The organism is Sinorhizobium chiapasense (assembly GCF_036488675.1).
In the GTDB taxonomy this organism is placed as follows: domain Bacteria; phylum Pseudomonadota; class Alphaproteobacteria; order Rhizobiales; family Rhizobiaceae; genus Sinorhizobium; species Sinorhizobium chiapasense.
The window spans coordinates 854,757-911,003 of the sequence record NZ_CP133148.1; the positions used below are offsets into that span (position 1 = coordinate 854,757).

The window sequence follows — 56,247 nt, forward strand, 5'->3', positions numbered from 1 at the left end:
TCAGCGCAATCGCTGACGCAAATGGAAAAGTGTTTGCCCGAAAGACTCGGTAGCAATGCTGGGGGCGTCGGTCCGTACGGGCTTGACGGCCGCCCTGCAGCGTCTCGCGTCTATCAGGTGCACAAAGGTCGCTGTAGCACTTTGAATTGCTGCATGTTTTATCCTTAAATCGGCAACGATTTAAGGAAACATGCAGTAAACTGTTGCTTCCATTCCAGCGGATTGGGGCAGGGGCCTTGTTCCGTTCGCTGCCGGCCGCTGCGGTGAGGCTGGCAGTTCGTCATGGGTACACCGCCAGAACAGAGGGAACCGAAAATGAAGAAATTTCTTGCAACGACTTGTCTTGCTGCCGGCCTTCTCGGCCTTGGCAGCGCGGCGTCGGCGGCAGAATGCGGCGATGTGACGATCGCCAATATGAACTGGCAGAGCGCCGAAGTGCTGGCGAACGTGGACAAGTTCATCCTGACCGAGGGCTATGGCTGCAGCGCCGAACTCGTCGTCGGTGACACGGTGCCGACAATTACCTCGATGATCGAAAAGGGCGAGCCGGATGTTGCGCCCGAAGGCTGGGTCGATCTGCTGCCGGACGTCGTCAATCGCGGCCTCCAGGAAGGCAAGCTCGTCGGCGCGGCGGTCGCGCTCTCTGACGGCGGCGTGCAGGGCTGGTGGATCCCGAAATACATCGTCGACGCCAATCCGGACATCAAGACGATTGACGATGTCCTGAAACATAAAGAGCTTTTCCCCGATCCTGAGGATCCGAGCAAGGGTGCCGTTTTCAACGGCCCGCAGGGCTGGGGCGGCACCGTCGTGACGACGCAGCTTTACAAGGCATATGGCGCCGAGGCTGCCGGTTTCACGCTAGTCGATCCGGGCTCCGCAGCCGGCCTCGATGGCTCGATTGCCAAGGCCTACGAACGCAAGGAAGGTTGGGTCGGCTATTACTGGGCACCGACAGCGCTTCTCGGCAAATATGAAATGGTCAAGCTCGATCATGGCGTCCCGGCCGATGCGGCCGAATGGAAGCGCTGCAACACGGTCGCCGATTGCCCGGATCCGAAGAAGAACGATTGGCCGAAGGACAAGGTCCAGACGCTGGTGACCAAAGCGTTTGCTGATCGCGCCGGCCCGGCGATGGATTATCTCAAGACCCGCGCCTGGCCGAACCATACCGTCAACAAGCTGATGGCCTGGATGACGGACAACCAGGCGAGCGGCGAAGAAGGCGCCAAGCATTTCCTCGAGGAGAATCCGGACGTCTGGACCAAGTGGGTCTCTCCGGAAGTGGCAGAGAAGATCAAGGCCGCGCTTTGATCTGTTGATGTGAATGGGCGGCGCGCATTTGATGCGCGCCGCCCATGTTTGAAGACCGGCGGCGAAAACAACAACACGAGAACACCGCCTGGAGCAATGCGAAGGGGAATCAAATGGAATGGCTGACCAAATTTCCGCATATGGACGATGACCGGCTTCGAGAACTGAAGAAAGTGATCGACGAGGGCTTCCGGACGTTCACGCGCGCCTATGGCGACGGCATCGAGTCTTTCTTCGAACCGCTGCAATTCTTTCTGATCCAGTCCGAGCGCTTCATGACGCGGACGCCCTGGCCGATCATCCTGATCCTGGTCGCGCTGATCGCCTGGCTCGGCAGCCGCAATTGGAAGATAGTGGCCGGTTGCGTGGGCACGCTTCTTGCCATCGGCTATTTCGACATGTGGGACGACACGATGAAGACGATCTCGATGATCTTCGTCTGTACCGTCCTGTCGATCGCCATCGGCATACCGATCGGCATCATCATGTCGCGCTCCGATCGTGTCCAGAACCTCGTCAATCCGGTGCTTGACGTCATGCAGACGATGCCAAGCTTCGTCTACCTCATTCCGGTGGTCATGCTGCTCGGCATCGGCAAGGTTCCGGGCCTCATAGCAGTCGTCATTTATGCCATCCCGCCGATGATCCGCCTTACCAATCTCGGTATTAGGCTTGTCGACAAGGATGTGCTCGAGGCCGCGGACGCCTTCGGTTCGTCAAGTTGGCAGAAGCTGAAGAATGTGCAGATGCCGCTTGCCTTGCCGACGATCATGGCCGGTATCAACCAGACGATCATGATGGCGCTCGCCATGGTCGTGATTGCCTCGATGATCGGTGTTCAGGGACTGGGCCAGCCGGTATTGAAGGCGATCGCCAACCAGTATTTCACGCTCGGCATCTTCAACGGCCTCGCCATCGTCGGCATCGCGATTATCTTCGATCGCGTCAGCCAGGCCTACGGTCATCGCTTGCAGAGACATCGCGAGATCGTGCACGGCTAATGCCAAAGGGCGCAAAAAGACGGGCCGGGAAACCAGTGTTTCCGGGCCTGTCTCTCATGCATCATGCCTGCCTTGGGGAGAGAATGCCGGTCGAGAGCGCGACGCCCGCTGAGGTGACGACCGCGGCCGCGATCTCGAGCGAACCGATCGGTTCCCCGAGCAGGGCTGCACCGCCGAACATGGCAAGTACGGGCGTCAGAGCCGTGAAGGCGGCCGCTTGCGTGCCTCCCAGACGACGCACGGCAAAGCCATAGGCAAGCGTAGCTGCGAGGCCGGAAAGAACGCCCTGGCTCAAGACCTGGAGACCGACCTCGCCAACGGGAACGCTCGTCAGCGTGCTGCCGCAGATGGATGCCAGGACGAGGTGAATGAGAAACGACCAGACCGCAATCAGCGCACTGCCCTCCACGGCACTTAGGCCCGAGCGGCGGAACGCGTGGGTATAGATTGCCCAAAGCGTCGCGGCAGCAGGCAGCAGCATATAGCCCGTCCCGGCGGACCCATCCGATGCGCCGAGGCTGCGGACGAGCAGGATGGTGACGCCGACGACAATGGCGCCAAAGCCGATGATACGCATGCGATCGGGGCGCTCGCGGAAGAACACGACGCCGATCAACGCGGTCGCGAGCGGCATTGAGCCGCCGAGCAGAACGCCGACGGACGAAGCAGGCGTTGCGTGGATGGCGAAGGCGGCCACCTGGAAGAAGACGGCGCCCGAGCCCGCCACCATCAGGGCAAGAAGCGCCGGCGGCAGCGATTTGGGCATGAGCCCTGTCTTCAGCCAGACAGGCGCAAGCACGAGTGCCGGTATCCCGTAGCGAATGAGGCCGAGGTCGATCGTCCCGAGCGCCGTTGCGGCGGTATGCCGCGTGGCCAGAATCCAGGTCGCCCAGATCATCACGGTGATGAATGCGCCGGCATAACCGGCTGCGGCAGGCGCGGCGGAGCCGCGATCGAGTGTCAGGGCAACCATTTTCGTGTTCCTTCCCGATGGGTTTGCGAAGGGTTTCGGATCGGGAAGACACTAGCGCCGAGTGCGAGGGCATGTCCTTGCTATCTATGTCTCACACAGCGTATCTTGAGCAATGATGTGCCAATCCTCTGCAGAAGAACTACTGAATATGCCAAAACTTGATAAATTCGATATTGCCATCCTGAAGATCCTCCAGGAGGATGCGCGCGCGACCAATGTCGAGATTGCCGAGCGCGTGAACTTGTCGCCATCGCCCTGCCTGCGGCGCATTCGCAATCTGGAGAAATCGGGCGTTCTGCGCGGCTATCGCGCCGACATCGACCGCAAGGAGGTCGGCCTTGGTTTAACAGTCTTCGTCGAGATCAAAGTCGGCCATCACAGCCAGGAAAACGCACGCCGCCAGCAGGAATCGTTGCTTGCCATCCCGGAGGTGGTCTCCTGCTTTCTGATCTCCGGCAATGCCGATTTCCTGGCGGAGGTCGTGGTCGAGGACCTCTCGGCCTATGAGAGGCTCTTGACCGAAACCCTTCTGGCCCTGCCGGGCGTTACCGATATCCGATCGAACTTCGCGATCCGGTCCATCAAGACAGGCGGTCCGCTGAAGCTGCCTTCCTTGCCATGACGTTTTTCTCGCGGCACACCGCCGCGGGAAGCGTCGTTACTCGTATTCTTTCCGCTGCTCAAAATCCTTCCAGGACGAGCTTGCCGCGCGTGCGGCCTGTCTCGATCATTTGATGCGCTTTCTTGAGTGTCGCGGCGTTGATCGGGCCGAGCGTTTCCGTCAGCGTCGTGCGGATCTTGCCGCTGTCGACCAGTTCAGCGACCCGGTTGAGGAGGTTGTGCTGCTCGATCATGTCGGGCGTTTTGAACAACGGGCGGGTAAACATCATCTCCCAGTGGGTCGATACCGCCTTGCGCTTGAATGGCATGACATCGAGCATCGGAAGATCGTCGATGAGGGCGAAGCGCCCCTGCGGTGCGATCAGCTTGACGATCTCGCCGATATGCTTGTCGGTATTGGTGGTCGAGAACACAAAGGCGGGTGCACCAAGCGCAAGCTGCTCGATCTCGTCGGCAAGCGGCCGGCTGTGGTCGAGAACTTGGTGAGCGCCGAGCGTCAGTGCCCAGTCGCGGGTTTCGGGCCGAGAGGCGGTTGCGATCACGGTGAGGTTCGTCAATGCGCGCAGCAATTGTATCGCGATCGATCCGACGCCGCCTGCGCCGCCTATGATCAACACGGCATTGGCGGCGCCCGGCACCGGATCAGTGATCTTGAGACGGTCGAACAACGTTTCCCAGGCGGTGATCGCTGTCAACGGGAGCGCCGCGGCCGCGGCAAACGCGAGCGACGTCGGCTTTCGGCCGACGATGCGCTCGTCGACAAGATGAAACTCGGCATTGGTACCGGGTCGGTCGAGAGAACCGGCATAGAACACCTCGTCCCCTTCTTGAAATAGCGTGACTTTCGGACCGACGGCCTTGACGACGCCGGCGGCGTCCCAGCCGAGAACCTTCAATTGGTCCGGCTCCGGCTGAACGCCTGCGCGCACTTTCGCGTCGACGGGATTGACGGAGACCGCCTTGATCTCGACCAGCAGATCGCGGCCCTCTGGCGAAGGCATTGGCAGATCGATATCGATCAATGCGGTTTCCGCCGTGATCGGTTGCGGTGTCTTGTAAGCGATGGCACGCATGGAATGCTCCTTTGCAAATTGAACAGGAGCTAGGTGAGCATTATATGCCACGAGCGCAAGAATGCACAAACTTGGCCTATAGTGTCGAAAAGGATACTGTTATGTCCCGCCCTCGTGCGAAACTGACGAACACATTCCCTGGTTGTCCGGTGGAGTCGGCGCTGAGCTTCATCGATGGCAAATGGAAGGGCGTCATCCTCTATCACCTGATGGTCGAAGGCACCTTGCGCTTCAGCGAGTTGCGCCGGCGGGTGCCGAGCGTGACGCAGCGCATGTTGACCAAACAGCTTCGGGAATTGGAGGAGGCGGGCCTTCTGTCGCGTACGGTCTTTCCTGTCGTCCCGCCGCGTGTCGACTATGCGTTGACGCAGAGGGGCGAGAGCTTGAGGCCCGTGATCATGGCGCTGAAGGCCTGGGGCGACGAACACGTTTGCTGCGACACAGGTCAGATCGTGCTCAAGCCCATGGGCGATCGATCGACCGCCGCGCAAGAGCTGCCGCCCGCCTGATTCCCGCTTAGGGCCTCTGGAAACGCCGACTGCCGTGCTTATCTGTGACCTGACAAGTTTGACCGAGGTCATGGAGAAAACGACATTTCATGAAAGTCAAAGCCATCTTCAATCGGGATGGGGGAACGTTCCGCACGACGGACATGAGGGCCTACGGCAGGAGGGTGGAAGAGGTCTTTCGCGCTGCCGGACATGAGATCGAAGTCGCCGTTGTCGAGGCCGTTGACATGCGGGATATGCTGGAACGGGCCTGCCGGCGGGGCGATCTCGATGCGATCGTTGCCGGCGGCGGCGACGGCACGATTTCGGCAGCGGCTGCAGTCGCATGGAAGAACGGCATGCCACTCGGCGTCATCCCGGCTGGGACGATGAACCTTTTCGCGCGCTCGTTGAAGCTGCCGCTCGATATCTGGAGGGTGCCGGAGGTTCTTGCTCATGGCAGGATCATCAATGGCGATATCGGCAGCGCCGACGGCCGCGCCTTTGTCCATCAGTTTTCCATGGGCCTGCATGCCCGTTTGGTCCGGTATCGTGAATCCTATCGTTTCGCCTCGCGGCTTGGAAAGATCGGTGCAAGCACGCGCGCGGCGGTCGGCGTTATTTTCAACCCACCGGATTTTGAAATCGAGTTCGATGCCGACGGTCACAGGGAGCGCCGGCACGTGTCGGCGATTTCGGTGTCGAACAACCATTTCGGCCATGCCACGATGATGTACGCGGATAACGTGACGAGCGGGCATCTCGGCTTCTACACCGCGCCGCCTTTGAAGCCTGCCGGCGTCGCGAGGCTTGCCTTCGATATCCTGCGCGGCAAGTTCCGCGCGAGCCCCTTGATCACGGAGATGAGCGCCATCGCAGTCGATCTGCACTTCCCGAAGGTCGACCGAAAGATCAATTGCGTCATCGACGGCGAACTTCTGCCGATGGGGCGGGACGTGGCGCTACGCATTCATCCCGGCGAACTGAAGCTGCTGGTCGGCACGCAATGAAATGAATGCAAAGTGCTACAGCGTCCTTTTGCGCGTCTGACAGACGGGCGGCGCTGTAGAGGCTTACTGGCCTGCGACCGCGTCTTGTTCGCCGATCCAGATGTAGTTGAACGCGTATCGTTGCGAATCGTGGCCGTAGAGATAGGGGAGGGCCACGGAGCGCGGATTCCTTCCCGTTTCCGGGATGCCGAATGCCTTCAAGGCGTTCTTCAGAATCTCGGGAGTAGCCAGCGCCTTGTTCTCCTCGCCGCGCCAGACCACGAGAAGGGGCCGTTTGGACATATCGGGCGCAGGCACATTCGAAAGATTGGGCATGGTGACCAAGGCATCGCGCAATTGTGTGCGGATATTGCCCGCCAATTGCTTGTCGCCCGTCAAAACGAGCGCCGGCTGTTGCCCTTCGCCCTGAGCGATGGCTTCGACAAATGCCCCATAGGGAATGTTCAGCCTCGAATAATCGCCATACCAGGGCCGCACGATCACCCGGGCCGACACGACCACGAGCGCGCCGACGGCCATGATCCCGACCAGCAGCAAAAACCGTCCGAGATAGCCGGACAAATCGATGTTCGCCGCCTCGATCTTGAGACAGAGATAGAGCGGAAGCAGGACGAGAAACAGCACGAGCCATTTCTCACGAACATGCGTTGCGCTCACGCCGAGAACGATCAGCAGCACGGCAAAGAGGCAGAGCAAAATCATGCGCCCGACGACCCGGGTCCATTGGCTTTCGGCCCGCCAGATCGCTCCAATCTTCGTGCGAAAGACGAGTCCGAAGAGGAGCAGCGTCACGACGCTGCCGCCGATGATCGCCGAGGCGAGCGCTAGGACCCCGTGGGTTGCTTGCAGGAGTCGCCCCTCCACCTCGCGTTCCTTCATCTCGTTCAACGTTCCGCTCGACGCGGAATCGAGATTCTGAAGCACCCAGTAACCGTGCGGCAAGGCAATGAGGCAGGCGACCGCAATGGCCGCGAGCACCCGCCAATCGAAGATGCGGGCGCGGAGGTCCCGCTCAGGGAGCACGGCAATGATCGCGGCGACCGGCACGAGGACGAAGTTGTACTTCGAGATCACGCCGATCCCGACGGCGGCGCCTGTAAGCAGATAGGAAGAGAGGCTCGGTCGCGTGAGTGTCAGCAGGAAGCCGTAGAGGAAAAGCGAAACGGCGAAAAGCGCAGCCACCGTGTGCGAGAGATCGCGTTGCGCCAGCAGGAAAACCGGCGGCAATGTCAGGACGCCGAGCATCGCGATCGCCGAAAGGCGCCTGTCAGTAAGAACGAGGCGCGCAGCGAGACCATAAAACAGACAGCAAAGGAAGAGGAGCCCGTTCTTGAGGACCGTCATGGCCGCAAGCGACGTGCCGAACAATTGGCCCAAGCCGTATTGCAGCCAGTTGTAAAATGGAGGCTGTGGCCCATAGCCCAGTTGCAGGAACTGCGACAGAAAAGCCTGCTCCGCCTCATCGATCTCGAGCGAATTGGAGACCGCAAGACGCAGCAGAACGCACAGCAAGAAATAACCCGAAACGGCAAGGAATACCGTGTCTGGGCGCCGATTGACGGTGTCAAGCATCGGCCTGGTCCTGCTCGAAGACCTGGCGCACGATATAGCTTGTCGTCTCGTCGTCGCGGAAATAGGCGCGGGCCATCATTTCCGAAAGGATGCCGGTGGTGATGAGTTGGATCGAGGACAGGAACAGCATCACGCCGACAATCAGCATCGGGCGGGTACCGATGTCATTGCCGAGAATGAACTTGTCGATAGCCAGATAGAAGAGGATGAGTGCGCTCAAGCCGCCGGTCGCAAGCCCGATGGATCCGAAAAAGTGGCCCGGGCGCGCCTTGTAGCGCATGAAGAAGAGTACGGCCAGGAGGTCGAGTATCACGCGGAACGTGCGCGAGATGCCATACTTCGACGCGCCGAAGTGGCGGGCGTGATGGGTGACCGGCATCTCGCCGATCCGGCTACTGGGCACGACACCGGCGACCCACGCCGGGATGAAGCGGTGCATTTCGCCCATCAGCTTGACTTGCTTGATGATCGAGGCGCGATAGACCTTCAGGCTGCAACCATAGTCATGGAGCCTCACTCCGGTGATCTTGCCGATCAGCCGGTTGGCACACCATGAGGGAATTTTTCTGAGCAGCAGGCCGTCCCGGCGGTTCTTTCTCCACCCGACGAGCAGGTCCAGTTGGCGTTCTTCGATCGCCGCGACCATGCGCGGAATGTCAGCGGGGTCATTCTGCAGGTCGCCGTCAAGCGTCGCGATCAGTCGTCCGGACGCCGCGTCGATACCGGCCTGCATGGCGGCGGTCTGACCGAAATTCTTCTGCAGTTCAATAATCTTCAGCCTCAAGTCCGGACGAAAAAGCTCGGCGCGGGCATTGGCAAGCGTACGATCGGTACTGCCGTCATCCACAAGGATCAGTTCCCACGACTGGCTGAAGGCGGTCATTGCGTCGCGGATCCGTGCGACAAGCGGCCCGACACTGTCCTCTTCGTTGAACACGGGGACGACGACGGACAGCTCGATGGCCTCGATTGTGTCGGCAAGAGCCGTCATGGGTTCTTCAGTGTGGTTCAAGGATGATCTCCGGCGTACTGTCGCAGGTTTTCTTGCACAGTTAACGGTGATAACCAACGTCGAATCGCTTGGTTCAGCACAGGAAATCGGCATCGGATGAATTCGGACTGGCAGTTCAGTCGGCGATCGTGGCTTGCACGCAACCGCATGGTGCTGATTTCCGTGGCCGCGATCGCGGCTTACGCGATCTTCGTCGAATGGGTCTGGGGCTGGCCGACCCTGATGCGCCAGTGGGCCGAAATCGGAATCTGGTCGGTGCTTGCCGCGCTCGGCTTGCTGATCTCCACCTACTTCATCCGCTGCTTTCGCATCTACGATTATTTTCCGGAGCATACCGCAGGCCGGTTCCTGCCCCTGTTCCGCGTCACCCAGGTCCACAATCTGCTCAACATCATGTTGCCGTTTCGAGCAGGTGAAACGAGCTTTCCCCTGCTGATGCGCTCCGAATTCGGGGTGCCGCTCGTGCACGGCACCTCGGCGCTCCTCGTCATGCGGCTGCTCGATCTGCATGCCTTGCTGACGGTCGCCGCGATCGGCCTTGTGATCGAGAGGAGTGATGCATTGATCGGCTGGCTGGTCTGGACACTCGCTTTCATCTCGCCGCTCGCCTTCTTTCTCCTGAAGGGAAAGGTTCTCGCTTTTGTGCGGCGCGTGGCGCCAGCGAAGTTCACGACCGCGCTGGATGAAGTGGAGGCAGGCCTACCGGACAACGTTTCGGGCTTCCTGCGTGCATGGGCGATGACGACGCTGAACTGGGGCGTCAAGGTGGTGGTTCTCGCCTGGGTGCTCGCCATCATGGGGGTAGGGCCGCTTGCCGCGTGCTTCGGCGGTGCCCTTGGCGGCGAGCTCTCCTCGGTCCTGCCGGTTCATGCCCCGGCGGGGGTCGGCACCTATCCGGCTGCGATTGCCGCCGGGGCGATCTCCTTCGGAGCGCCTGGCGATCGCGCCGCCTTGGAGCTGCTGGGCCGGGCCAGCGTCAACGCACACCTGCTCGTCATCGTGTCGGCTGTCGCCGGCACGATGCTCTCACTCCTGTTGCGGCGAAAATCGTGATCTACTGGAACGAGGTTTCGTAGAAGCTTCTGAGCTTGCGCGAATGCAACTTCTCGGGCGGCATGGCCGCGAGCTTCTGCAAAGCCAGGATGCCGATCTTCAGGTGCTGGCTGACCTGCGTGCGGTAAAAGGCGCTCGCCATGCCGGGCAGCTTCAATTCGCCGTGCAGCGGCTTGTCCGATACGCAAAGCAGCGTGCCGTAAGGGACGCGGAAGCGGAAGCCGTTGGCCGCGATCGTCGCCGACTCCATGTCGAGCGCGATCGCGCGCGCCTGGGACAGGCGTTTGACCGGGCCGCGCTGGTCGCGCAGTTCCCAGTTGCGGTTGTCGATCGTCGCGACTGTGCCGGTGCGCATGATCTGTTTGAGGTCGTAGCCCTTGTAACCCGTCACCTCCGCAACGGCGTCCTGCAACGCAACCTGCACTTCCGCGAGCGCCGGCAGCGGAATCCAGACCGGCAGATCGTCGTCGAGCACGTGATCCTCGCGCATATAGGCATGCGCCAGCACATAGTCACCGAGGCGCTGGCTGTTTCTAAGGCCGGCGCAATGACCGAGCATCAGCCAGACATGCGGGCGCAGCACCGCGATGTGGTCGGTGATCGTCTTGGCGTTGGACGGGCCGACGCCGATGTTGACCATGCTGATGCCGCCGTGCCCCTTCTTCTTCAGGTGATAGGCAGGCATCTGGGGCAGGCGGGCGAGCGTGTAGTCGGCATCCGGCCTGTCGGCGCCTGCGGGTGTCACGATGTTGCCGGGTTCGACGAAGGCAGTGTAACCGTTACCGCCCTCCGCCATCTGCTGGCGGGCCCAGGCGCAAAACTCGTCGACATAAAACTGATAGTTCGTGAAGAGCACGAAGTTCTGGAAATGCGTCGGGCTGGTCGCCGTGTAGTGGCTGAGGCGGGCCAGCGAATAATCGATGCGCTGCCCGGTAAACGGGGCAAGCGGCGAGGGTTGACCGGGCCCCGGTTCATAGGACCCATTGGCGATCTCGTCGTCGGTCGTCGTCAGGTCAGGCGCGTCGAACAGGTCGCGCAACGGAATGTCGATGGTCTCGGCGGCCGACGCCTCGACATGAGCGCCCTCGCCGAAGGCGAAATGCAACGGTATCGGTGTCGACGATTCGGATACGGTGACACCCACGCCGTGGTTGCGCATCAGGTGCCCGAGCTGCTCCTTCAGATAGTGGCGAAAGAGCCTTGGTCGGGTGATCGTCGTCGTGTAGACGCCGGGTGCGCTGACATATCCGAAGGAAAGCCTGGAATCGACATGGCCGAAGCTGCTCGTTTCGATGCTGACCTGCGGATAGCAGGCACGGAACCGCGTGAGCGGTGCGTCGCTCTTTCCAAGCCCTTCGAAAGCCTCGCAGAGGAAGCGGGTGTTGCGTTCGTAAAGCGCTTTCAGGCAATCGACGGCCTCGGCCGGATCCTCGAAAAGTTGCGGCTCGAATGGTTCAGGGGTTGCGGTGGAGAGAACGGAGTTTGAAGAGATTCGTTTGTTCATGTCGCATTATAGGCAGCGTGTCCTGACAAGCAAACGACAAGATTGGAGCGGGATCCGGAAATTTGTGGAGTCGTCTTCCGCCGCGGCCTTGCTTTAACTATCTGGAATCGAACGCCGATTGGATCGCGATCCGTCCGGTCCTTCCGTTCCCACTTGCCGGAATCAGCGCGGCCCGGCGAGAATGATCACACTGCCGGCGATCGCCACCGCGACGCCGGTCATGTCCCAGCGGTCCGGGCGCACACCCTCTGCCAGCCAGAGCCAAACGAGCGAAGTGGCGATATAAACGCCGCCATAGGCGGCATAGGCGCGGCCCGCGGCAGCCGAATCGATCATCGTCAGGAGCCAGGCAAAAAGCGCGAGCGAGCCCATGCCGGGCGCAAGCCACCAGATGGACTTGCCGAGTTTGAGCCATGCCCAGAAGGCAAAGCATCCAGCGATTTCGGCAAGAGCGGCGGCGAGATAGATTGCGAATGCAGGCATGTTCCAAATCCTTTCCGCGGAAAAGGACCGAAATTTCAATCCATGTGCAAGTGGGAGACGGGGCGCGAGCCTACTGCATGTTTCCTAAAACCTAGCCGATTTAAGGACAAAAACATGCAGCAATTCAAAGTGCCACAGCGTTCTTTGCGCGCCTGACAAGACGCGCGGCGCTGTAGACGTCAACTCATCGCCTGGCGCTGAAGAGTCACGAAGAGGACGAGGCCGGCACCGTTTTTGCCGATGCCGAAGCCCGCGGCCTTGGTGTAGGCGACCTCTCCGATCGGCGCCATCAGCAGGCTCGTGAGTATCAGGACCCGGAGCGAGAGAATGGCGGAAGTGGTGAGAGCGGCCATTTTCGGTTCCTTTGGAGCAATTCCAGGAAAAGCGAGTGGCGGTTTTCCGTCCGGAATTGCGTAGTTTCAAGGATCTAGAGCTTGGCTTGGCAATATTGGGCCGTGTGGGCGGTGCAGTCGGTGAGCGAGCCGAGATAGGTGCTTTGGCGACGGCGCTGCGTATCGGCACTGACCGCGGCAGCGAGCGTCATTGCGAAGACAACCATCAGGACGCTGATGATGGTGAGGCGCCGAGCGAGAATATCCATGGTTCTGTCCGTTGGCTGGAGGCACGTTAAGATCGATTGATTGCCTTTTCTCACAACCAAACTGAATTGTTGCTGAGATCTCCGTTCATCTCCGGTTCATCTTCGTGAATTGTTGCAGCCTTGTCTCCGGCAGCGGGCATGCCTACGTCTTAGTCCGCGCAACCTCAGGAGAAACAGGATGACTGCTCCGATCGAGCTCTATTACTGGCCGACCCCCAACGGGTGGAAGATCACGATCATGCTGGAGGAACTCGGCGTTCCCTACGTGGTCAAGTACATCAATATCGGGCGAGGCGAACAGTTCGCTCCGGATTTCCTGAAGATCGCACCCAATAACCGAATGCCGGCGATCATCGATCCCGATGGCCCGGGCGGCCAGCCGATCTCGGTGTTCGAGTCGGGGGCGATCCTGCAATATCTCGGCCGTAAGTACGGGAAGTTCTATCCGGCTGACGAGCGATCCCGCGTCGAGGTCGATCAATGGCTCTTCTGGCAGATGGGCGGCCTCGGTCCCATGGCGGGCCAGGCCCATCATTTCCGCCAATATGCGCCCGAGAAGATCGAATACGCGATCAATCGATACACCAACGAGGCGAACCGTCTCTATGGCGTGATGAACAATCGCCTCGCCGATCGGCCGTTCCTGGCCGGCGACTACTCGATTGCCGACATGGCCTGTATCGGCTGGGTGATCCCGCACGAGAATCAGGGACAGGATCTGAACGATTTCCCGTATCTCAAGCGCTGGTTCGAGGCGGTGCTTGCGCGGCCCGCCGTTCAGAGGGCGATCGAAGTGGGTAAGGAAGAGCGCGCCCGACAGAAGAGCCTCGCCGAGGACCAGGAGGCGCAGAAGATCCTGTTTGGGCAGCGTGCCCGTTGAAACGAGAAACAAGGGGCAGCCGCGACAAGCGGTGCCCCTCGCGGTTTCCTGGCTGTTACAGACGCGTCCAGATCTGCGATTTGCAAAGAACCTTCAGCAGGCAGCCTTTCATCTTCAGCGAATTGCCATTGACGGCGCCAGACCCGCTATAGGTCTTGTCGCTTTCCGGATCGGTGATTTCGCCGCTGTAGCTGCCGTCGGTTCCGCTCAGATTGCCGATGCGCTTGCCCGCGTACTTTCCGGTTTTCAGAGTCACGCAGTAAGCGCCGCCGCATGGTGCGATTTCGGCCGTGGCGCCACTCGCCGTCTTCCAGTTGCCGACGATCGGTTCTGCGGCAAGGACCGAGCCTGCGGTGCCGCAGGCAATGGCCGCAGCGACGAGCAATGTGCGAATCATTCAATTCCTCCCGATAAGAAAGTCGGCCGGCATAGTACCGTGCGCGGGCCCGACTGGAACTCCTTCTGTCAAGCGGTCTCCCACCGCCCGCGACGAACCTATCTTACGCGCACGTAAAGGTAAATATCTGCCGCCCTGCCGGATCGCTGGTCTGCTCGGGTCCCCGGAGCCGACGATAGGAAGCGAAAATCGATGCGTGGCCGGTGGATGCTGCTTGTGTGGTTAGCGATTGGTTGAAATCCGCGGCTGAATATTTCGTAAATTTTGATGCAAATGCGCGCTGTTCCAGGCGATCCGATGCTTAATGAAAACTCAAGTTTACCAAGCGTTTGAACTTTGTTTGCGTCAAATTAAGCATGCATTTTAAGCGAGCGTTGAAGGCCATTTGGCATACTCGGACCCATAAGACGAGCGGGTAGAACAACCCGCCGAACCGCCGAAAGCGACACTGCAAAAGACGGTGCTCTTTCGGAAAGCCCGCAAGAGGCACGGAGTGAACAGGGACCAATAAATGCTGATCTGGAGCAAGGCCCGCCTGAGAGGGAGGGCCGCTTCAGCCGGATCAACCAGGCAGGACAGGGACAAGACAATGGCACGCTTTGATATGCAAATCGCTTCGGACGCCGCGATGGGCGGCGAAAACCGCGCGGACACGCTTTGTGAAATGGGCCTAGCCTATGCGACGGGCCGTGGCCGGCCGGTCGATCTCGTCGCTGCCCACAAGTGGCTCAACATTGCCGCCATCAAGGGGTCCGACCGCGCTGCGGACTTGCGCGCCGACCTCGCGGCAACCATGAGCAAGACCGATCTTGCCGCCGCGCTGCGTGCCGCACGCGAATGGATGACGGTACACTGAACACGCATGCGGGCTCGCCGTTCGTCCAAGCGCCCAAAAGCCTAGCGAACGCTCCCTCAGGGTCCTTTTGCGCGTCCGACAAGGTGCGCGCCGCAGTATCAGCTATCGGCTGCCAGGCTCCGGAGAACGGCGGGCAGGGCTGCTTCGAGCAGGTCCATTTCAGCTTCCGGTCCGGTGCTGACCCGAATGCAGCGATTGAGCGGGGCAACGCCCGGCATGCGGATGAAAACGCCATGGTCGCTCATCAGCCGGTCGACGATCGCCCGCGCATAGGTCGCGTCCCGTCCGCAGTCGATGGCCACGAAATTTGTGGCTGATGGCAATGGCTGCAGCCCGTTGTCACGCGCAATTGCGGAGATTCGGTCACGCGACGCCCCTATTCTCACAATGACTTCCTTGAGATAACGCCGGTCGGCGAGGGCTGCAATCGCTGCGGCGACCCCGACACGGTTCATCCCGAAGTGATTGCGGATCTTGTCAAACGCCGCGGCCGTGCCGGGCGTCGAAAGCGCGTAACCGACGCGCGACCCGGCAAGTCCATAGGCCTTGGAAAAAGTGCGCGTGCGTATGACGTTCGGCTTGTCGATCAAGCTGGTGATCGCGGGTATCGACTCGGGCGGTGCCGTTTCGCTGTAGGCTTCGTCGAGGACCAGGAGCGTCGTTTCCGGCAGTGCATTTGCGAATTCAACGATTCGATCGGCCGGCCACCAGCTCCCCATCGGGTTGTCGGGGTTCGCGAAGTAGACGAGCGGTGCATTCTCGCGCTTCACTGCGGCAAGCAACCCGTCGAGGTCTTCTCGATCGTCGGCATAGGGAACCGTGACCAGACGCCCGCCGTGCCCGGCGACATGATAGTTGAATGTCGGATAGGCTCCGAACGAGGTCACGACCGGCATGCCGGGCTCGATGATGAGGCGGACGATCTGGCCGAGCAGGCCGTCGATGCCTTCGCCGATCGCAATGTTGGCGGAAGAGATTCCGAGATGCCCGGCGAGGGCCTGTTTCAGTTCGTAACTTTCGGGATCGGCATATTTCCAGGTTTCTCCTGCCGCTTGCTGCATGGCGAGCAGCACCGAATTTGCCGGGCCGAATCCGCTTTCGTTGGCGCCGATGCGCGCCGCAACTTTGCGGCCGCGCTGGCGCTCGATCGCTTCAGGTCCGACGAAGGGAATGGTTGCTGGCAAAGACTGGACAAGCGGTGTGAAGCGGGAGAATGCGGACATGCGAGAAGCTGGACTCCGTGGAACAAAACGCAGCGGAACTTATCGCATATGTGCAAGAACCGGAATCGATTTTGCTGAAAGTCGACCTGCCTGCCTGCTTGCTTTGTCAGTGTGTCACTCGACGAAGCCCCAGTTGACAGACGCGGGACGACGCGAAGCCGATGCCGGGTTGGAATAGGTCTTCTTTTCTTGCCCGGTGAAAAATTCGTGGCGCACGATTTCGTGCAGGAATGCCTCGTCGATCGTCTTGATGAATTGCACGCCGATGCGCTCTCCCTTGCGGTAGACCTCGGCGCATCCGATGCGAAATCTCGTACCGACAATATGGAGATAGTAGTGCTGCGACAGTCCGATTGTAGTGGTCACGGAAAAGCTCGCGCCGCCCCGGGATATGTCGATCATTTTGCAGGCGCGTATCGAGACGCCGCCGAGAGCCGGTCGCACCGACATCAGCGTGCCAGCCTGGCCGATCGAAAAGCGCTCGTATTTCCGCTCGTAAAGCGGCGAGGGGACGAGCGAATACATGGTCGACTGCAGCATGCGTCATACTCCGGAAGCGCCGCATGAAGCAGCGATTGTGATTCCACGAAGTCCGGACAAGTCATTTGCCGGTGCCTTCCAAAGCTTGCATGGGCAGGAAGGCTTCCTATCAGTATCCAGTGGGAAACTTGCAATCCCTTGAAAGCAATCGATAAGAATCTAATGAGCTTGCTTATTTGAACCCTGATGCCGGCGGTCTTCTAATCACGATGATTTTAGGTCGGATCGACCTAAAATCATGAACGTGATCGATTCTAATAAGTTGGAGCGGGATGCGGGCGGAAAACCGCACACACTTTTCCTCATCCCGCTCTAAACGCCACCGCTGGAAAACTGCAGGCGGATCAGTCGGCGCAGAAAATCTTGGGCAAGCAGCATATTGAAGCGCACGCCTAGCTCCGTGCCGCTGCGATGGACCTCGGCGCAGCCGATCTCCTCTTTGAAGCCGTCGATCTCCAGAAAGAAGTGCTTCGGCAGCATGATCGCGGCATTGAAGTCGAGCATTGCGCCGCCAATCGAGATATGCCGAAGCAGGCATTGATACTTGGTCTTCGCCTTCAGTTGCTTGCCGATGACAAGGATGCGGCACGGGCGCTCGATGAAATAATGCTGGTACACGGCCGCGGACTGGCCGGGCTTTGCTTGCGCGACATGCATGATCATCGACATCGCAGCCTCCGAAAATGCCGTTTCCTCTGTCCACCACGCGGATGCCGTTACTTCGGCGGAATCACCGCCCTCGACGGGTGGCTATCTTCCGCGCATGGACTTGCTTCGGCCTTGCGAAGGCGGTGTTATTGCGATTGTCCGGACCGTGGCGAGGACGAACATCGTCTCATTGGCAAATCATCTGTTTGCTGGGCCGGCGACTCGCGTGTGCAACCTCCGGCCCCTGTGCGCATCGCCGACAATGGCGCCGCCCGAAGCGCTGCCGGCGGATGAAAATCGTGTGATTTCCTGAAATCTGACAAAAAAATCTTGCATTGATGGCGCGGTGACACTAGTCAGGCGCTAACGGAGAGGTGGCCGAGTGGTCGAAGGCGCTCCCCTGCTAAGGGAGTATACCGGAAACGGTATCGAGGGTTCGAATCCCTTCTTCTCCGCCATCAACTCATCCCAAGGATATTGATAGACACTCACGCGGCCTTGATTTGCCGCGTTTTTTGTTGCTTCTAGTCTCCTATCGGTTCCCATCGATCTCGACTGCTACCCGCGCATTTGTGGGTATCTTTGTGGGTACCGGAATCGGAAAATGTGGGTATCAGGGCGCATGAGTGCTTTAACGGACAAGCAGATCAAGAACGCAAAGAAAGAGGAAAAGGACTACAAGCTCGCCGACGGCGGCGGACTTAACCTTTTCGTTCTCCGCACCGGCACAAAATCATGGCGGCTGCGGTATCGCTTCGACGGTAAGGAAAAGACGCTCGTCATCGGAAACTATCCCGACGTGTCGCTCGCCGACGCGCGGGCGGAGAGGGAGAGTGCCAAGGAGACGCTGAAAGCCGGACGTGACCCCAGCGTCGTCAAGAAGGTCGAAAAGCTCATTGGCAAGAAACAGACGGCAGACACCTTTGAGGTTATTGCCCGAGAGTGGCACGATCTCCAAAAGCCTCACTGGGTCCCAAAGCACGCGGCCGACGTTCTGGACTCGCTAGTCAAGGACGTATTCCCGATCATAGGCAAGATGCCGATCCGCGACATCGATGCGCCGACCGTGCTGGCAGTTCTCCGGTTGGTGGAGAAGCGGGACGCAAAGGAAACTGCGCGACGAATCCGGCAGCGGCTTTCATCCATCTTCGTGTACGCCATCGCATCAGGCAGGGCGACACAAGATCCAGCCGCGGTCGTACGTGAGGCGTTGGCGCCCATGAAGAAGGGGCGGCAGCCCGCCATTACAGATATCGACAAGGCCCGCGAAATGCTGCTGGCGGCATGGTCTACTCCGGCGCATCCTGTGACGAAGCTCGGACTGCGGATGCTGGTGCTGACCGCAGTACGCCCCGGCACGCTGATCTCCACGCCCTGGACAGAGTGGAACGTTCTCGACGAGGATGATCCGGTTTGGGTGATACCGGCGGCCCGCATGAAGCTCAAGCTGCAGCATAAGGATGACGAAAACCGCGATCACCTCGTTCCGATGCCCAGCCAGGCGATGGAAACCATGAGGGTTCTGCGTTCACTCACAGGGAGGGGTCCGTTCGTCTTGCCGAACGGCCGTCACGCGCACAAACACATGTCTGAAAATGGTCTCGGCTACCTTTTGAACCGCGCCGGGTACCATCACAAGCACGTGCCGCACGGGTTCCGCTCCACGTTCTCAACGGTGATGAATGAACGTTATCCTGTCGATCGCGCGATAATCGACCTGATGCTCGCCCATACGCCGAAGGACAAGGTGGAGGGCGCCTATAACCGCGCCGAGCACATCGAGCGCCGCAAAGAGCTCGCGCAGCTTTGGGCGGACATCATTTTGAAGGACATGCCATCAGCCGAGGAACTGCTTCACGGACCGCGGAAGAACCTCAAGCAAGTAGAGGCTGTAACTTTAGAGCCAAGAGCCAGACGGCGAGGATCAGCGTCGCCGCTACAATGACTCGAGCTTGCGGCCGCGCCGCTTCTTGCAAGTGGCGTAGCCTAATTTTGCTCATGGCGGTCTCCCGCGAGCTCGTGTTTCCTCAGCCGCAGCGCCGTCAGGAAGGTTTCGACAATGATGATGCCGGATAGGCCGGTCACGAAGCCGCTCACGCCGGCAGCCTGGTCCGGCGGTATGTCGATTGTGCCGAAGGCCCATTGGAAAAGCGGCACCCCCACCGGCGACAGGAAGAAGGCCGTCGTTGCTCCGACGAAGAGGCGACGAAAGCCGCTCATGACGCCGGTCCACTCAAGGGCGACCGACACCGCCGAGCCGGCGATGCCAGCGATGGCGACCTCGCCCTTGCCGCTGCTGATGGCCCAATCCCACGCCTTGGACACAAAGTCCCAAAAGGTCATTTCTGGACTCACTTCTTGACCGAGCGCAGGATTGTGTTGCCGCCCATGTAGAGCCCGCAATAGGTCATGAAGATCGTCACGAACGAGGCGAAATCGACGATCAGCGTGATTGTCGTGTGCGCGCCGAGCGCCGCCAGCAGGGCGTTGAGCAAAGGAACGATCATCACGTACCATGCGACACAGACGAGCATCAGCCACATGCCGGCCGGGCGCCACATCCAGCCGAAATTGCTCTGTTTGTCCATCTCGGCAAGATACAGGCGGTTCGTCTCGCGCTGGCTCGCAGTGTAGGCCTGGATGATTTCCGGAGCGCGTGTCTCCACGTCGGCCACCGCCGCCTCGAGCTCCTTGGCAGGAACGCTCGGCAAAGCCTCCGGGGCGACCCCTGCGCTTTCCGCGATTGCATCAATCACTGCGCCACCGACCTCGCCAGCGGCACCGCCAACATGCTTTTCAAGGATGCCCTTGACGATGGGTGCTCCGACCTTTGCGGCGGCGAGAATGATGGAGGTGACGATCACGCTCATGCCGCTGCCTTTCCATAAGCTTCCGCCCGGGCATCGGCCGCCCGCTTGCGTGTGATCATCACGACGGCGCCGATCGCCAGGAAGAGGAAGAGGGCCCCGAAGAGCAACAGTGCCGTCGTGTCGGCTGCTGCCGGGGCGACAAGCGGGGCGCCACTGGAAGCCGCTGCGCCGCCGGCTGCCGTCTTAGCCTTGCTGCTGGCTGCCGCAGCGCTTTGCTTTGCCGCATGCGCTTCCTTGGCCGCTTCAGCCTTGATCCGGCTCTCCGTCGCGCCCATGGCAGCGAGCGCCATGGCAACGCCTTTGACCTCGATATCAGCGACGCGCCGGCCCCAGCCCTTGCCGAAGGTTTTCCAGATCGTGAGCGACTGCATGAATGACAGCCGGGCTCGGCAGATGCGCTTGACCGTTTCGGAATGGTCATTGCTGCCGACCGAGGCGAGCAGCCACTTGCGACCGCGCGAGACACCGGAATTAACCGAGGCGTCATAGACGGCAAGATCGACTCCGGCGAAAAGATTGGAGGCGCCACAGGCTTCCCAAAACTCGCTGCGATAGAATTTCAGCGCCTGCGCCTTGGTGATATTCCTCACCGGCGTCCGCTTCATCTTCATTTTGTCCTGGTATTCGTGCCACCGCGTCTCGGTGACCCCGTACATCGTCTTGCCGCCGGGATCGTCTTTGTGGTCGCTCCAGCCGCCTTCATGGCCGGCTGTGATCGGGTGACACTCGTCAAATCTGTCGCTCATGAGGGGCAGCTCCAAGGAGGGGCCGCACTCATGCGCGAAGTTGATCTTCAATATCACGCGCCAGTTATTGCAACAATCCAGCAATTCCAGTATTTAGGCATGTGACTGCGCATGAGTGCTGACCCCCATCAACCGGAGTTATGCACTCATGTCTCAGACAGTTGTCGCCTTCGGCGATGCTAAGGCCCAAAAGAAGTGGTCTGGCGCGCTTTTCATCGACATTACGAAGAAAAGCTATTTCGACCGCAAATTCATCGGCACCTCTGACGAGTTCTGCATCCAGCGCCTGACCGATCTCGAATCGGAAGCCGGCGACACGATCTCGTTCGACCTGTCTATCCAGCTTCGCAACAAGCCCACCTACGGCGACCAGCGACTCGAGGGCAAGGAAGAAAACCTGAAATTCTTCACGGATCAGGTTTTCATCGATCAGATGCGCCACGGCGTTTCCGCCGGCGGCAAGATGAGCCGCAAGCGCACCGCCCACAACATGCGCCAGATCGGCAAGAACCGCCTTTCCGACTATTGGTCGAAGTTCAACGACCAGATGCTGTTCATCTATCTTTCGGGTGCTCGCGGCATCAACGAGGACTTCATCGAGGACACCACCTGGGCGGGCCACGCCGGCAATCCGATCCAGGCACCGGACAGCGGTCACATCATCTACGGCGGCGATGCCACCAGCAAGGCGAGCCTCGACGCCACGGACAAGATGAGCCGTGCCGTTATCGAGCGCGCGCAGGTCCATGCCCGCATGATGTCGGCCAAGGACCCGAAGAACGCGAACATGATGCCGCTGATGATCAACGGCGAGTCGCACTACATCTGCGTCATGAACCCGTTCCAGGAACATGACCTGCGCAACTCGGATCAGGGCGGCTGGCTCGAAATCCAGAAAGCGGCTGCGACGGCGGAAGGCAAGGCGAACCCGATATTCAAGGGCGGGCTCGGCATGATCAACAACACCGTTCTCCACAGCCATGAATGGGCGATCCGCTTCACCGACTACGGTGCGGGCAACAATGTCCATGCCGGCCGCGCTCTGTTCATGGGCCGGCAGGCAGGCGTCATTGCGTACGGCTCCACTGGTGGCCTCCGCTACACGTGGACGGAAGAGACCAAGGACCACGGCAACGAGCCTGTCGTCGCTTCCGGCGTGATCGATGGCGTCAAGAAGACGCGGTTCAACAGCCGCGACTACGGTGTGATCTCGATCGACACCGCCGCGAAGGACCCGAACGCCGCCTGATGACAGGCCGCAAGGCGGCGTGATTTTTGCGCCGCCTTCTCCGACTAGCTTCAACCAAGGGAACCGCCCATGTCTGTCATTCAGAGTAACTATGCGAAGGGAATTATCGCCCTCGCGTATCCCTCCATCGCCGGCGCCGCCACGGCAGTGCGCTTTGCTCATCAACTTTCCGCCGCACCTTCCGCAGGCGACATCCTTGAACTTGCCATGATCCCGGCCGGCACGCGCGTCGTCGAAATGATCCTCGATTCCGACGATCTCGACACCAACGGCACGCCGACGCTCACGATGGATGTCGGTCTCATGAGCGGCTCGTTCGGTGACGAGGACCAAGCACGTACCTGCGGCGCGGAGTTCTTCTCCGGCTCTAGCGTCGCTCAGGCTGGCGGCAGCGAACGACCGTCGCTCAAGACCGCGTTCCGGACTGGTAAGTCCAACGTTGACCGGTCGATCGGCATCAAATTCCCCAATGCCGCCGCCACCTTCGCCGCAGGCACGATCGGCCTGACTGTGATCGTCTCGACCGAGTAAGCGGCATAAGTTTGCACCGTTGCAGACAGAGGGGGCCGCGCGCCCCCTTTTATTCAGGAGAAGAGACTTGAGCGACACACAGCAACTCATCGAATGCACCGCCGGCTACGCCGAAACGTCCGTCATGGGCACTGATTACCAGTTCAGCCGCGACGCCTATGGGCGCTTCGTCGCCGAAGTCCACAACATCCGGCACCGCGAATGCCTTCTGTCGGTGATCCACTACAAGGCTGTTCCTGACGTTCCGGAACTGCTGCCTCAGTCCGATCTTGGGCTTGGTGGCCAGACCGGCGGGGAAGCCCTGCGCGATGATGGACCTACGGTGGAACAATACGTCGCCGCTGGCTATCAGGCCGTGAACTACCCGCCAGATGGCTATGCATCGCGCAGCACGGCGGAGGAGATCGAAGCTGCGATTGCCGCTCAGTCCTCGGCTAGCAACGTCACCAATACCGGTAACGAAGATTCGCAGGGCGAAGCCCAGCAGGGCGAGCAGACCGGAGGCGAAGAAGGCCAAGAGGGAGGCGAAGGCGAGCAGGGCGAGGTTCAGCAGATCACTCTCGGCCTCGGCGGCGAAGAGGCACCGGGCGGAGAGCCTGCCGCAACGGCTGCCGCACAGCTGGCCGATCAACAGCAGAACAACCGCCGCAGGAAGTAAACCATGCCAAAGGCGAGCGAGTTGATGGCGCTGGCTGCGATCCAGCTTCTGGACGAGGACCACATCCGTTGGACGCTCGCCGAGCTGGCCGGTTGGATCAACGAGGGCGTCAAGGCGATTGTGTTGGCGAAGCCTTCTGCCGCTTCAATGACGGCTGCGCTGCAGCTCGGGCAGGGGACGCGCCAGGCGCTTCCTGCCGACATTGACGGCAAAGCCCCCATCCAGCTTCTCGGGGTCAATCGCAACCTCGCATCAACCGCCACGCCCCGGCTTGGCTTGCGGGCGATCCGGACAGCCGCGCGCGACCAGATCGACGCCCAGGAGCCGAACTGGCATAACCGTTCCTACGTGCCCTATCGGAAGGAAGCCCGGCAAGTCGTCTTCGACGAACAAGTTCCGACCGAGTTCTATGTCTATCCGGGCAATGACGGTACCGGCATCGTCGAAGTGGCGTTTTCATACGTGCCGACGCCGGTGACGCTCGCCGAAGGGGCAGATGCGGAGCTGCTCGAGTCCTGGGCGATCGACGTCGGCTTGCCGGAGCCCTACAGCGTCCCGCTGCTCGACTACGTACTCTACCGGTGCCACTCCAAGGATGACACCGCGGCGGACACGGTCAAGGCACAGAGTCACTACCAGCTTTTCGCCGCGGCGGTCGGGATCAAGGTGCAGGTCGAAGGCGCCAACAATCCGAACAGGAGGCGCTGATCATGGTAGCGATGACCGACATCGACGACTTTCTGCCGCAGGTCCTGCTCCACGCTCCGAACTGCTCTGATATCGTTGCCTACCGCTTCATCCGTGAGGCTGCCAGAGAGTTTTGCGACCGCACGCAGGCATGGCGCGAAAGCGAAAGCATGACAGTCATCGCGCCGGACGGCGAGGCGGTAAGCACGGTCAGCGATGCGGAAATCATCCTGATCCAGCGCGCCGAGCTGGACGGCACGCCACTCAAACCGCAGACGGTTGCTTGGCTCGATGACAACGAGCCGGGTTGGGAAACAACGACCGACACGGGTACGGCGCGCTACATCACTCAGACCGCGCCGAACACTGTCTCGGTCGTACCGAAGCAATCTGGCTTTCTCACCATGCGCTTGGTGCTAAAGCCGTCCCTGTCGGCGCTGACGCTGCCCAAATTCCTCCTCGATCAATGGGGAGTCGAGATTGGCAAAGGCGCCGCTGGTCGCGTTCTTCTGCTGCCGGGCAACGAAAACGCTGCCTTCGGTCAGGCGCTTCTCACAGAGTTCAACGCATGCCTCGGCACTGAGGCCATTCGCGCCGCGAAAGGGCAGCAGGGCGCGCGTCTGCGCACAAAAGGGAGTTACTTGTAATGGCACTCAGCACCTATGCAGCGAACGCGGTGATCAACCTACTACTGCGCGGGGTTGCCTTTACTGCCCCGGCGCGCGTTTACGTTTCTCTCCATACCGCAGCGCCCGGGAACACTGGCGCGAACGAAGTCACCACCGTTCAATGGCCGTCCTACGCACGCCAGGACCCGGCACAGGGCGGCGCCGTCGCCAGCGGCTTCCTCGCTTCGACGGCGAAGGCTACGGAAAATCTGCTGGAGTTGCTTTTCGCCAACTACAACGGCGCCGGCACGTTGACGGTCACGCATTTCGCAATTTGGGATGCGGCGACCGCCGGAAACTGCCTTTGGACTGGTTCACTGACCGCATCCAAGACGTTGCAACCCGACGACGAGGCCATCACCTATCCCGGCGACCTCGATCTCTCGGTAGCCTAATATGTTCAGCCGCGGCGTTCTTGATGGCGCATCGATAAATGGCTTTGCGCTGAATGGAGGCAACTTCGTTCAGGAGGCAGCGGGTGCCGACACGGTCACCTTCAACGGGACGGCCAAGCTCAGGCGTCGCGTCGATGCTCGTTCCGCTGATGTCGTAGGCACGACCGCCACAGCGCGTCTCGTCATTCGCGGATTTCGCTTGGCTGGCACAGCATCGTTCTCTGGCACAGCGAAAGTAACCCGGAGACTGGTTCTGCCGTCAATCGACGAGGTTGGCATTTCCGAGCAGGCGAAAGTCACGCGCCGCGTCCGGATGATCTCCGCCGATGCTGCAGACGCGCCGGGAACCCTGCGCCTTGCCCTTCGCTACATGGCCCTGACCGAGATCAAGCGAGTGATGCGCGTCCATCAGCCGAGGACAATGCACCTGCCGCCCGCTGCTCGCACCATGTCGATTAGCCGCCCGGCAGCGCCGATGATCGCTCCGGCCACAGGTGGAGACATGCCGTGACAGACGTGATGCAGAAGGCCCCCGCCGACGTGCTCGACTTCGATATCGATTTCACCCGCTGGCTCAAGGACTCGGACCGGATCATCAACGCAACGAGCACGATCGAGGGCGGGACCGCGGTTGTGGATCGAACCGACTTCGGGGACAGCCTCGCAAGGGTCTGGCTTTCAGGCGGCGCCGATGGAGAAACGAGCCTCGTGACTACGATTGCGACGACCGAGCAGGGTCGCACCAAAGAGTTCTGCTTTAACCTCAAGATCCGGGAGTGCCACTGATGGCTGTCCTTCTGAGCAACAACGCGACCAGCACGCTTGCCGCGTCGATCAACACTTCGGTCACCAGCATTTCGATCCAATCCGCCGATGCATCGAAGTTCCCGTCACCGACGGGTGGGGACTGGTTCCCGATTACCGTGGTCGACAGCGCCGGCAACATGGAAATCATGAAGTGCACGGCGCGCAGCAGCGGCACGCTTACCGTCACCCGCGCCCAGGAAGGAACGACAGCGAAGTCCTTCGCTTCTGGCGCCCGTGTCGATCTGCGGCTTACGGTGGCCGCGGCAAACGAGCTCTATAAGGCCGGCTTGACGGCCGCGAATACATGGAGCCAGGCGCAGACCTTTAGCGCTACCGCTACATTCGAAGGGAACCAGATCACGATCAGCGGCACGTCGCCGAGGGTGTATCTGCAAGATACGGACACGGGCGCGGATGACTTCTGGCTCTTCGTCAATGCTAACAATTTCTATGTTCTCACTGACCGCGCCGACGACGGTTCGTATGAGACACCATATCCACTTGAATTGCGGAATGATACCGCAGCCGGCTACCTGTACGCGTCGCGGCTGATCACGGAGGCCTACGCCTCTTTCACGACCAATCTCACGATCACGAACACCGCTCCCATCATCACGCTGAAGGATACGACGACGAGTGCGTATGACGCCCGGATACGGGTCGATGCAAACAACTTTTACATCGACGGCTCCTCTGACGGTTCGACGTACACCGAGACCCTGCGATTCGAGCAGGACACGAAGATCGGCTACATGTCGCAGTTGTTCCTAACCGGAACTTCCGAGTGCATTCGCCTCAATGCGACGTCTACGTCGACGACAGTCGATCCCTATATTTCGTTCTATCGAAACCTTGCGCGCGTCGGGTATATCATTGCCAATGACGGCACCGGCGTCAACTCTGGCATGCGTATCATCAATGACATCGCCACCGGCGGGGATACGGGTCTGACGCTGCTGAACTCAGGCGGAGTTGATAGCCTCGAATGGTATGTTAACGGCACAGAGTACAAGGTACTGCACACCGGAAACATCGATACCTATGATATAGCGAAATATTATACCGGCTCCGGCGCGAATGATGTTTCGTTTCCTCTCGGCCACATTCTCGCGGTTTATATCAATGCCTCCTACGCCAACCGTAACGCGACGCCAGCGCAAACTGTGCGCCTTTGGGATGGTAGTTCCCACCAGTACGCTATCTCGGGATCGGGAGCAACGATAGCGGGAACGTGGCGTTCGCGAGGCACCGCTGGTGAATCTTATCAAATATTTCAAAGGGTGGCCTAAATGACCGTCACGACATCTCTCAACTCTGTCGCAAGCGTCACCGCAACGGCAGAGACCGGTGTTTTCATCGTCAACTGCAACATCACTGACCTTGATGAGAACACATATGATACGGACTATTGCAGCCGGCCCGACGATCCGTTCGGGGTCAATCCGACAATACGTGCTTGGTTGGACGAAAATCCGGACTTCCCGATTGCGCCCCACGTCCCTCTGACGCCGGAGCAAGTTCGCGCAGAGATGCCGCCGCTAAGCGCACGTCAACTTCGGCTTGGGCTGATAAACAACAGCTTCACGCCGGCACAGGTGAGCGCCGTCATCGACGCTATGCCAGAGGGAACCGCCAAGGAAATCGCTCGAGTCGAGTGGGAATACGCGACGACGTTCAACCGTACGCATCCGCTGATCGCGACCGTTGGCGGGGCTCTCGGGCTCGATGAGCTTGAAATCGACGCGATGTGGACCGCAGCGCTTTCTCTCTAACAAGGATCGGCCATGGTCGCGCTGAAAATCTCCGCCTTTGCCGGCGAACGTCCGCTCATCCTGCCGCGACTCCTGCCGGATACGTCGGCGAAGGCGGCACAGGACGTGCGGCTCAATGACGGCGGGCTGACGCCGATCAACAAGCCGACGGCAGCGGGCACGATTTCTAACGCGACCCATACCACAATCTACCGGCACCTCGGCACCTGGCTTTCGTGGGCCGGCACCGTTAATGCCGTTCCCGGGGCTGTCGCTCAGGACAGGCTCTATTTCACCGGCGACGGCGTCCCGAAGGTCAGGGTAAGCAGCACAAACTACAATCTCAAGGTCAGCCGCCCGACCGGAGCCCTGACGGCCACCCTTTCCGGCTCCGGATCGGGCGACACGCAGAGCCGGACCTATGTCTACACTTGGGTAACATCCTTCGGCGAGGAATCGGCACCAGCGCCGGCGAGCAACATCGTCAATTGGAAGCCGGGACAGACCGTCACGCTTTCCGGCTTCGCGGCCACTCCTTCGGGCCGGTCAATCACGCAGCAGCGCATCTACCGCAGCCAGACCGGCCGCAGCGGCACGTATCTCTACCTGATAGCGGAGCGCACCGCTTCCACCAGCGACTTCACAGACAACATTGCCGTTGACCAGTTTCAGGAGGCGTTGCCTTCTGCGGATTGGACCGAGCCGCCGGACACGCTTGCCGGCCTCGTCAGCATGCCGAACGGGATGATGGCCGCATTCGTCGGCCGCGATGTCTATTTCTGCGAGCCGTGGCGCCCTCATGCCTGGCCGGAAAAGTACATCATGAGCGTCGATTCCGACGTGGTGGGGCTCGCATCGCTTGGCGGCATCCTTGTGGTAATGACGAAGGCGCAACCCTACTTGATGTCGGGCAGTCATCCCGACTCGATGCAATCGCAGAAGCTCGAGGCGAACCTGCCCTGCATCAACGCGCGCTCAATTGCCGATCTCGGCCACGCCGTCTGCTACGCGAGCAACGACGGTCTGGTGGCCGTACGCGGTGATGGCTCGATCAATCTCGTCACTGAACAGATGATGAGCCGCAAAGACTGGCTCGCCCTCTCTCCGAGCACGATCGTCGGCGGCCAGATCAATGGCATCTATATGCTGTTCTACGACAACATCGACAGTAACGGGGACCGCCTGGCTGGCGCGCTGTTCATCTATGTCAACGGCCAGCCGTTCCTCGTCAGAACATCGGCGATCGCCTCAGCGGTCTATTTCGATGTTGCCGATACCGGCCTCTACTTCAAGGCCCCGAGCAGCGCGGCGGTACAGCGCTTCGACCCTCCGATCGGGGCGCCGCATACCCTCTATTGGCGCAGCAAAGAGTTCATCACCACAAGACCAACGTCGATGGGGGCGATCCTCGTCGATCGGGGCCGGGACATCGTCCTGGAAGAGCTTGAGGCGCTTCAAGCAGAACGGGACGCAATCATAGCAGCCAACGCTGCAATCTTCGCGACTGGCGATCTCGGTGGCGATATCAACGCCAAGTATCTCAACCAATATGAGTTCGCCGGCGACGCCCTTGAGCCTGTGCCTCCTGAGCCGACCGCTGCGGACGCCACATCGATCACGATCGGCATCTATGCCGATGGCAAGCTGATCCAGACGCTCTCGACCACGGATCGCATCGTCCGCATCAAGGCAGGGCTCAAGGCGCGGCAATGGGAAGTCGATGTGTCGACGAACACGCAGATCGCGCAGATCGTCATGGCGGGCAGCGTCGAAGAGCTGAAACAGGTGGTTTGATATGGTTCAGAGGTTCGACCAGAGCAAAGCAATCGAAACGCTCGAAATCCTCGCAGGCGAACGCCCCCGCTCTCGCGATCAGGCGGCGGTGCGGATCGAGGACCTTGCCGAGCTCTTGCAGATTGAGCAGTTTCAGACATCGGAGGTTTCGGCCGCGCCGACCGCGGCGGATTTCAATTCGCTTCGCGGCGATATCCTCGAAATCCACACCCGGATCACCGTCATCGCCCAGGTGCTGCGAGACAGGATCATTCGATGAAGGAAGTCGTCTACGAACCACACGACGAGATGGTGGCGTGGGCGGAGAGCCGGATACCGGGCTGTAAATTCCGGGCCGACGCGAAGGCGATCGGCATCCGCTCTGATCTTGGCCTTCACGGCGTCGTAGTCTTTGACGCCTTCACAACAACCGGCTGCTGGGTAAGTGTAGCGTCCGACGGCGGCAGACAGTGGATCACCCGCGAGTACATCATCAGGGTCTTTGCCTATCCATTCATCCAGCTTGGCTATCCTCGTCTCAACTCCTTCGTCTCGGTGAACAATGCGAACGCGATCCGCTTCAATGACAGCTTCGGCTTCACGCGCGAGGGTGTGATGCGCCAGGCGGGGCACGAGGGCGAGGACCTGATCATGTACGGAATGCTGCGCAGCGAGTGTCGCTGGCTGCCAGAGCGATTCGCTGGAAAAACCGGCCGGACGCAGGTATAACCGAAGCGTCGCGCATGAGTGTGACCTCAATCAAGGGGTGACACCATGAGCAAAGGCAGTTCCGACGCTCCCTCGCCGGATCCGAATATCGGTCTCGCGGCGCTTAAGCAGGCAGAAACGGGCGAAAAGTGGCTGACGTTCGCGCAAGACGCCTTCAAGGTGTCTACCGACCGTCAGAAAGAGCTCGACGCGCTCACGAAGAAGGTTACGGAGCAGCAGCTTGGCCTTGCCACCGATCAGGCCGATTGGGCGCGCAAGGATCGCGATCGGTACGAGAAGACCTTTAAGCCGATCGAAGACGATTTCATTAAAGAGGCGACGAACTACGCCACCGAGGACCGGCAGTCCGAAGCGGCAGCCGAGGCGCGCGCCGATGTGCAGACCGCCGCCGCGAACCAACGGGCGGCGAGCGAACGCGCAAATGCGTCCATGGGCGTCACCCCGGGTTCCGGCAGGTTCGCCGGTGTCCAGGCATCGAGTGACATGGCCGCAACGCTGGCGGAAGCCGGAGCAGCCAACGGCGCACGTCAGGCCGTCAGGGACAAGGGCTTGGCGCTGAAAGCCGACGTCGCCAACATGGGCCGCGGGCTGCCGGCGCAAGCCGCCGGGAGCGCTGGCGGCAGCGTTTCAGCCGGTGCGACAGCACTCTCAGGCAGCCAAGCCACCAACGGCCAGTATCTCGCATCGACGAACATCATGGGGCAGGGCTTCCAGGGTGCCATGCAGGGCTATGCCGGGATGGGTTCGACGCTCAACACGGAGTACGGTCTGCAGTTGGATGCATGGAAGGCCGAGCAGGAAATCGCCGCCAAAAACGCCGCCGGTATCGGCAATTTCCTTGGCACCGTGGTCGGCGCCATGCCGTGGACCTCGGACGAGAACCTGAAAGAGAACAAAGAGGAAATCCCCGAAGGCGAAGCGCTGGAAGCTGTCAAAAACATGCCGGTCGAAGAATGGGACTACAAGGAAGGCGTCGAGGACGCAGGCCACCACGTAGGCACCTATGCGCAGGACTTCCAGCGGGAAACCGGCCGCGGCGATGGCAAGAGCATTCTTCCTCAAGACGCGATCGGCATCACCATGAAGGCGGTGCAGGACCTGGACAAGAAGGTCGAGGGGATCATTGACGCGATCGGGCTGGGTGATGCTGCCCCGGCGCCGAAGAAAAAACAACGGAGGGCTGCGTAATGCTTGGTATCGGTCTCGGTGGTTTCATGGAGGGCTACAACAAGGCCCAGGACATGAAGCTCGATAGAGAGAAAGCCGACTTGGTGAAGCAGCGCTACGAGCGCCAGAAGGTGCTCGACGAGCGCGAGGACGCAGCGTTCGCGCGGACGGAAAAGCAGCGTACGGCGATCGAGGATGCAGTCACCAAGTCGCAGAACGAGTTCGAAGCGGCGGTTGACTCGGGAACTGCGAAGCCGGAAGACAGCGACGATTGGTTCGCGAAGCACACGGTCCCTGTGCTGAAAAACACTTATCTTGCGAATGGCGACGTCGACAACGCCGACAAGGTGCAGAAGTGGGCGGATACCGCCGATGCCAAAACCGGGGCGAAACTGTTCAAATCGGCCATGTTGAAGGCGCAGACCGGCGACGGTGCGGGGGCGCTCGACGACGCTATCAAGGCGGGCCAGACCCAAGGCTACATCGCCCATGGCTACGAGGTGCAGAAGCACGACAAGATCGTGAAGCCGGACGGAACGCTGATGGGCTATCGCGTCTGGCTCAAGGACCCCGACGGCAAGGAAATCACGCAAGACATTCAGACCTCCGAGCTCCAGAAGACGATTGCGACGTTCCTCAATCCGGAAGCCGCATGGGAGAGCCAGGTTACCGCCTCGCAAGCCGAGACGAAGCGCCAGCAGGAACTCGCCGACTACCGGACGAAGAAGCAAATCGACAAGGAAGTCGGCCTTGGCGACGAGAAGCTTCGTGGTGATGCGATCACCAACCTGCGCAAGCGCTTGGACGGAGGCCTCGCCGGTGACGAACAGAAGTTCGATGATCTGCCTGCGGACCAAAAGGAAAAGCTGATCGCCGAAGAACTCCAGCTTCAGCGCGGCGGCAGCGGCACGCCATCGCCAACCCGTGCTGCGCCTGTCGCTCCCGGCCTCGCCGCTGGGGGCACCGCCGACGCGCCCGCGCAGGACTCGAGTCCTGCGGCACCGTCCGGCCGCAAGGCGATCGTCGACACGGTGACGGGGCAGAGGGTGGCGACACGGCCGGTACAGGGGCCGAACAAACCGCCGGAAAAGGACACGAGCGAGCCGGGGATCATCGACCGGATCGGACAAGGCGTCATCCGCGAGATGAATATCCTCTCAGGCCGGCAAGAAGCACCGAAACGCGAAGATCCGCGCGCAGCGGAAGCACCTCGAGGCGGTAAAGATCGGTCCCGCAAGAGCGACGGACTGCGCCGTCAGGAAAACATGGAGTACCAGGTGGCTGCCGCAGACGCGGCGGCGCGTGAGGGCGTTCCTGTCGATCGCATCGTGCAGGAGTTGCTCGCTAACGGGATCTCGGAAGAACAATGGCCCGCCTCGGTGAAGCAGGCCATCGTGAACAAGCGGAGCGGCGGAGTGATCGGACTCGGCCGTTAAGCCGTCCACTATCAGTAGCACGTCGTGTAGATCGGGTTCCCCGTGTAAGTGCTCGACGTGCAATTGACTGGCCGTCGGGTCGGCGAGAAGTCATAGCCCTGGGACATGCTGCTACCATAGGCACTAAATCCCTGACCCATGGCCTGTGCGAACCGCTTCGCGTTTTCCCTGTTTGTATCTCGCAGTTCAACCTCTTTGGTGGCTTCTCTCCGCAGGCATTCTTGCGCGGCGGCAGAAACCTTTGTGTGACCTTGCCTGATGCACCGCTGCGCCACCTCCGCGGCCATCTTCTTCTGCTCCGCCTCGGTCATCTCGTCATAGGGCTTGGTCTGGCAGGCGGATAGCGACAGAGCGGCGATCAGCATCGCCGCGAGCTTGATCTTCATGTTCCCCCCTCATGGGCTGATCTGCGGATGTACCACCTGTAGCCGCCATTAGCTTCCATTAGCTTAAAGCGGCTGGCCGTTCCTATCTGTAGATGGGATCGGCCAGCCGCTCGCGCAATTCCTTGCCGAGCGCCTCATTGCTGATCAGAACACCGTCCTGACGCTTGGCCGAGATGCCCGCCCGGGTCTTGATCGAACGCTGCAGTGTCTCTTTCGTGATCGCCACCGGTGCGTTGACCTTGACCGCGTTGAACCGCTTGATGCCATCGACCGCCTCGGACATGGCTTCCTTGTCCTTCGCGAGCGCCGCCATTGCAAATCGGGTGATGAGGCGCTGGCGCTTCTGCTTCACACGGCTCTCCGCGTCCTTCAGGGCCGAGTTTCGATCCCATGTCTCTGCGACCTCTGCCGGCGTGAAGCCAAGCGCCTGGGCGATGATGTTCGAAATGCCGATCTCGTCCTGCGGCACGATCTCATCGCCACGGAGCGAGGTTACGCCCTCGTCGGCGTAGCGGTATGCCTTCATCAGGTCGCGCACAGCCTTCGGAGCCATCATCTCGAGTCCGCGGGCGACGTCGCCCTCGTCGGTGATGACGTTGAAGCCCCGGTAGAACTGCTCTCCAAGCGACACCGTGGCGCCGAGGGACTGCGACAGCCAATACTGGTACTCGTCCTTGCCTTGAAGCTCGCGCGAGGGCGAGCGGAACCACAGGTCCGGCATACCGATGCGCGACGTGAGGTCGATGCCGAGATAGTGCCCGGGAGCGCCATTGAGGACGATGCCGCCGAGCTGGGGGCCAAGAATATCGACGATGTTCGCCCGGAACCTCTGTTCGAAGCCCATCGGATCATCGTCATCGCCGAGGATCATGCCGGCAAGGGCCATGGCGAGGCTGTAGCCCATCACGCCAGACACGCCCGACATGAGCGCCATCATGCCGGTGATGCCGGCGACCTGGTACCGCGCTTCGCGCCGAGCTGCCGGCGTCTCGCCCTTCACCGCCTGATGGATATCGCGGAAGACGCGATAGAGCATGTTGATGTTGTGCTGGCGGAACACCAGCGCGACCTTGGCAAAGTCGTTCTGTAGCAGTGTCGGGCGCGAAGAGTTCGAATAGTCGAAGTGCGTCTTCCACGTGAGCTCGTGCGCGGTGTCGATCGCCTCCGACTGGTTCTGGCCGGCAGCACGCGCCAGGCGGTAGGCCGCCAGCGCCGTCACTTCACGGTTCCACACCTCGGCACGGTGGAACGCCCACGAGATGACGCCCATGATCCTTGCCCGGAGCGGGGAATACTCGACACCGGTCTCGCCGACGCCGGCAAGATCGTGGCTCTGCGTGCGGTCGATCAAACCGGACTGGTAAAAGGCAGAAATCGCCTTCTTCTCGTCTTCCTTGAGGTTGGCATTGACGATCGACCCACGGCCCGCGACGGAATCGCGGGACGCTTGGGCGAGCGCCCTTCCAGCCTTGAGAAGCCCGCCGAATCGGGCGCCGAGCACCGGCAGCCCGAGCATGACAGTTTGTGTCATGTTGACCATCGCGGAAGCAGGCGAGGCGGCGAGGAACCAAACGAACGCCGTGCTCGTCATCGTCTGCGCAACCTTGCTCCCGGTCGGATTCATGACCCAGTCGTGACGCTTCGACAGTTCGTTGGCGAGCGTCATGGCGCGGGTCGGATCGTCGGCCTCCTTCGCCTGGTCGAAGGTCTGGTTCACGAGCTCCTGGAGCTCGAGGCCGAATTTCACGCGCGCCATCTGGTGGGCGGCATGGAACATGTGTGACGAGAACACCCGCAGCGCGTCACCCGTAAAGCCGGCCGTGCCCTTGCGGTGGATGAACCGTTTGCGGGCGGAGAGGTCCGGCATCGACTCGAGGTATCGCTGCCACACGTGATCCATCAACTCCGGACTGACGCCGGAACCGCCAAGAAGTTCCTCGATCTCGGCAACAATGCGGGGGTCCATGGCGCGGCGGAGGTCACTGCCGGCTTCCATCACGCCAACTTCAAACTTGGCGTTGGGGAGGTCCTTCCGTATCTGGCGCACCGCCCTGTCGCGATCGGCGACGGTCTCGAACTTGGAGAAGCTGAGAACCTTCCCGTCGATGTCGCGCACCGTCGCGAAATACCGGCCAAAGCGGCCGAGCGGGAAGTACGGTCCCTGCACGCGGCTCGCCTCAAAGGCGATACGCATGCGGGTAAGCCTTGCTTTCGCCGCCCACTGGCCCTTCGTTGTCGCGGAGCGATAGGCGCTGGCTGCGTCTTCCTCGGCATTCCTCTTGTCGACACCGGTAAGGCCAGCATCCTTGATCTGCTGCAGCGTCCGCTTGTAGCGTTCCTCGGCCTGCCGGAGGGCGATTTCCTGCGCCTTGCGAACATTATCGAGCAGGATTTCGTCCAGTTCCTCGGTCTGCTCCCAGTAAGCGTCACGGACCCTGTTGAACAGCTCTCGGCCTTTTGGCGGCAGACTGGTGTATGCCTTCCGCAGCACCTCATATCCGGCCATCCCCTTGGTCTCCGCGTCAACCTTAGACGGGTCGATACCGGACAGCGTGGCGTCGTGCATGAGGTCGGCGAGCGCCTGGGCCTTCGCCTTGTCCTTCCCCATGAAGCCGAGCCGGGTGTATTTCAGCCATTCCTGCCCGATCGCGTCTGCCTCGGCATGCTTGGTGCCCCGGAAGGCATCCATCATGCGCTTGACGCGGAGATACTCGCCCACGGCCTTCATGTTGGGCCGGGCGAGCTCGGTGAAATAGTTGAGGGGAATGGTTTTGAGGATGGCGGGCTGAAGGTCGGTGAGCTTGCCGCGAAGATCCTCGACGATGCGGGCCTCGGTTACGCTTTTGAGCGTTTCTCGGCCTCGACCTTTTGCTTGATAATCTGGCGCGCTTGTTTCAGCGAGGCCGCTCGTGTCGGATCGCCTGCCGGCATCTGGTTTAACCGCAACAGGTGTTCGCGCCACTTCTGCAGCGTGTCGAAGGGGCTCGGCGCGTCGATCGGACCGCTTACCTGTATTTTTTGGCCCATTGAAGATTTCTCCAGCCAATTTCTCGGCGGCTGTATCGATCACGGCTTCAAAACCCGGGATCGCGGCAGCACCGTAAGGGGTGTTTGTGGTGAAGTCTATGACGTTTGCACGATCTGCAGCCATCAACTTGCCGACGCCGTGGGCCTCGGTGGCTTCCTCGACGGTGATCGCCCGGCTATCGAGCCGCGACTGCAGGAAGCCTTGGAGTGCGTATTCGACACCGATCATGGCGTTCTTCAGCTTTGCCATGGTCAGTGCAGCAAGGTCCGGCGTTGCGCTGGACAGCGCGTCCCTTGCTGCTGCCGTCAGTGACGCGCGGGTGACTCGGCCATCGTGGCCTGCCGCCCAGATCGAATAGAGGCCGGGATAGACAAGAAACCCGATGTCGGCCGAACTGAGGGGGCCATTGCTCGGATGGTTGTGGTACACGACAACCTTGCGGTCGGGGTTCGCCATCGCGGCCAGCAGTTTGTTGTTCATGCCGGTGTTGGCCTTGTCGCCCGCCGTGCCGTACTCGACCACGGAGGCGTCGTCATCGATCGCCAGCAGGTATTCGTGGCCGGTTCGCAATCCGTCCTCGGTGACGCGCTCAATCGCCGCGTCGCGCAGCGGAACGCCCTTCTTCAGGTCAGGCGCGCCCAACGAGCGCAGGGTTCCATCCGCGCCCGACATGGTCGGGTCCGGCCGCTTGTCCTGCTTTGCCGGCGCCGCTTCGGGCGAAACATCTGCGGTGACCTCTGCCGTCTGCCCCGGGGCAGGCTTCGGTTTCGGCTTGAGCGCATCCACCAGGCGGCGATGCCGGGCCGCAGTCTCGTCGAGTTCCTGCTGACCGGTCCACGCGGCGATCTGCTTTTCGAGGGCAGGGGTCTGCTTCTCGATCTCGGCGATACGCTCCTTGTCGGTGGCCGGCACGCGGGCAAGCCCCTTGATCGTGTTGACGATGCGCATGGCCGTGCCCGTCGGGTCCATATCGGCCGCATCCTCGACGCTGACATGGTAGTCGCGGTCGCCGGTCAACGTGATGTCGAACTGGCGGGAGTGCATGTGCTCGATCGAAATCTTGAAGGTGGCGTAGTCGCCGATCTCGGTCTCGCCCGCCTTGTCGATCAGATCCTTGCGGATCGCTGCAATGATGGCGGCACCGAACTCCTTGTGCTTGTCAAAGGATTCGCCCTTGATCGTCGCCGAGAAAGGCTTGCCTTCGATCGCCTGTGCCCGGCCAGCGTCGGCCTCGACTTCCGGCAGGCGATCACGCAGCGACTGCGCTTCCTCGTCAAGCGAGCGGATACGGCGCTTGATGCGGTGCTGTTCGCGATCGTGTTCCGACGCCTGGCGTTCGAGCTGCTGCAATTTGCGCCGGGTCTCCATTTCCTCAAGGATGAGGGGATTGCCCGACGCCGCGGCTTTCATCTCGGCCGCGTTGGCTGCCTCGCCGCCGATATCCTCGATATCGCGCTTCTTGAGGTCGCCCTTGCGGATTTGCTCAATGAACTTCGCCTTTGCCTCGATCGTCTGCCACTGACGCGCATCCAGCGTGTTCTCGGTGGCATAGCGCATGATCTCGATCTCGAATCCTTCCGGATCCTCGGCATAAAGCTCGTTGCCCTGGCGGATGCCGCGGCCGTCGCGCTGTTCGAGGTCGGACGGACGCCACGGCGCGTCGAGATGGTGCAGGCCCACAAGGCGGTTCTGCACGTTGGTTCCCGCGCCCATTTTCGCCGTCGAGCCGAACAGGAAGCGGATTTTCCCCGACCGGACCTTGCCGAACAGTTCCTCCTTCTGTGCCTCGGTGTTGGCGTCATGGATGAAGGCGATTTCGCTCTCGGGAATACCGCGGTCGATGAGCTTCTGGCGAAGATCGTCATAGACCGAGAACGGGCTCTGCAGCGCGAGGAAGTCATCGGGCGACATTTTGTCCAAGGCTTCCTGCGCTGCCTCGTCACCGTCCTCGGCCTTGGCGATCAGGTCGCGCAGCCTGGCCTGTTCAGCTGCCATGGCCTTCTTCGGCGTGGACAGGTCGATGAACACAAGCTGCGTGCCGCGCTTGTCGGTCCATTTCCTATAGATGCGAACCATCTCGTCGGCTGCCCGGTGCACCTTGGAGCGGCGATAGTCGCCATAGCCGGAATCGACGAGGCGCATGTCGAGCGCCGCCTTTCGCGCGTCCGACATGACTTTCAGCATGTTGTCCGCGCCCTTTTCCGCCTTTTTCGGCAAGTTTTCGGCGCGCCAGACGATCGATCCTTGGGGATAGATCAGGTTCCCGGCATCGTCGGCCCGGCCTTCGCCGATGTATTTCGCCTGATCCGGGGAGCGTTCGACGACAACGATGGTCGGCTTGCCGCCCTTGACCTTCGGCAGCGGCATAGTCCGGCCCAAGGCCTTCATCTGCGCCTTGATGTCATCGTTGGTGATGACGTCGGCGAAGGACAGGTAGCGCTGCATCAGCTCGGGGACGTTGACGAACTTGGCGAACCTGGAATTCAGCTTGTATTGGCCCGACGGTGACAGTTCCCAATCGGTGACGACTTCGCCAAACACCTTCGCCCATGCATCGAAATGCGCGATGCCAAGGTCCGTCAGTGACTTCCGGTCGAGATACCGCTGCATGGTATACATCTCGGCCATGGTATTGCTGAGCGGCGTTCCGGTAAGGAACGCGACGTTGTTCCCGCCGGTCTTTTCCAGCACGAACTGCGTCTTCATGTAGAGGTCGGCCGCGCGCTGGCTGCCGGCAGCGTTGCCGAGGCCGGCGACACGCTGCATGGAGGTGGAATAGGCGAGGTTCTTGAACTCGTGCGCCTCGTCGACCGTGATGTCGTCGATGCCGAGCTCGTCGAAGGTCAGACCATCGTCCTTCTTCCCGGCGTCGAGCAGCTTCTCCATCTTGGCCTTGAGATTGTCGCGCCATTTGGTGAGCTGCGCGACGTTCCGGCTTTTCTGGCCGGTCTCGCGGCGGAGTTCAGCGATGGAAGCCTCAAGATCATCCATCTGCTCCTGGATGAACCGGGCCTCATACTCAGGGTTCATGCCGATGCGGCCGAAGGACGAGTGGGCGACGATGACAGCGTCCCAATCACCGGTCGCGATGCGGGCGAACAGCCGCTTGCGGTTCTCCTTCTCGAAGTCCCGTTTGGTCGCTGCCAGCACCTTGGCGCCGGGATAGAGCTTCACGAAATCCGTCGCCCACTGGCCTACCAGGTGGTTCGGCACGACAACCATGGGCTTGCGCGCCTGCCCGATGCGGCGCTTTTCCATGATGGATGCGATGGCGGCGAACGTCTTGCCGGCACCGACGGTATGATCGGCGAGGGCGGTGCCGCCTTGCAGCCGGCGCCAGATGAACGACTTCTGGTGAGGGCGGAGCTCGATGATGTCATCGCCAACCTTGCCCGGAAGCGTGAGGTGCGAGCCGTCAAACTTGCGAAGAACGTCGGTGTTGAACGTGTCGTTGTAGAGCCGGACGAGTTCCTCGCGACGGGCATCGTCCTGCCACAGCCACTTGTCCCACTCGGCCTTGACGCGCGCGGCCTTCTCGTTAGCCGCCTCCGTCGCAGGCTGATTAACCTCCGTCTTCCCGTCGCTGTACCGATCGTAGATGGTGATACTCTGGCCGTTCAGAACAGCGTGGAGCACGGCGTCGACGCTGGCGCGATCGGTACCGTATAGCGTCGAGGCTGCCGGGCTCGCCCGGGGAACGTCGATGGCCCACTTTGCGTTGGCCCGGGAATAGTACGCCTTGCCGCGGTCGCCGCTCTCCGTGATGTGCATCACGAAGTCTTCGACATGCTTCGCGGGCACCCACGGAGCGCCTGGCTTCACATCGATGTCAACGGCCTCGATGTCCGCCGGCTGCACATCGCGAAGTGCGGCGATGTTGCGACGGAAGTCCGGATCCTGCTCGGCGGCACGCTCCGCCTCGGCGAGCTTCTGCTTGACGTTGCCGGAGAGGTAGGCGGCGGCGGTCTCATAGGCACCGGATGGCGTCTTGTAGACCAGCGGCCCCAATTCCTCGACAATAGCCTCGGCGGGCTTGCCGTAGAGGAACGACATGGCATCGAGGTTGATGCGGCCGAAGTCGTTGAGCGATGCAGCCAGTGCATCCTTGGCACTGCCAACGCTCGTGACACGGCTGTAAGGCTGCTGCGTTCTCTTGGTGAAGATCGCCGCCTTCTGCGCGCTCGGAGCTCGAGCTGCCTCGCCCGTCTTCTTGGCGACGGTGGAACTGACGCCCTTGTCGAATCCTTGTTCGAGGGCGCTGATCTGCGGCCATGTCGGATCATCACGGAACAGCCGCTTATTGGCGTCCGAATTGATCGGCCCTTGCTTGGCGACAAAACCGTCGTAGAGCGTGTTCAGCCGCTTGCGCAGGTTCTCGATTTGCGCGTCGCTCGCCTTCTCGTCGATCTGGGCCCGGCGGAGTTTCGCGAAGGCGTCGCGGACACGGATCATGCCCTGCACGCGCGCCTTGGCGGCTTCGCTCGGATATTCGAGGACCTGGGAGACCGGCTGCCCGAGGTGATCGGGCATACGAAGATGCACCTCGCCATCCGGCGCGAGGAACGCGGTGCCCACCTGCACGTCGGCCACGGTTTCGGGCACGTTGACCGTTTCCGGCACCACCGCGGCGCCGGGTTCAGCCATGACATTCTGCGGCAGCGCGCGAATCGCCTTTTCGAGCGCCTTCGGCAGGTTCTCGCCTTCACGCGCAACCAGTGCCGGTTCGTCGGGCCCGTACATGGTGCCGTAGGCGCCGAAGTCGCCCAGCATCATTTCCGGCTTGTCGAGGAAATACTGGTTGAGCGGGACAGCCTTGCCGTCCTTGCCCTTCCACTCGCCAACCTTCGTCCAGGACGTCTCCGGCTTGTCTCCCTCGAGTCTTTTTCGAAGGATCACGATATCCGTCGTAACCTCGGTCCCGGCGTTTTTCAGGAAGGCGTTGTTCGGCAGCCGGATCGCGCCCACCAGGTCGGCCGTCTTGGCGATGTGCTCCCGCGCTGCGGCGTTGGTCCCATCGAGGAAGCGGTTTGTCACCACCATCGCCAGCACGCCACCCGGGCGCAGCGCCTCGACAGACTTCGCGAAGAAGAAGTTATGGATCGAGAACTTGTTGAGGTGCCGGCGCTGCTTGTCGTAGAGCTTTTCGGAGCCAAACGGCGGGTTGCCGATGGCAAGGTCGAAATAGTCGTTCGGTACGGTCAGCTTCTCAAAGCCCATCGGCGCTTGAACATTGGCGCCCGGGTACAGGTTCTTGGCGATGCCGCCTGTGATATGATCCAGTTCGACGCCAGTGATGGCCGCGCCCTCGCGCAGCTCACCGGGCATCAGACCGAGGAAGTTGCCGGCACCGACGGACGGTTCCAGCACCTGGCCGCCCTTGAAGCCGAGCCGCCGGGCAATATCCCACACGGCGGAAACCACCTGTTGCGCAGTGTAGTGGGCATTGCGCGTTGAGGATTCGGCAGATGCGTATTCAGTCGAATCGAGAAGCTGTTTCAGTTCGGCCGCTTCCCGCTCCCATCCCTTCGCAACCTCGCCGCCCTCGCGATAGAAGGCATTGCGCAGTCCGCCCCAGCCCACCCATTTGGCGAGCACGCTCTGTTCGCTGCGCGTGGCCGGGCGCTTTTCCTCGTCCAGCTTCCGCAACAGTCGGATTGCTTCAACGTTGCCCCGGAACTTGGCCTTGGCGCCGCCTTCCCCGAGCTCGTCCGCATCGGTGATGACATAGTCCGTCGGCCGCTGTTGCGCCGGGGTGGCTGCCGATTGGATGTCGCGAAGGCGATCGGCGGTGCGTGAACTGGCGACGCTGCCGGCACTTACCTCTCTGGCGTCTCCGGCGGCAGCAGCAAGTAGGTCTCCCTGACCTGCTGCCACGCCTCGTCCGGCTTCACGCCCTGCTGCTCGAGCTGATCCGCTGCCTGATACGTCTGCTCGGCTGCGTCGGCCAGCGCCTGCTCCAGAAGGCCCGCCTTCTTCAGCTCTCGGTACTTGTTCGGCAGATGCTCTTTCCAGTGCTCCCGACCGAGATTGATCCAGTTCTGCAGAAACATCTTCCGTGGTTCCTTCTTCGGCACTGATGGCCGCGACGTCGGTGGTCTCGACTTCTGCGGCACTGGACATGCCCTCAAACGCGGCAGCACGTGGATCATATTTGACCCCCATGTACCACGACTTCAAGTAGGGGCGCACGTCGTCGCCAAGGTCCGCAAGCATCGCCTTGGCGTAGGCCGCGAACGTGCGCGCGCCCTTCTCGATATGATAGCCGGCGAGGGTGATGCCGGCCTGCAGTATCTCGGGGTCAATGCCGCTGTTGAGCGTGCTGCCGGACAGCTTCCGACGAAGCAGGGCGCGCGCCTTCTCCGCCGCATCCTCCGTGAACACAGTGTTGGCCGTGACGGGCAGTTTCGGCTTGGGTTCGGCCTTAGCCTTGGGCTTGCGCTGTGGCTCTGCGGCCGGCGAGGACGCAAGTCCGTCCTCGATCGCTTGCATGCCCTTCTCTGGCTCCAGGGTGACGCCGGGCTCCATGTCGCGATGGAAGAACCGTTCGACCTTCACCCATTCCTCGTCCGTGAGCTCCTGCAGTCGTTCTGCCAGAGCCAGCTTGCCTTCAAGCAGGGTATTGCCGCCTTGCTCCGCCCACGACTCGAGTCCTTGGCGCAGGTCGCGCATGAGATCGGTGTAGTCGCGGCGTTGGGCGCCTTTCTTCGGCTCGGGCTTCTCGACCTTCGGGGGTTCGGCTTTGACCTCTGTCGCGGGCTCGCTGAATTGTTTTTGAATATCTTTCGTCGGATTTGCAGATTTTTCGCGGATTTCGAAACGCTTGCCGTTCTCGATCACCTCATGCGTGGCGCCGAGCTTTTCGTTGGCGACATGGGCCTCGGCCTTCTCGCGTGTGCCGAACCATTTCGGCGCGAACGGTTCTTGCGTCTTGCCGGATTCGAGCCAAGTCTTGAAGCCGTCCAGGGTGGTCTCGCTGATCGCGCCAAGTCCCTTCCAGCCGCTGGTATAGTTTTCCATGTAGGCGGCGCGAGCCTCATCCTCGCTGCCATAGCCGAACATGACCTTGTGCTCGTCGAATCGGCCCCGTGCGGGGTCGCGCTGATCGACGACGTAGACGTTGGAAGAGCCGTCGAGCGTTTCCGTGCCCGGCTTCACGAACACGTCGATATGGTCCTTGTCACGGCCGACGGTGCCCCTGATGTAGCCGTAGTGGCTTTTCATCGTGACGGACCACGGCTTGCCGGATGGGCTCGTGCCCTTGCGCTCGGAACCGGCTGGGTTCTCGATCGAGATATCGAGGCCACCGAGGCGGATGCGCCCCACCTTGTAGTTGCCGGCCTCTTTCTGCGCCTGTGTCGGCTCCGGCAGGTCGTTGGTCGGAGAGGTTGCGGCTTCGTTCGCCGCCTCGTCCACGGTCACAGCTGCGTCGCCAGCCTCACGCAGGTAGTTAAGGCCTTCACGGGTGGCTGATGTCCGCACAGCCTGCAACGTGGCCGCTGCTGCTTCCGAGATGGTGCCGTGTGCGTCCGCTCCGATCTGCTTCCCAAAGCTCGATATGCGGATGTAGCCGTGATTTTGCAAAGGCACTTCGCCGGTCTCGAACAGCCTGCCGAAGAACTCCGCATGATCGCCATTGGGGTTAGAGGTCGCGTTGAGCACCAGGAGCTTGCCGCCGGGCTCGATGATGGCCGACTCCTGGCTGTCCCTGCTCTGTGCAACGCGGCGGGCGAACTCGCCCGGCGAGACACGCTTCGCCATTTCCTTATGGATGGACGCAACGGACTGTCTGCTTTGCCATTCCGCCTTACGAGCTTCTGTATCGTCGCCCTCTGAGTCGAACGTCGGCGGTGCGGGCTTGGCCGCTTCACTTCCGGACATCTCGACGATCTGATTGCCGGCGCTATCGCCCGCGGCAGGTGCAGTGCCTTCATCCCGGGTCGCGAGAAGCTTCTTCTGGATGTTTGGGGTGAGGTGCTGCCACATGACGCGCTCGTTGCGCTTCACGCCAGACATTTCGAGCACCTGCTTGCGGCCGGCGGCGGTCAGTTCGACGTCCCACCACTGGCCGGCGTCATCCTTGACCGCTGGGGCCTCCGGTGCCTGCTTGGCCCGCGCCGCCTGGCGCTGCTTTAACAGGCGCTCGTTGACCTGATGCATCTTCACCGGAAGGGCGGATTTGGCCTCTTTCGACGCGCGCTCGACGCGGTACCGGTAGTCATCAGCCAACGTAGCGATGTCATCGACCGATATGCCGAACTCGTCAGCCAGCCGCTTGCGCTCCGCCGGCAGGACGGATGCCATGTCCACCTGTGACGTGCCGCCAAGCTTCTTGGCGATGAGCTGCTCGCGAGCAAGATCATAGAGGTGCGCGTGCTTCTCGTCGGGCAGGACAACGGTGCGCGGACCAACGCGGCGGCTGTTCGGTCCGGCATCGGCCGGTTCGCGCTCGATCGGTGGATTGCGTTCGAGCTCCTGTTTCTCGACCTGCTGCGGCGTAAGCCCGCTGACGGAAAGCTGCTCTACGGGCACCTGATAGGGGTTGCCCTGATCATCGATGACAACGGCCTCGTTGCCATCTTCCTGATAGGTCTCGATCCGGGCGGGGAAGCGCTTGCCGTCCTCGGCTTCGACAATGACGCGCTGACCGGGGTCCGGACGCGTCGGCCGCTTCTCGGTCGCGGGCTTCTGCTCGCTGGCAGGCGGGATTTCCGTCGTGGTCTCGGCTGCCCTCGGCTCAAGCGGCTTCAAGGCCTCGTCGCTCGATTCCTCGGGCAGGACGTCGCGGACCGGCGGCTCCGCCTGTGCCTGGCGCAACGCTGCAGCCTGCTGATCTACCGAATCGGCGATCTTCGTCACGTTGCCGATGGGCACCTGGTAGAGTTCGCCCGTGCCGCCATCGACGACAACAGCCTCGTCGCCTTCGTACCCCTCGATGCTACCAAGGATCGGGTCCATGCCTCCGGCATCGACACGCACGGTCGCGCCGATCTCCGGGCGACCGTCCTGCGGTACCGGAGCTAGGGCAGGGGCCGCTGTTGCTGCTGCCGGCTGGTCGGGCATGGTCCGCACTGCCCGTTCTTCGGCCTTCTCCTGCGAGTGCCTTACCGCGCGACCGAGCGGGCCACGCGGCTCCGGCTCTGCCGTCGGCTGGGGGTTGGCGTCGATTGCATGCGCCGGCGCACGGCTAACAGCGCCGCCGGCGCCACCCATGCCAGCGCCCATTGCGCCACCGGTCGCGAGACCGGCCGCTGCAGCTTCCTCAACGCCTTCGGTGATGCTCTGCGACGGGTTCACCTGCTTGACGGCGAGGTTTTCCGCCATGGTTTGAGTGACGCCCTGCGGCAGCTCTTCAAGCACGCCCTCGGCAAACGCGCCGCGGGCGGTGCTGCGGAGGATGCGCTGCGCAACATTGCCACCGACGCCCTCTGCGAGGATCTTCGCAAGGGTCCTATCGCCCATACCGCCGAAAGCGCCCGTCGTCACACCTGCGATGATGAAAGCCTGCGTCGCCGCGTCCTGGGTCACTGCCTTGACAGCATCGCCCTCGGACATACCGCCCTCGACCATGTCGCGCACTGCTTCCGACTGCAGGAGCTGCTCGCGCGGGATAGCGGCGATGCGCTCACGGACGCCGCGCGAGGATTCGCCGCCGGCCAGCATGCCTTCCGACACGGCGCCGGCAATGGTTGCGGTCTTTGCCGCGGCTGCAGCGGCTGTTGCTGCCTCGGCACCGCCTGCCAGCATGCGCAGATAGGTCGCGCGGGCGAGGACGCCGCCCGGGAGCATGGTGATGATGGTGCCGGGGGCCGATTCACCAACGCCACGGAGATAGCTGCGCGGATCGGACCACGCCGGGCCGAACGTCCCGCTTTCGGCGTTCCACCACTTCTTGGCGTCGGCTTCCTGCTGGCGAGGCGTGACGCTGGCATCAGCCGTGGTGGCGTATTCCTCGAGGCGTTGCTCGGTAGGCTTACCCGTCACCCACGTATCGATCGCGTCGAGAGTATTGACCACGGTCGGGCCGATACCGGGGATCATGCCGACGGCTTCACGCGTGGCGAGACCGAGACGGGCATTGCCCGCGCCAAGAATGCGGCCAAGGTCGCCGAGCACGCCGCTCGACCGGTTCTCTTCTTCCCAACGCTGCTTCCATGCCGGAAGCTCGGCCTCGTCCAACACCTGGTACCGCCCGGGATCACTCGTTTCGAGTGCCTGCTGCGCGGAATCGACGCGAGCGTTGTCGGCCTGATCGCGGACAGCGATCTTCTCCCGCTCGGCCGCGGCTTGCGCTTCTGCCGCCGCGGCGACCTTCTGCTCGCCAATCGCCTTCGCTTCCTGCATGAACGCCGGATTGCTTGACGTGAAATTCTCGTCGATGACAATTCCGCCGCTTTCCTCGGCGCTGCCGCCGCCGAGCAATCCGCGCGCCTTCGCCCGGTGACCGTGCATCTGCTGCTCGACTTTGTCGCGGACGGTGCCCGGCGCCCCGCCGTTGCCCGCGTCGCTGGCGTCGTACTTGCCGACACGGCCCGCATTGATGGCGGAATAGATATCGAGCAGCCCCATGCCCGGCTTAACGCCGGCATCCTTGAGGTAGTTGGCGACGGCGCCGCCTGCGCCGAGCTGCGAGCCGACGGGGTCATTCCAATCGACGCCATAGCGTGCGGCCTGCGGCTCTCCGAACTGGATCAAGCCACGATGGCGCCCCCATTGCGTTCTCGGCCCGGCTTTCGTCGGGTTGAAGGTTCCTGCCGTCTCGTAGGAAATCGCGGTTGCGAGGTCTTCGGGATCAATGCCGAGCTCGGCGGCGGTCTCGATGATGCCTTGCCGGATGTCTGTTGGCCCCGCGTGCTCGGTCATGACCGCGTCAAACGGCTTCTCCGCCTCGCGGCGCTTTTCCTGTTCGGGCACGTCTACCGCTGGCGTCGATCGGGTCTCGCCATCCAGCCCGAAACCGGACTTGGCGCCGCTGGAAAGGTTGAGGGGATTGCTCCACTCGATATCGGTATCGAGCCCAATGACGATCGGCATGCGCGGTGCTCCATTCAGAGACCGCACTCATGCGCGGAACGACACCGCCGTTATAATTCGAGTGCCGGCAAAAACAAAGCCCGCCAAGCGTTTCCGTTGGCGGGCTTTGCAGTAAATTGGGGTGGCTTCATAGCAACCGGGTTAGCTACTCCCGGCCCCATCGGCCACCCCTTCTCGCTGGGTAATTCAAGATTGACGCCACCATAGTTGCGCCATTCGTCCTGTCAATCGCCTACAAGTGGCGACGGCGGGAGCGCCACCAACTGGCATTGCTCCTTGTAGCGGCCGAACGCCTTGTAGAATTCGTCCTTGCGACCGTAGTGGACCGTGCACCTCCGCCCGTCCAACAGCGTCACGGTGATGTCGCTGCCATAGTCGTCGACATGCCCGACGAAGGCGAAATTGAACTCGGAGAAGCTGTTGTAACGAAAGAACATGGTCACGCCCTCGCGCCTGGATCGATCGGCACCACAAGCCAGACATGCTCCTGCTTCTCGATCCCCGCCTTGGATGGGTGCGGGTCATGGACGAGCTCACCACCCTTCATCAGGACCATGTGCAACGCGTCTCGGGGCGATTTGCCTGCGGCAAGATAAAGCACATCGGGGCACCATTCGCCAGGCATGTGCAATGCCTCGTAACCGCGCTCACGGAAGAAGCGATAGAAACTCGGCCAGAACTGATCGATGCCACTGGCACGTAAGTCCGGAACATCTTCGAGCTTGAGGCCGAGAATGCTGGCGACCGAGGCCTCTGTGCAATTCCCCTTCTCGCTCCCCTCGGCGGGGTCATAGAGGATTGTCTGGTCGGCGAAGCGCGGTCGCATCAACCCCGCTCCGATCTCGTTGTCGCCTTCGCGAGCCGCCTTCTCTTCAAACCACTCTTTCGAGACGTTCAGCTTCATATCACCTCTCCCAAGACCGGCGACGATCTATCCACGTCCAGAACGCATGCCAGCGATACTGCGACGTGAACTCCGGCGGGTCAGCGATACGACCGCCGGCGATCCGCAATCCGTATCTGTCGCTGTAAAGATCGACGCCAATGCACATCGCGAACCATGGCGTCCGGAAACGAAACGTTGGAAGCGTTCGCAGCCCTGGGCGCCGGCCTGTCCACGCTGATGCGTCAAACACGTTCATTTTCTAACGCTGCGCGGGTGAGGTACGGGCCAAGCCCGGGGCGGTGGTGCCTTGCGTTCCGGTTCCGTAGGCGCTGGCTCGTCCTCCGAGAGGTTGTCGCGGCCGTTATTCATAGCCACCTCCATCTCACTCCCCTCCCGGAGCCAGCACCGAGAACACCGAATAGCTGCGTGCTCGCTTCACAATCACATCAGTCTGCGTGTAGGAGCGGACCCGCACTCGACCGCTGACGAGGACGCGGAAGCGATCGCGCCAATCGAGCTCGGTCGTCACATGGGTAGCCATCCAGCCAGGCGCCATATCCTCCGCATCGTCGGGCGGCCCGAGATGCCGCTCGCCGAATCCGAGTTTCTTCCAAAGCCGCTGCGCAAGCGTTCGCTTCTCAACGGCGTAATAACCTTCAGCGCTCATACGCTTCCCTTTCGTGAAATTCGTGTGATGGTGCGGGGGGCTAGTCTCCCCCGCACCAAGCTTCGACGTGCAACTCAGGCGAATATGCCGCCGTAACTTCGGCTGTAGTGGACGCGCAGGCCAAGGATCGTGAACAGGAAGGCCTTGCCGTACTCGCGCTCTCGCTCGAACAGCCGGGGTCGGAGACCTATTGCCAGCTTGGCGGAGTAGCCACCACCTGGGACACCTGGCGTGCCGCGCTCCCACATGAGGCGGAACAGGCGTAGATGCTTCTGGATCTCGTCGAAGCGCAGAACCGGCTTGAACCGCAGGGAAGGCGCGGTGACCATGAGATGCACCAGGCACACACAGGCGACGGCGAGAGCGATGGGGACGGGCGCGACGACGACGGGCGCCACGAACAGTGCGACGGATAGGGAGGCACAGGCGAACAACGCCAGGCCGCTCATAATCAGACTTCGGGTGATGCGCATGCTCTTTCCTTTCTGTTGTGGGTGAGACCGGCCCTTGGGGCCGATCTCTCGTTGCGTGTTCCGTTAAGCGACGACGCGCGGTGGGATCTTCGGCGGCACCGAAGGCGTCGGATCGGTGCGCGCTTCGACCGGCGTGAAATCGACGTAGAAGGTGTCGCCTGTATTGAACTGGCCGAAGAGGGCCGGATTGGCGACGACAATGCTGAAATCAACGGAAGGCGAGAATTTCGAGAACGTGTTGTTCTCATCGCTTCCGTCTGCCGGATAGCCGCCGCTCTTGGCGACGCCGTAGAACCGAAGGGTCTCGTTGATCGTTTCACCCGTTTCCGGGTTCCGGTACGGGATGCAGGTACCTACGTAGACCTTGGCCCGCATCTTCACATCAACTGCTGTCATTGGCGTTTTCTCCGCTGGTTAAAAATCAAAATTTTAGGATTTAGCGCCGCGGCCCGGGCTTCGGTTTGAACAGGCTTTCGGCGTTCGCCCTCGCATCGGATGGCGCTGGGCGCGACGCTGCAGGAACACCCGCATCCGGCGATGCGATCGTGATCGGGCCCTGCTCGACGTCAAAGCCGAGGTTCACGCATCGGCCGGACTTCTCGCCGACGTGGATCGTTCCCACGCCGGCGATAACGACGGATTGCCCTACTTTCACAGTCAGTCGAAGCATCCGGTCCTTGCCCTCTACTGCGCCAGATAGCGGTCGCGCTTCTCGTCGGAGAGCCTGCCAAGCTCCCGCTCGTAAGCCTCGATGTCCTTGTTCGCCAGCCGATCGAGATATGCGAACTCGCCACCGTCGTCGGTGTCGCTGATGTCGGCTGCCGGGACGTTCGCCAAGGTCGGCGGCACTTCCCGCTTCGGGGGCTTGCCCGTGTCCTTACCGGCCGGGTTGTCGGCCTTCTTCTGCACCGGTTGGCCGAGGGCCGCGCGCAGCTGCTCGTCCAGGACGGCATGCGCCTTCTGCAGGTGCTTCGGGTTCAACGGGTCCTTGGATGCCGATTGCAGCTTGCGCAGCTCGGTATCGAGCATGGAGTGGAGCACAGTGCCCGGCTTGTACTGCGGGTGGTCCTTGAAGAAGGCGGGCACCGTCTGTGTCTTGTATGTCTCGATGGCGATGTTCTTCGTCACCGTCGCCGTGGTGCGCAGGTCTTTGAGCTCGTCGAGCTGCTGCTCGATCGGGCGCATCTTCTCGCGCATTTCCTTGGCGGTGAGGTCGCCGTCGTCGAACGATGCGACAATGCGGTCTCGCTCTTCATCGAGCGTCTTGATCTTGTCGTTGATGTCGGCAGGCAATATCCACGAGGCGGGCTTTTCTTCCTCCTCGTCTTCACCGGCTGCGACGTCATCGTCGGCGCCAGCTTCACCTGCATCGGCACCCGTATCGCCCGTGTCGCCGACAGCTGTGTCGTCTCCCGCGGCCTTGTCGTCGGAATCGGCGCCCGCCTTGTCATCGGCATTGTCGTCGGCGCCATCATCGACAGCGCCTTCGCCAGCATCACTCTCCACATCGTCACCGGCCTCATCGCCGCCGGCTGACTCGAGTCCTTGGTCGACGACTGTCTCGTCGAGCAAACCGTCGCGCTCTTCTTCGGTCAGTCCGTCAAGATCCGCATCACTGAATTTGGGAGGCATCGTGCTTCCTTTCCTCTCTTAGCCAAGTCCAATCGCGCCCTGCTGCTGCGGCGGCGCGGGTTGCTGTTGCTGCTGCTGTGCCTGCTGGGCGGCTGCGGCCTGTTCGGCTGCGGCTCGCATGTTCTGCTCGGTCTCCGTGCGCGACACGAAACCGGCCTCGTGGAGCACCACGTCGGCAATGTCGGCGAGGCTCGGAATGGCAATGGCAGCGCCTGCCGCATCGAGCGCGGTTTTCTGTGCGGAGACGTTGATGGACGCGACCTTGGCCTCAATCTCCTTCGCCTGCGCGATGGTCTTGGCGGCGTCGGCCTCTTTCTTCGCAATGTCAGCAGTGGCGGCGCGCATCGTCATTTGCTGCTGCATGGCCTCGGCCTGCGCCTTCGCCTGTTCCTCCGGCCCGCCTTCTTCCTGATCCGGGTCCGTCATGCCCGTAACCTTGCGGATGCGCTTCACGAGCTCGTCGCGGTTCGGGATGTCCATGCTCTCGATGATCAGGTCGAGCATGACGACAGCGATCTGCGGATTGACCGGCGCCAGCTTGCCGAGCAACTCCATCAGGGATTCGACCTGTGCCTGGCGGACGGTGGCGCGCCAATCTTCCTCGTCGATGACGAAATCCGCCTTGGTGCGAACGATGTCGTTCTCCGGCAGTCCGTCGTTGACCGTGACAAACTCCGGGCTGCCGCGCTTGTTCGTGATGCGGAATTTCTTCTCTTCGGACATGAACTGCTCGACGTTCGCGAGCTCCTTTTCGCCGCGCACCTGCATGGCGAAGCGGAGGTTGTCGAACAAACCGGCCGTGGCGAGCGATCCCTGCTCCTGTCGCGCGATGATCGCCCGGCCTGACACGGCGTTGGTGGTGCGGCCAAGGTTCTCGTCCGTGACGCCGCCAACCTGCTGGAGCATGCTGATGTTGCGCGACATGAGCTCGAGGTGCCACTGGCCCAGCTCGCGATCGGCATTGATCTGAAGTTCTTTGCCTTGCTTCTTCACGATCAGGGAATCGGGACGGGCGACCTCGTCGAGCAGCCCGTTGACGTCCTCGACGGCGCCCTCGTCCATGATCACCTTGTTGGTGGAGAGGATGTGCAGCGCCTTCGACGCACGCTTGTTGATGTCGCTCTGGATATCGCGAATGTTGCGCACCATGCCGTAGGGCATGCCGTCGCGACCACGACGCTTGTTCCAGATCGGCGTGAAGGGGAAGCGATTGTGGCGGTAGGGTGAGGGGGACAGCCAGAGCATGCCGGCCGTGGTGAACAGCGCGACGTACATGCGCATGCTCACCTTCTCGATGACTTCGCCGTCGCCCTGCTCGACAGCATCGACGTGGCCGGATGAATACGGGTCAAAGATTTCGCCCGCGAAGGTGCCGCCGGCGATCCTCGCCGTCTTCTCCGGGATGCGGAACCATGCCTCGATCACACGGACCCGCTGGCGCTGGTAGCCGTCAACACGGTCATTGGTGAAGGATGAGGTGGTCGTGCCTTGCCCGGTGTTCTCGATCTCCGGCGTGTCCATGGCCTCGTCGCCGTAGGCGTCAATCGTTCCGAAGTTGTTTGCATCGTCGACACTGCGTGCGAGCAGGGCCTTGCGCTTCGGGAACATGGCGAGTGCCACGTCGATGTCGAGCCACTTGGAGCGGTAGATGTACCGGCCGTCGGAAAGGTCTTTCTCAATCGCCGTGCTGTCCCACAGCATGTTGCGCCAGTTCTCCCGGCGCGTGAACAGCGGCTCGCCTTCGTCATCGCCCTGGTAACCGTCCTCAAGCCAGCCGACGCCGACTTTTGCCGAATCCTCGAAAGCCTCACTGATGCGGAAGGGGGTCCGGTTCACGTCGGACAGGTATTTGAGCAGCTCGCTCTTGCGCTCCGCCGGCTTCGCGTCTTCCGCGCGCCGGGGCAAAATCTTGTAGTCTGTGCGGCTGCGCTTCTCGGTACCGATCACCCAATCTATGGTCGTTGCTGTGACGTTGAACACCAGCGGCACCTGGCCGCGATCTTCCAGCGTCTGCTTATCGTCCTCGGACCACTGGATGCTGTCGTAGAAGTCCTCGTCGATCGCCATGTCGCGGCGATTTTCGGCCTGCCGGTCGAGTTCCCCCGTGTACAGGCCCAGAAGACGATGGTGCAGCGCCTGCATCTTGTTGCTGTCGAGGGCGTTCCCGCGAATGGGCCGCGTCGGAGCCGGAAGGTCCGGAATGGGGGACTGGTAGCGCTTGCGCCGAACGCTACCGTCTGTTGCCGCAAGATCGAACATCCTATTCCTTCAGCACTGCCTCTGTGACCTTGCCGGTGTTCGGGTCGGTCATGGTGATTTCAGCGACGGTTTCGTCGTCGCCGTGGTCGTAGGGTGGAATTGACAGGAGGTCGCCGAGGTGGTCCGCGATAAACATGGCGATGCGCGCAACGGTGGGACCGTGGAACGCATTGAAGCCGAGCGCGTGTGCGAATTGGAAGGCTGTGCGGGCGGCTTGTGCGGGGTCTCCGACTTCCTCTGACCAAATCCACGCGCGATCTACCGTGATCACGCATGGGATCAGCCTGTCGTCGTATTCCCTGTCCGCCGGAATAAGAACCATACACGGACGAAAGCGATCTTCGATCCGTATCCAGGTGCCAATAGCGGTAACTCCGCTTCGCCGAAAAGTCCATATGCGCTTCGTGAGGTCCAGTGCGGGCTTCATGAAATTCTCCATGTTGAGGGAAGGGAAAGGGTCAGGCGGCCATGCCGGAGCGGTTGCGACGCACGGCGCGCGTCGCCATTCCACCGACAGAGACGAGACGACGGACTTCGTCGCGGTATTGCGCCTTCTGCCGAATCGCGTCGGCGGCGTGCTGGTGGCCGTTCTTGTGCGGCTTGTCGGACCAGACGCCCATGTTGTCGTTCCAGCTCTTGCGGTAGTTATCGAGGTGCAGGATGCCCTGGGCACACTTCTCTTCGTCGAAGACGTAGTTGCCGAAATCCTCTTTCAGCGCCGGAATGCCGACGGCCATTAGGTCCGTCGTTCGCGGTACGATGTGGACGTTCTTGAGGCCGAGCCCTTCCAGCATCTCCTTTGGCGTCTCGATCACGAGAGCGCCGGGCCGGCGCTGGTCCCCGTCATGCGGCAGGAAGTGGTGGCCGTAGACGTAGCCGCGCCGCTGGAACTCAGCCATGATGAAGGAGTAGGGCTCGCTGGAGCACTCGAAATAGTCGATGAAGTGATCGACGAGGCCCACCGCCTGGTGGAACCAGATGGCGATATCGTCGTCGACACCGAGATCCCAAAAAGTATTGACCGGGATCTCCGGGCGGTAGGGCACGCGGGTGATGCGGTTCTGCGAACGCGCGATCGACATCTGCTTGGCGAGAATGACGCCCTCGACGGAGACCTTGAACGCCTCGCGGACGGTGGAAGGGTATTCCTGCCACATCTTCTCGTGCTCGTCGGCGTAATCGCTTTTGCGGGTCGTTACGTACCAGGCGCGCTTTGCGTCGGATATCGGCCGGCCTATCTCCCGCTCGAGCTCATCGAAATACTTGGCATCCTTGGCATCGATGATGACGCCTTCCGGATCCATCTCGTATTCGTCGGCGTCCCACCAGCTTGCAAAGTGCAGGCGATACTGCAGGCGGTTCAGCCTCTTGCCAGCCTCGGCCAGCGCAAGCGCCTCCATGACCATCGTGTAGTAGGCGCCGTCGCGACCCTTGGCGGTCGATTCGATGAAGATCTTGCCCTGCGCTGCGGCTGCCAGCGCGCCGGTGACAATCTTCTCCGCCTTCAACGGGCTTTCGAAGCAGATGATGCCGAACTCGGAGATGTGCAGCCAATTCAGCGTGTCGCCGCGCGCCGAGGTCGAAACCTGTATCGACGAGCCGTTGGCGAATATCTTTTCCTTCACGTTGTCGGTGACGATCGGCACCTGCTGGCGCAACCAGGGCGGCAGGCGATCATAGGCAAACTCGATCTTGTTGCGCATGATCTTGGACGCTGTGTCCTGATCCTGCGCAATGATCGCGGCCTTCTGGTTGTCGTTCCAGAGGCATGCATCGAGGATGATGATCTGAATTAGGGTGGAGAAACCGCGCTGGCGCGCCTTTGGAACGATGTTCCGGTGCCACATCCGGCTGAGGAGCTTTCGCTGCGCCTCGTTCGGCTTGAAGAGCACCGTGCCGCCGTTCTTGTCGAGGATGTAGTAGAGGTTCTCGATGCGCCACAACACGTCGGCGCATTTTGCCTTCAGTTCCTCGACGGTCAGCCCGGCCAGATGCTCGTACATCAGCCGCCTTCCTCTTCGTCGATGATAGGCACGGTCCCACCGCCTAGACCGATTACGCCCGCCTCCGGATCGTCATCGACGGGCTGGATGGTGTTGCTGCTTCCTTTCGACAGCTCGCGCAGCCAACTTCCGAGCGCGCCTTCCTCTTCGACGTCATGCTTGATGTGCTTCACGTCGCGCCACGTGCCCGGCCGGCGGTTCTGCAGCCACCACATGCCGGCCTTCACGTCTGGCGGTACGTGCTCGATGATCTCGACGCGCTGCGCCTCGCCCTCGATGACGACGATCTTCTCCGAATCGAACGAATAGCCGGTCGCGCGTTTGAACAGGCTGTCCTCGACCTTCCTGTCCGCCGCGTCCTTGCCCATCTCCAGCGCCTCGCGGAACTCGGGATACTGCAGCTTCCAGCGGTGGATGGTGCGGATGCTCACCTCGAACGCCTGGCTGATTTCCAGATCCGTCGCGCCCAGCTCGGCGAGCGTCCTGGCAATCGCGAGGTTGCGTTCGTCCCACTCGCTCGGCCGTCCGCCGTAGTTCCTCGGGTCCGGCCGGAACGAGGCACCAAACTCCGGGTGCTCCTCCTTCCACCATTCCAGCGTCTCGACGTCGATGCCGAACGATTCCGCGATTTCCCTGTCGCTGACCTTCGACAGGAACATCAGCCGGGCGATACCGATGAACCGCTTCTCGAACTTCACCGGCTTGGGCTTGACGGGCTTGTCGATCGCCTTGCGACGCGGCGCCCGTTTGCGCGGTTTCGCTGCACTCGCCTTAGCGTTGCTCTTGGCCTTCGTTGCACCCTTCGGCGATGCAGTAGCCTTGCCGCCCTTCGTCGCCGATTTCGGCTTTAGGGGTGACAAAACCTCCTCGCTCTTCGCGGTCTTACGCTTGCTCGCAGGCTTCGTGGGCTGCTTCCGTGCCGCCATCAGTGCCTCCGTCTCCTCGTGGCGGAGATCAGGCTGTCAAGCTCGCTTCGCCCAGTCGCTCGGCGCCCAAGCGCTGCGACGAGGCGGGAATGATCGCCGTCAGGTGGTGGATTGAGCAGCCTTTGCGGTGGTCGAAGCGGATCCGGAGGAGGCGCGACCTGCGGCGATCGGCTCACTGCCATCTGCTCGCCCGCTGTCTCGGCATACGGAAACGTATGAGTATTTTTTTTATTATATATG

General features: G+C 61.4%; 54 protein-coding genes and 1 tRNA gene (1 of these 55 cut by a window edge). 26 read left to right on the forward strand and 29 right to left on the reverse strand.

Annotated elements, in window-relative coordinates; genetic code table 11:
- The first annotated feature begins 315 nt into the window (after positions 1–315).
- Positions 316–1,314 (forward strand): ABC transporter substrate-binding protein, encoded by a 999-nt coding sequence (locus RB548_RS03975; protein ID WP_331373739.1) that lies wholly within the window; start codon positions 316–318, stop codon positions 1,312–1,314.
- A gap of 113 nt (positions 1,315–1,427) precedes the next feature.
- Positions 1,428–2,315: an ABC transporter permease gene (locus RB548_RS03980; RefSeq protein ID WP_331373740.1), complete on the forward strand. Its 888-nt coding sequence runs from the start codon at positions 1,428–1,430 to the stop codon at positions 2,313–2,315.
- A gap of 61 nt (positions 2,316–2,376) precedes the next feature.
- Here the strand turns inward: RB548_RS03980 and RB548_RS03985 are convergent, their stop codons facing one another.
- Complete coding sequence (locus RB548_RS03985) at positions 2,377–3,288, reverse strand: DMT family transporter (RefSeq protein ID WP_331373741.1); 912 nt, start codon at positions 3,286–3,288, stop codon at positions 2,377–2,379.
- Between the two features lie 148 nt (positions 3,289–3,436).
- Here RB548_RS03985 and RB548_RS03990 point away from each other — a divergent pair, with 148 nt between their 5' ends.
- Positions 3,437–3,910 (forward strand): Lrp/AsnC family transcriptional regulator, encoded by a 474-nt coding sequence (locus RB548_RS03990; protein ID WP_180940533.1) that lies wholly within the window; start codon positions 3,437–3,439, stop codon positions 3,908–3,910.
- A 58-nt stretch (positions 3,911–3,968) separates the two neighbouring features.
- Here RB548_RS03990 and RB548_RS03995 read toward each other — a convergent pair whose 3' ends face one another.
- The gene (locus tag RB548_RS03995; protein ID WP_331373742.1) at positions 3,969–4,982 is read right to left on the reverse strand and encodes a zinc-binding alcohol dehydrogenase family protein; all 1,014 of its coding nucleotides are present in this window, start codon (positions 4,980–4,982) and stop codon (positions 3,969–3,971) included.
- Positions 4,983–5,083: 101 nt separating this feature from the next.
- Between RB548_RS03995 and RB548_RS04000 the strand changes: the two genes are divergently transcribed.
- The gene (locus RB548_RS04000; protein ID WP_331373743.1) at positions 5,084–5,491 is read left to right on the forward strand and encodes a winged helix-turn-helix transcriptional regulator; all 408 of its coding nucleotides are present in this window, start codon (positions 5,084–5,086) and stop codon (positions 5,489–5,491) included.
- Between the two features lie 89 nt (positions 5,492–5,580).
- Positions 5,581–6,480 (forward strand): diacylglycerol/lipid kinase family protein, encoded by a 900-nt coding sequence (locus RB548_RS04005; protein WP_331373744.1) that lies wholly within the window; start codon positions 5,581–5,583, stop codon positions 6,478–6,480.
- A 63-nt stretch (positions 6,481–6,543) separates the two neighbouring features.
- On the opposite strand, the gene RB548_RS04010 is transcribed toward RB548_RS04005, so the two are convergent.
- Positions 6,544–8,052 (reverse strand): ArnT family glycosyltransferase, encoded by a 1,509-nt coding sequence (locus RB548_RS04010; protein ID WP_331373745.1) that lies wholly within the window; start codon positions 8,050–8,052, stop codon positions 6,544–6,546.
- The gene (locus RB548_RS04015) at positions 8,045–9,064 is read right to left on the reverse strand and encodes a glycosyltransferase family 2 protein (RefSeq protein ID WP_331373746.1); all 1,020 of its coding nucleotides are present in this window, start codon (positions 9,062–9,064) and stop codon (positions 8,045–8,047) included. Before RB548_RS04015 ends, RB548_RS04010 begins: the two co-directional genes overlap by 8 nt.
- Positions 9,065–9,160: 96 nt before the next feature.
- Between RB548_RS04015 and RB548_RS04020 the strand changes: the two genes are divergently transcribed.
- Positions 9,161–10,117, forward strand: a complete 957-nt coding sequence (locus tag RB548_RS04020; RefSeq protein ID WP_331373747.1) for a lysylphosphatidylglycerol synthase domain-containing protein — start codon at positions 9,161–9,163, stop codon at positions 10,115–10,117.
- A 1-nt stretch (position 10,118) separates the two neighbouring features.
- On the opposite strand, the gene RB548_RS04025 is transcribed toward RB548_RS04020, so the two are convergent.
- The 4 genes from RB548_RS04025 to RB548_RS04040 form a co-directional block, all read right to left on the reverse strand.
- Positions 10,119–11,621 (reverse strand): AMP nucleosidase, encoded by a 1,503-nt coding sequence (locus RB548_RS04025; RefSeq protein ID WP_331373748.1) that lies wholly within the window; start codon positions 11,619–11,621, stop codon positions 10,119–10,121.
- A 162-nt stretch (positions 11,622–11,783) separates the two neighbouring features.
- Positions 11,784–12,104: a YnfA family protein gene (locus RB548_RS04030; RefSeq protein WP_331373749.1), complete on the reverse strand. Its 321-nt coding sequence runs from the start codon at positions 12,102–12,104 to the stop codon at positions 11,784–11,786.
- 179 nt (positions 12,105–12,283) lie between these two features.
- Positions 12,284–12,457 (reverse strand): hypothetical protein, encoded by a 174-nt coding sequence (locus tag RB548_RS04035; RefSeq protein WP_331373750.1) that lies wholly within the window; start codon positions 12,455–12,457, stop codon positions 12,284–12,286.
- A 74-nt stretch (positions 12,458–12,531) separates the two neighbouring features.
- Positions 12,532–12,705 (reverse strand): hypothetical protein, encoded by a 174-nt coding sequence (locus RB548_RS04040; RefSeq protein WP_136504085.1) that lies wholly within the window; start codon positions 12,703–12,705, stop codon positions 12,532–12,534.
- Positions 12,706–12,883: 178 nt separating this feature from the next.
- Here RB548_RS04040 and RB548_RS04045 point away from each other — a divergent pair, with 178 nt between their 5' ends.
- Entirely contained in the window at positions 12,884–13,585 is a 702-nt protein-coding gene (locus RB548_RS04045; RefSeq protein ID WP_331373751.1) for a glutathione S-transferase N-terminal domain-containing protein, read from the forward strand.
- Between the two features lie 55 nt (positions 13,586–13,640).
- Here the strand turns inward: RB548_RS04045 and RB548_RS04050 are convergent, their stop codons facing one another.
- The gene (locus RB548_RS04050) at positions 13,641–13,982 is read right to left on the reverse strand and encodes a DUF2147 domain-containing protein (protein ID WP_331373752.1); all 342 of its coding nucleotides are present in this window, start codon (positions 13,980–13,982) and stop codon (positions 13,641–13,643) included.
- A 589-nt stretch (positions 13,983–14,571) separates the two neighbouring features.
- Between RB548_RS04050 and RB548_RS04055 the strand changes: the two genes are divergently transcribed.
- Positions 14,572–14,838, forward strand: coding sequence for a sel1 repeat family protein (locus tag RB548_RS04055; protein ID WP_331373753.1), 267 nt, complete (start codon positions 14,572–14,574; stop codon positions 14,836–14,838).
- 98 nt (positions 14,839–14,936) lie between these two features.
- Here the strand turns inward: RB548_RS04055 and RB548_RS04060 are convergent, their stop codons facing one another.
- From RB548_RS04060 to RB548_RS04070, 3 genes are all read right to left on the reverse strand, one after another.
- Positions 14,937–16,061, reverse strand: a complete 1,125-nt coding sequence (locus RB548_RS04060; protein ID WP_331373754.1) for a pyridoxal phosphate-dependent aminotransferase — start codon at positions 16,059–16,061, stop codon at positions 14,937–14,939.
- A gap of 114 nt (positions 16,062–16,175) precedes the next feature.
- Positions 16,176–16,601, reverse strand: coding sequence for a PilZ domain-containing protein (locus RB548_RS04065; RefSeq protein WP_331373755.1), 426 nt, complete (start codon positions 16,599–16,601; stop codon positions 16,176–16,178).
- 312 nt (positions 16,602–16,913) lie between these two features.
- Positions 16,914–17,270 (reverse strand): PilZ domain-containing protein, encoded by a 357-nt coding sequence (locus RB548_RS04070; protein WP_331373756.1) that lies wholly within the window; start codon positions 17,268–17,270, stop codon positions 16,914–16,916.
- Here RB548_RS04070 and RB548_RS04075 point away from each other — a divergent pair.
- The 3 genes from RB548_RS04075 to RB548_RS04085 all read left to right on the forward strand — a co-directional run bounded on the left by RB548_RS04075 (position 17,257) and on the right by RB548_RS04085 (position 19,194).
- Entirely contained in the window at positions 17,257–17,562 is a 306-nt protein-coding gene (locus RB548_RS04075) for a hypothetical protein (RefSeq protein ID WP_331373757.1), read from the forward strand. The genes RB548_RS04070 and RB548_RS04075 overlap by 14 nt on opposite strands.
- Before the next feature lie 55 nt (positions 17,563–17,617).
- Positions 17,618–17,707: transfer RNA gene (locus RB548_RS04080), tRNA-Ser, on the forward strand.
- Between the two features lie 146 nt (positions 17,708–17,853).
- Positions 17,854–19,194: a tyrosine-type recombinase/integrase gene (locus RB548_RS04085; RefSeq protein ID WP_331373758.1), complete on the forward strand. Its 1,341-nt coding sequence runs from the start codon at positions 17,854–17,856 to the stop codon at positions 19,192–19,194.
- Between the two features lie 41 nt (positions 19,195–19,235).
- Here RB548_RS04085 and RB548_RS04090 read toward each other — a convergent pair whose 3' ends face one another.
- From RB548_RS04090 to RB548_RS04100, 3 genes are read right to left on the reverse strand one after another with little or no spacing between them, the layout of a single operon-like run.
- Positions 19,236–19,592: a hypothetical protein gene (locus tag RB548_RS04090; RefSeq protein ID WP_331373759.1), complete on the reverse strand. Its 357-nt coding sequence runs from the start codon at positions 19,590–19,592 to the stop codon at positions 19,236–19,238.
- Between the two features lie 8 nt (positions 19,593–19,600).
- Positions 19,601–20,119, reverse strand: coding sequence for a 3TM-type holin (locus tag RB548_RS04095; RefSeq protein WP_331373760.1), 519 nt, complete (start codon positions 20,117–20,119; stop codon positions 19,601–19,603).
- Positions 20,116–20,865: a glycoside hydrolase family 108 protein gene (locus RB548_RS04100; protein ID WP_331373761.1), complete on the reverse strand. Its 750-nt coding sequence runs from the start codon at positions 20,863–20,865 to the stop codon at positions 20,116–20,118. The genes RB548_RS04095 and RB548_RS04100 overlap by 4 nt, the downstream gene beginning before the upstream one ends.
- A 148-nt stretch (positions 20,866–21,013) precedes the next feature.
- On the opposite strand from RB548_RS04100, the gene RB548_RS04105 reads away from it, so the two are divergent.
- The 15 genes from RB548_RS04105 (at position 21,014) to RB548_RS04175 (ending at position 32,716) form a co-directional block, all read left to right on the forward strand.
- Positions 21,014–22,114: a N4-gp56 family major capsid protein gene (locus RB548_RS04105; protein ID WP_331373762.1), complete on the forward strand. Its 1,101-nt coding sequence runs from the start codon at positions 21,014–21,016 to the stop codon at positions 22,112–22,114.
- A 69-nt stretch (positions 22,115–22,183) separates the two neighbouring features.
- Entirely contained in the window at positions 22,184–22,645 is a 462-nt protein-coding gene (locus RB548_RS04110) for a hypothetical protein (protein ID WP_331373763.1), read from the forward strand.
- Between the two features lie 67 nt (positions 22,646–22,712).
- Complete coding sequence (locus RB548_RS04115; protein WP_331373764.1) at positions 22,713–23,303, forward strand: hypothetical protein; 591 nt, start codon at positions 22,713–22,715, stop codon at positions 23,301–23,303.
- Between the two features lie 3 nt (positions 23,304–23,306).
- Entirely contained in the window at positions 23,307–24,011 is a 705-nt protein-coding gene (locus RB548_RS04120) for a phage adaptor protein (protein WP_331373765.1), read from the forward strand.
- A gap of 2 nt (positions 24,012–24,013) precedes the next feature.
- Positions 24,014–24,637, forward strand: coding sequence for a phage adaptor protein (locus RB548_RS04125; RefSeq protein WP_331373766.1), 624 nt, complete (start codon positions 24,014–24,016; stop codon positions 24,635–24,637).
- On the forward strand, positions 24,637–25,053 hold the full coding sequence (locus RB548_RS04130) for a phage tail fiber protein (protein ID WP_331373767.1): 417 nt from the start codon (positions 24,637–24,639) through the stop codon (positions 25,051–25,053). Before RB548_RS04125 ends, RB548_RS04130 begins: the two co-directional genes overlap by 1 nt.
- 1 nt (position 25,054) lies before the next feature.
- Positions 25,055–25,564: a hypothetical protein gene (locus tag RB548_RS04135; RefSeq protein ID WP_331373768.1), complete on the forward strand. Its 510-nt coding sequence runs from the start codon at positions 25,055–25,057 to the stop codon at positions 25,562–25,564.
- Positions 25,561–25,839, forward strand: coding sequence for a phage fiber-tail adaptor protein (locus tag RB548_RS04140; RefSeq protein ID WP_331373769.1), 279 nt, complete (start codon positions 25,561–25,563; stop codon positions 25,837–25,839). The genes RB548_RS04135 and RB548_RS04140 overlap by 4 nt, the downstream gene beginning before the upstream one ends.
- Complete coding sequence (locus RB548_RS04145) at positions 25,839–27,149, forward strand: hypothetical protein (protein ID WP_331373770.1); 1,311 nt, start codon at positions 25,839–25,841, stop codon at positions 27,147–27,149. Before RB548_RS04140 ends, RB548_RS04145 begins: the two co-directional genes overlap by 1 nt.
- Entirely contained in the window at positions 27,150–27,632 is a 483-nt protein-coding gene (locus RB548_RS04150; RefSeq protein ID WP_331373771.1) for a hypothetical protein, read from the forward strand. It begins immediately after the preceding gene.
- A 12-nt stretch (positions 27,633–27,644) separates the two neighbouring features.
- The gene (locus tag RB548_RS04155; protein ID WP_331373772.1) at positions 27,645–29,405 is read left to right on the forward strand and encodes a hypothetical protein; all 1,761 of its coding nucleotides are present in this window, start codon (positions 27,645–27,647) and stop codon (positions 29,403–29,405) included.
- A gap of 1 nt (position 29,406) precedes the next feature.
- Positions 29,407–29,664: a hypothetical protein gene (locus RB548_RS04160; protein WP_331373773.1), complete on the forward strand. Its 258-nt coding sequence runs from the start codon at positions 29,407–29,409 to the stop codon at positions 29,662–29,664.
- The gene (locus RB548_RS04165; protein WP_331373774.1) at positions 29,661–30,113 is read left to right on the forward strand and encodes a GNAT family N-acetyltransferase; all 453 of its coding nucleotides are present in this window, start codon (positions 29,661–29,663) and stop codon (positions 30,111–30,113) included. Before RB548_RS04160 ends, RB548_RS04165 begins: the two co-directional genes overlap by 4 nt.
- A gap of 45 nt (positions 30,114–30,158) precedes the next feature.
- Positions 30,159–31,301, forward strand: coding sequence for a tail fiber domain-containing protein (locus RB548_RS04170; protein WP_331373775.1), 1,143 nt, complete (start codon positions 30,159–30,161; stop codon positions 31,299–31,301).
- On the forward strand, positions 31,301–32,716 hold the full coding sequence (locus tag RB548_RS04175) for a hypothetical protein (protein ID WP_331373776.1): 1,416 nt from the start codon (positions 31,301–31,303) through the stop codon (positions 32,714–32,716). Before RB548_RS04170 ends, RB548_RS04175 begins: the two co-directional genes overlap by 1 nt.
- Before the next feature lie 11 nt (positions 32,717–32,727).
- Here the strand turns inward: RB548_RS04175 and RB548_RS04180 are convergent, their stop codons facing one another.
- The 14 genes from RB548_RS04180 to RB548_RS04245 form a co-directional block, all read right to left on the reverse strand.
- Entirely contained in the window at positions 32,728–33,102 is a 375-nt protein-coding gene (locus tag RB548_RS04180; RefSeq protein ID WP_331373777.1) for a hypothetical protein, read from the reverse strand.
- An 82-nt stretch (positions 33,103–33,184) separates the two neighbouring features.
- Positions 33,185–47,161 (reverse strand): PLxRFG domain-containing protein, encoded by a 13,977-nt coding sequence (locus RB548_RS04185; protein ID WP_331373778.1) that lies wholly within the window; start codon positions 47,159–47,161, stop codon positions 33,185–33,187.
- Positions 47,162–47,385: 224 nt separating this feature from the next.
- On the reverse strand, positions 47,386–47,604 hold the full coding sequence (locus tag RB548_RS04190; protein WP_331373779.1) for a hypothetical protein: 219 nt from the start codon (positions 47,602–47,604) through the stop codon (positions 47,386–47,388).
- Positions 47,601–48,065, reverse strand: a complete 465-nt coding sequence (locus RB548_RS04195) for a hypothetical protein (protein WP_331373780.1) — start codon at positions 48,063–48,065, stop codon at positions 47,601–47,603. Before RB548_RS04195 ends, RB548_RS04190 begins: the two co-directional genes overlap by 4 nt.
- A gap of 364 nt (positions 48,066–48,429) precedes the next feature.
- Positions 48,430–48,714, reverse strand: a complete 285-nt coding sequence (locus RB548_RS04200) for a hypothetical protein (protein WP_331373781.1) — start codon at positions 48,712–48,714, stop codon at positions 48,430–48,432.
- 74 nt (positions 48,715–48,788) lie between these two features.
- A complete protein-coding gene (locus RB548_RS04205; RefSeq protein ID WP_331373782.1) occupies positions 48,789–49,163 on the reverse strand; it encodes a hypothetical protein in 375 nt (124 codons plus the stop codon).
- Positions 49,164–49,250: 87 nt separating this feature from the next.
- Entirely contained in the window at positions 49,251–49,583 is a 333-nt protein-coding gene (locus RB548_RS04210; protein WP_331373783.1) for a hypothetical protein, read from the reverse strand.
- Positions 49,584–49,623: 40 nt separating this feature from the next.
- Positions 49,624–49,857, reverse strand: a complete 234-nt coding sequence (locus RB548_RS04215; RefSeq protein WP_331373784.1) for a hypothetical protein — start codon at positions 49,855–49,857, stop codon at positions 49,624–49,626.
- 14 nt (positions 49,858–49,871) lie between these two features.
- Positions 49,872–50,819, reverse strand: a complete 948-nt coding sequence (locus RB548_RS04220) for a hypothetical protein (RefSeq protein WP_331373785.1) — start codon at positions 50,817–50,819, stop codon at positions 49,872–49,874.
- An 18-nt stretch (positions 50,820–50,837) separates the two neighbouring features.
- A complete protein-coding gene (locus tag RB548_RS04225; RefSeq protein ID WP_331373786.1) occupies positions 50,838–53,078 on the reverse strand; it encodes a portal protein in 2,241 nt (746 codons plus the stop codon).
- Between the two features lies 1 nt (position 53,079).
- Entirely contained in the window at positions 53,080–53,505 is a 426-nt protein-coding gene (locus RB548_RS04230; protein ID WP_331373787.1) for a hypothetical protein, read from the reverse strand.
- Between the two features lie 31 nt (positions 53,506–53,536).
- On the reverse strand, positions 53,537–55,081 hold the full coding sequence (locus tag RB548_RS04235; RefSeq protein WP_331373788.1) for a hypothetical protein: 1,545 nt from the start codon (positions 55,079–55,081) through the stop codon (positions 53,537–53,539).
- A complete protein-coding gene (locus RB548_RS04240; RefSeq protein ID WP_331373789.1) occupies positions 55,081–56,007 on the reverse strand; it encodes a hypothetical protein in 927 nt (308 codons plus the stop codon). Before RB548_RS04240 ends, RB548_RS04235 begins: the two co-directional genes overlap by 1 nt.
- Positions 56,007–56,247, reverse strand: partial view of a YdaU family protein gene (locus tag RB548_RS04245; protein ID WP_331373790.1) — the final stretch only. The gene runs 392 nt beyond the window's last position; 241 of the gene's 633 nt are visible here — the last part of the coding sequence; its start codon lies off the right edge, out of view; it ends in the stop codon at positions 56,007–56,009. The genes RB548_RS04240 and RB548_RS04245 overlap by 1 nt, the downstream gene beginning before the upstream one ends.

What these genes read in the sequence shown, in the direction of transcription:
- RB548_RS04240 (WP_331373789.1), bottom strand. Translation starts at nt 56,007, where the DNA reads ATGGCGGCACGGAAGCAGCCCACGAAGCCTGCGAGCAAGCGTAAGACC.
- RB548_RS04225 (WP_331373786.1), bottom strand. Translation starts at nt 53,078, where the DNA reads ATGTTCGATCTTGCGGCAACAGACGGTAGCGTTCGGCGCAAGCGCTAC.
- RB548_RS04010 (WP_331373745.1), bottom strand. Translation starts at nt 8,052, where the DNA reads ATGCTTGACACCGTCAATCGGCGCCCAGACACGGTATTCCTTGCCGTT.
- RB548_RS03985 (WP_331373741.1), bottom strand. Translation starts at nt 3,288, where the DNA reads ATGGTTGCCCTGACACTCGATCGCGGCTCCGCCGCGCCTGCCGCAGCC.
- RB548_RS04000 (WP_331373743.1), top strand. Translation starts at nt 5,084, where the DNA reads ATGTCCCGCCCTCGTGCGAAACTGACGAACACATTCCCTGGTTGTCCG.
- RB548_RS04035 (WP_331373750.1), bottom strand. Translation starts at nt 12,457, where the DNA reads ATGGCCGCTCTCACCACTTCCGCCATTCTCTCGCTCCGGGTCCTGATA.
- RB548_RS04130 (WP_331373767.1), top strand. Translation starts at nt 24,637, where the DNA reads ATGGCACTCAGCACCTATGCAGCGAACGCGGTGATCAACCTACTACTG.
- RB548_RS04005 (WP_331373744.1), top strand. Translation starts at nt 5,581, where the DNA reads ATGAAAGTCAAAGCCATCTTCAATCGGGATGGGGGAACGTTCCGCACG.
- RB548_RS04155 (WP_331373772.1), top strand. Translation starts at nt 27,645, where the DNA reads ATGGTCGCGCTGAAAATCTCCGCCTTTGCCGGCGAACGTCCGCTCATC.
- RB548_RS03990 (WP_180940533.1), top strand. Translation starts at nt 3,437, where the DNA reads ATGCCAAAACTTGATAAATTCGATATTGCCATCCTGAAGATCCTCCAG.
- RB548_RS04020 (WP_331373747.1), top strand. Translation starts at nt 9,161, where the DNA reads ATGAATTCGGACTGGCAGTTCAGTCGGCGATCGTGGCTTGCACGCAAC.
- RB548_RS04205 (WP_331373782.1), bottom strand. Translation starts at nt 49,163, where the DNA reads ATGAGCGGCCTGGCGTTGTTCGCCTGTGCCTCCCTATCCGTCGCACTG.
- RB548_RS03975 (WP_331373739.1), top strand. Translation starts at nt 316, where the DNA reads ATGAAGAAATTTCTTGCAACGACTTGTCTTGCTGCCGGCCTTCTCGGC.
- RB548_RS04085 (WP_331373758.1), top strand. Translation starts at nt 17,854, where the DNA reads ATGTGGGTATCAGGGCGCATGAGTGCTTTAACGGACAAGCAGATCAAG.
- RB548_RS04060 (WP_331373754.1), bottom strand. Translation starts at nt 16,061, where the DNA reads ATGTCCGCATTCTCCCGCTTCACACCGCTTGTCCAGTCTTTGCCAGCA.
- RB548_RS04235 (WP_331373788.1), bottom strand. Translation starts at nt 55,081, where the DNA reads ATGTACGAGCATCTGGCCGGGCTGACCGTCGAGGAACTGAAGGCAAAA.
- RB548_RS04045 (WP_331373751.1), top strand. Translation starts at nt 12,884, where the DNA reads ATGACTGCTCCGATCGAGCTCTATTACTGGCCGACCCCCAACGGGTGG.
- RB548_RS04090 (WP_331373759.1), bottom strand. Translation starts at nt 19,592, where the DNA reads ATGACCTTTTGGGACTTTGTGTCCAAGGCGTGGGATTGGGCCATCAGC.
- RB548_RS04175 (WP_331373776.1), top strand. Translation starts at nt 31,301, where the DNA reads ATGCTTGGTATCGGTCTCGGTGGTTTCATGGAGGGCTACAACAAGGCC.
- RB548_RS04095 (WP_331373760.1), bottom strand. Translation starts at nt 20,119, where the DNA reads ATGAGCGTGATCGTCACCTCCATCATTCTCGCCGCCGCAAAGGTCGGA.
- RB548_RS04150 (WP_331373771.1), top strand. Translation starts at nt 27,150, where the DNA reads ATGACCGTCACGACATCTCTCAACTCTGTCGCAAGCGTCACCGCAACG.
- RB548_RS04040 (WP_136504085.1), bottom strand. Translation starts at nt 12,705, where the DNA reads ATGGATATTCTCGCTCGGCGCCTCACCATCATCAGCGTCCTGATGGTT.
- RB548_RS03980 (WP_331373740.1), top strand. Translation starts at nt 1,428, where the DNA reads ATGGAATGGCTGACCAAATTTCCGCATATGGACGATGACCGGCTTCGA.
- RB548_RS04125 (WP_331373766.1), top strand. Translation starts at nt 24,014, where the DNA reads ATGGTAGCGATGACCGACATCGACGACTTTCTGCCGCAGGTCCTGCTC.
- RB548_RS04075 (WP_331373757.1), top strand. Translation starts at nt 17,257, where the DNA reads ATGATCATCGACATCGCAGCCTCCGAAAATGCCGTTTCCTCTGTCCAC.
- RB548_RS04180 (WP_331373777.1), bottom strand. Translation starts at nt 33,102, where the DNA reads ATGAAGATCAAGCTCGCGGCGATGCTGATCGCCGCTCTGTCGCTATCC.
- RB548_RS04025 (WP_331373748.1), bottom strand. Translation starts at nt 11,621, where the DNA reads ATGAACAAACGAATCTCTTCAAACTCCGTTCTCTCCACCGCAACCCCT.
- RB548_RS04135 (WP_331373768.1), top strand. Translation starts at nt 25,055, where the DNA reads ATGTTCAGCCGCGGCGTTCTTGATGGCGCATCGATAAATGGCTTTGCG.
- RB548_RS04230 (WP_331373787.1), bottom strand. Translation starts at nt 53,505, where the DNA reads ATGAAGCCCGCACTGGACCTCACGAAGCGCATATGGACTTTTCGGCGA.
- RB548_RS04100 (WP_331373761.1), bottom strand. Translation starts at nt 20,865, where the DNA reads ATGAGCGACAGATTTGACGAGTGTCACCCGATCACAGCCGGCCATGAA.
- RB548_RS04110 (WP_331373763.1), top strand. Translation starts at nt 22,184, where the DNA reads ATGTCTGTCATTCAGAGTAACTATGCGAAGGGAATTATCGCCCTCGCG.
- RB548_RS04120 (WP_331373765.1), top strand. Translation starts at nt 23,307, where the DNA reads ATGCCAAAGGCGAGCGAGTTGATGGCGCTGGCTGCGATCCAGCTTCTG.
- RB548_RS04145 (WP_331373770.1), top strand. Translation starts at nt 25,839, where the DNA reads ATGGCTGTCCTTCTGAGCAACAACGCGACCAGCACGCTTGCCGCGTCG.
- RB548_RS04160 (WP_331373773.1), top strand. Translation starts at nt 29,407, where the DNA reads ATGGTTCAGAGGTTCGACCAGAGCAAAGCAATCGAAACGCTCGAAATC.
- RB548_RS03995 (WP_331373742.1), bottom strand. Translation starts at nt 4,982, where the DNA reads ATGCGTGCCATCGCTTACAAGACACCGCAACCGATCACGGCGGAAACC.
- RB548_RS04170 (WP_331373775.1), top strand. Translation starts at nt 30,159, where the DNA reads ATGAGCAAAGGCAGTTCCGACGCTCCCTCGCCGGATCCGAATATCGGT.
- RB548_RS04055 (WP_331373753.1), top strand. Translation starts at nt 14,572, where the DNA reads ATGGCACGCTTTGATATGCAAATCGCTTCGGACGCCGCGATGGGCGGC.
- RB548_RS04220 (WP_331373785.1), bottom strand. Translation starts at nt 50,819, where the DNA reads ATGCCTCCCAAATTCAGTGATGCGGATCTTGACGGACTGACCGAAGAA.
- RB548_RS04195 (WP_331373780.1), bottom strand. Translation starts at nt 48,065, where the DNA reads ATGAAGCTGAACGTCTCGAAAGAGTGGTTTGAAGAGAAGGCGGCTCGC.
- RB548_RS04030 (WP_331373749.1), bottom strand. Translation starts at nt 12,104, where the DNA reads ATGCCTGCATTCGCAATCTATCTCGCCGCCGCTCTTGCCGAAATCGCT.
- RB548_RS04050 (WP_331373752.1), bottom strand. Translation starts at nt 13,982, where the DNA reads ATGATTCGCACATTGCTCGTCGCTGCGGCCATTGCCTGCGGCACCGCA.
- RB548_RS04210 (WP_331373783.1), bottom strand. Translation starts at nt 49,583, where the DNA reads ATGACAGCAGTTGATGTGAAGATGCGGGCCAAGGTCTACGTAGGTACC.
- RB548_RS04070 (WP_331373756.1), bottom strand. Translation starts at nt 17,270, where the DNA reads ATGTCGATGATCATGCATGTCGCGCAAGCAAAGCCCGGCCAGTCCGCG.
- RB548_RS04165 (WP_331373774.1), top strand. Translation starts at nt 29,661, where the DNA reads ATGAAGGAAGTCGTCTACGAACCACACGACGAGATGGTGGCGTGGGCG.
- RB548_RS04105 (WP_331373762.1), top strand. Translation starts at nt 21,014, where the DNA reads ATGTCTCAGACAGTTGTCGCCTTCGGCGATGCTAAGGCCCAAAAGAAG.
- RB548_RS04215 (WP_331373784.1), bottom strand. Translation starts at nt 49,857, where the DNA reads ATGCTTCGACTGACTGTGAAAGTAGGGCAATCCGTCGTTATCGCCGGC.
- RB548_RS04065 (WP_331373755.1), bottom strand. Translation starts at nt 16,601, where the DNA reads ATGCTGCAGTCGACCATGTATTCGCTCGTCCCCTCGCCGCTTTACGAG.
- RB548_RS04200 (WP_331373781.1), bottom strand. Translation starts at nt 48,714, where the DNA reads ATGAGCGCTGAAGGTTATTACGCCGTTGAGAAGCGAACGCTTGCGCAG.
- RB548_RS04185 (WP_331373778.1), bottom strand. Translation starts at nt 47,161, where the DNA reads ATGCCGATCGTCATTGGGCTCGATACCGATATCGAGTGGAGCAATCCC.